This is a genomic window from Peteryoungia wuzhouensis (assembly GCF_003205195.1).
Taxonomy (GTDB): domain Bacteria; phylum Pseudomonadota; class Alphaproteobacteria; order Rhizobiales; family Rhizobiaceae; genus Allorhizobium; species Allorhizobium wuzhouense.
The window spans coordinates 283,743-340,876 of record NZ_QJRY01000003.1 but is presented as its reverse complement, the minus strand read 5'-3'; the positions used below and the strand labels follow the sequence as shown (position 1 = coordinate 340,876).

Genomic DNA, 57,134 nt, shown 5'->3' with positions numbered 1-57,134 from the left:
TCCGGCTGGTCCCTTGCCAGCAGGGAACAAGATGTGACACTCTGCACCCTTACGATTTCGGAGGTTTCCATGCTGTTTCGCCGCGCTTTGCTCGCCGGTCTGTCCACTCTCGCGCTTCTGCCTTTTGTCGCCCATGCCGAAGCCCTGCCGGATCTCGGCGGAAAGTCTGTGGTCGTCGTGACGGAAAATGCCTATCCGCCGCTGCAATTCGTCGACCCGAAGACCGGCCAGCCGATCGGCTGGGAATATGATGCGATGAACGAGATCGCCAAGCGGCTGAACTTCAAGGTGGAATATCAGAACACCTCGTGGGATGCGATGATCCAGGCGGTGTCCGACAACCAGTACAACATCGGCATGACTGGTATCACCATCAAGGATGACCGGAAAGAGAAGGTTGATTTCTCCGATCCGTACATGCGTTCGCAGCAGCTGATGCTGGTTCGCGGGGACGAAACCCGCTTCACCGATGCCAAGAGCTTTGCAGCACTGGAAAGTGGTCTCGTTGGCGCACAGCCGGGCACGAGCCCGTTCTATACGGCTGTTTACGAGGTTCTGGACGGCAATGAGCAGAACCCGCGCATCAAGCTGTTCGAGACCTTCGGTGCAACGGTGCAGGCTCTGAAAGCTGGTGATGTTGATCTCGTCCTGACCGACAGCACAGCCGGAAACGGTTATGTCGCGGCCTCCAATGGCGCCCTGAAGATCGTGGGCGAGCCGCTCGGCACCGAAGATTTCGGCTTCATCTTCCCGAAGGGCTCCGATCTGGTGGCGCCGGTCAATGCGGCAATCGCGGCCCTCAAGGCTGACGGCACGCTGGATGCCCTGAACAAGAAGTGGTTCCTCGACTACAAGATGGGCGAATGAGCCCCTTGGCCGCCCCTGTCCCGAAGGTCAGCGGCTGATGGCGTTCCAAACTTTGCCCCAGGGTGATCCGAAGGGCGACCGGCCGTGGTGGCTGGTCGCCTTCGTCGTGTTGGCTGTTGCGCTGGGTTTGGTCATTTTCGTCAGTGAACTCTACGCTCAGGTTTTCAATACGGTGGTAAAGGGGCTTGGCGTCACGGTTTTCGTGACGCTGGTCGGATTTCTGCTGGCTGCGGCCTTGGGTCTTCTTGTCGCCCTTCTCGGCATGTCCGACAGTCGGATCCTGCGCCAGATGGCCCGCTTCTATGTCGAAGTGGTGCGCGGCATTCCGATCCTGGTTCTGTTGTTCTATGTCGCCTTTGTCGGTGCGCCAGCCTTCGTTGCGGCATTCAATCTGCTTGTCAGTCCGCTGATCAATGCGGGCTTGGTCGAGCCCATGGTCGTTCGCGATTTTTCCCTGATGTGGCGCGCCATCATTGCCTTGATGATCGGCTATTCTGCCTTCATCGCGGAGATCTTCAGGGCCGGTATCCAGTCGATCGACAAGGGGCAGATCGAGGCCGCCAAGGCCCTGGGCTTGAGCCGCAGCCAGCGTTTTCGGCTGGTTGTCTTCCCTCAGGCGATCCGGGTAATCTTCCCGCCGCTCTCGAATGATTTCGTTGCGATGGTCAAGGATTCCTCTCTCGTCTCAGTGCTCGGCGTGGCCGACATTACCCAGATGGGAAAGGTCTACGCCTCGGGCTCCTTCCGCTTCTTCGAAACCTATTCGATCGTCGCCTATGTCTATCTGGTGCTGACGATCGGGTTGTCGATTGTGCTGCGCGACTTCGAGAAGCGGATGCGCAACCGCACGAAGCACTGAGCCGGATCGTCAATAGAGGTCCGGCACGTACATTTCTGGCGGCACCGGATGACGGATGTAATCGGCGTTGCGGACACGGGCCGGCAATTCGATTTCCTGCTTCGGTACGGTTTCATACGGGATCTGCGACAGGAGATGGGCAATCATGTTGAGCCTTGCCTTCTTCTTGTCGACAGCCTGAACCACCCACCACGGCGCTTCGGGAATATGGGTGCGTTCCAGCATGTCTTCCTTCGCCCGGGTATAGGCTTCCCAGTGGACGCGGCTCTGCAGGTCCATCGGTGAGAGCTTCCACTGCTTCAGAGGGTCGTTGATCCGCATCCGGAAGCGAAATTCCTGTTCCTCGTCCGTGATCGAGAACCAGTATTTGAGCAGGATGATCCCCGACCGCACCAGCATACGTTCGAACTCGGGAACCGAGCGGAAAAATTCCTCCAGTTCGTCCTGGGTGCAAAAGCCCATGACCCGTTCGACGCCTGACCTGTTGTACCAGGAGCGATCGAAAAGAACCATTTCGCCGGCGCTCGGCAGGTTCTGCACATAGCGCTGGAAATACCACTGGGTGCGCTCACGCTCTGTCGGTGCGGGCAGGGCCACAACGCGGCAGACGCGGGGATTGAGGCGCTGCGTGACACGCTTGATTGCGCCGCCCTTGCCGGCCGAATCGCGGCCTTCGAACAGCACGACCACCTTGAGCTTCTTGTATTGGACCCAGTCCTGCAGGCGCACCAGTTCGTGCTGCAGCTTGAACAGGTCGCGGAAATAAAGCCTGCGGTCGATTGTCGGCTCCGACATCCCCTCGCTGATGAAATCTTCGATGCGCTCCTCTTCCATCTGGAGCTCCAGTTCCTCGTCGAAGCTGTCGACAATCTCGTTCTTGATGCGGTTCAGGTCGCCCTGGGTCGATGCGGACATCGAGTGATCCTCCGTGTGGTGGTCCACATCAACCACGCTTCGACAAAGCCCGTATGACAGACATGTCACAGAAAGAGGGGGCGTGAAATTTGAGAGGGCTGCGGCGTAGTCTGCCGTCATGGCGAGATTGCCGTTTCGCCTTAAAACTGCTATGGTACGCCCCATGGGATCGAAATTCGGATGCCTCGGAAACCAGTTCATCGTGCTGCAGGATCACAAGCGTCTGCCGGCACGCTTTTTTGCGCGCATTTCCGGCGCACTCGCCAGCCTTCGAGGCTGATTGCGATCCGCCGCTTTCGCGGCATTGACGGCTCCTTCACAAAACCAAGAATTTCCTTTTCCTCAGTCTGGATGGAACGCACCCATGAGCGCACCCCGCACCCTTTACGACAAGATCTGGGACGACCACGTCGTCGATCAGCAGGACGATGGCACCTGTCTTCTCTACATCGACCGTCACCTCGTGCATGAAGTGACTAGCCCGCAGGCTTTCGAAGGCCTGCGCATGACGGGCCGCAAGGTGCGCGCGCCGCAGAAGACGCTGGCCGTGGTCGACCACAATGTGCCGACGTCTCCGGATCGCCACCTCGGCATCAAAAACGAGGAAAGCCGTATTCAGGTCGAGGCACTGGCCAACAATGCCGCAGAATTCGGCGTCGAATATTACTCGGCGAGCGACAAGCGCCAGGGCATCGTGCACATCGTTGGTCCGGAGCAGGGCTTCACGCTGCCGGGTATGACGATCGTCTGCGGTGACAGCCACACTTCCACGCATGGTGCCTTCGGCGCTCTTGCGCATGGCATCGGCACGTCCGAGGTCGAGCATGTGCTCGCGACCCAGACGCTGATCCAGAAGAAGGCCAAGAATATGCTGGTGCGTGTCGACGGCGTTCTGCCCGACCATGTCACTGCCAAGGACATCATCCTCGCCATCATCGGCGAGATCGGCACGGCTGGCGGCACCGGCCATGTCATCGAATTTGCCGGTGAGGCCATCCGCGCGCTGTCGATGGAAGGTCGCATGACCATCTGCAACATGACGATCGAAGGCGGCGCCCGCGCCGGCCTGATCGCGCCTGATGAAAAGACTTTCGAATACATCAAGGGCAAGCCGCGCGCGCCGAAGGGCGAAGCGCTTGAGCAGGCGATTGCCTATTGGAAGACCCTGCACACGGACGAAGGCGCGCATTACGATCGCGTCGTCGTGCTTGACGCCGCCAAGCTGCCGCCGATCGTTTCCTGGGGCTCTTCGCCGGAAGACGTCATCTCGGTTCAGGGCGTGGTGCCGAACCCGGATGAAATCCAGGACGAGAACAAGCGTACCTCCAAGTGGCGTGCACTCGATTATATGGGTTTGACACCTGGAACCAAGATCACCGATATCGCCATTGACCGCGTCTTCATCGGTTCCTGCACCAATGGCCGGATCGAAGATCTGCGCGAAGTGGCCAAGGTCGTTGAAGGCAAGACCGTTGCCCCGACCGTCTCGGCTATGATCGTACCGGGCTCGGGTCTGGTCAAAGAACAGGCGGAAGCTGAAGGTCTGGACAAGATCTTCAAGGCAGCCGGCTTCGACTGGCGTGAGCCGGGCTGCTCGATGTGCCTTGCGATGAACGACGACCGGCTGAAGCCGGGCGAGCGCTGCGCTTCGACCTCGAACCGCAACTTCGAGGGCCGTCAGGGCTTCAAGGGCCGCACTCATCTGGTCTCGCCTGCCATGGCTGCTGCTGCTGCCGTTGCCGGCCATTTCGTCGATATCCGCGACTGGCAGTAAGCCCACTGGAGCTTGCTATGACTTTGGACCGCCCGCCTCGTTGCGGGCGGTTTCTTTTTTGCGTGAAGCGCTTCTCTGGATTGCAACGATGATGGAAGGCGCTATCGTCGCGCTGTCATAAATTTGTCATGCTGCGCTTCCGGATTTTTCTCATGTCATCACCCACCAGCCTTGTCTCCCGCTGCAGGTCGCGGTCGTGAGTACCGTTGCCGTCTGCCTGGCGCTGATCGCGGCGATCCTGCATGCCAGCTGGAATGCCTTCCTGCGCACTGGTGCCGATCGGCTTTGGTCAATCACCATCATGAGCCTTGCCGGCAGCATCATCACGCTGCCCTTTCTCTTGATGTTGCCGTTGCCGGCTGCCCCGGCTTGGCCCTACATTCTGCTCTCGGCCTGCCTCCAGGTCGGCTACAGCCTTTTCCTGGTGGCTGCGTACCGCCACGGAGAACTTGGCCAGGTCTATCCGATCGTGCGCGGCACGGTGCCGCTCCTGGTCACGCTGGGAGGCTTCCTGTTCTTCGGTGAAATCCTCGGACCGTTCCAGACGCTCGGCGTCGTGCTGATCGCTGCCGGCATCATGAGCCTTTCGCTCGGCAAGACGCGGGCCGCGACCTCGTCGATCCTGTTCGCGCTGACCACCGGTCTGATCATCGCCTGTTATTCGACGGTGGATTCGCGTGGCGTGAAGCTGGTTGAGCAGCCGATCTCCTATGCGCTCTGGGTCCTCTTCCTCTTCGGGGTCATGATCACGCTCGCCTATATCGTCACGCGGCGGGGCTTGCGCATCGATCTGCAGGCATCGGCAACCTGGAAGGCTGCCGGTGGCGGTGTCGTGGCGATGCTGGCCTATGGCCTAGTTGTCGTCGCCTACGCCCATGCACCGGCAGGATTGGTGACGGCAGTGCGCGAGACCAGTGTGGTTTTCGCCGTCCTGATCGGCGCTTTGGTGCTGGGCGAGCCACTGACGGTGCGGCGGCTGCTGGCCTGCCTGATTGTCGCCGGTGGTGCGATCAGCGTCAGCCTCTAGACCTCGCATTCACAGACTAAACTATCTCCAGAAACGCAAAAGGCCCGGACGGATCCGGGCCTTCGCGAACGGGATAGAAGGGCGGAGGAACCGCCCCGGATCAGCTTATTCTGCCGATGTTTCTGCTGCGGCGGCTTCAGCGGCAGCGGCCTTTTCGGCGGCTTCAGCTGCTGCCTTTTCGGCGGCCAGTGCCTGTGCTGCTGCAACCTTTTCGGCTTCCAGACGTGCCTTTTCCTCGGCAACGGCGGCGCGCTCGGCGTCGTTCAGCTTGCGGGCGCGGGTGCCGGTGTTCTCGACGATACGAGCCGACTTACCGCGACGATCGCGCAGGTAGTAGAGCTTGGCGCGACGGACCTTACCGCGGCGAACGATTTCGACGCCTTCGACGAGTGGCGAGTAGACCGGGAATACGCGCTCGACGCCTTCGCCGTAGGAGATCTTGCGAACCGTGAAGCTCTCGTTGATGCCGGCGCCCGAACGAGCGATGCAAACGCCTTCATAGGCCTGTACGCGGGTACGGTTGCCTTCCTTGACGGTGACGTTGACGCGCAGCGTGTCGCCCGGGGAGAATTCCGGAAGCTTGCGCTTGGCTTCGATCTTGGCGGCCTGTTCGGCTTCCAGCTGCTGAATGATGTTCATGTCTAACCTCAATTTCTTCTGAAACAGCCAGAGCGCTCAACGATCATCCCTTGGGTCTAGCCTCAGGATCTTGCCTCGAAAGGCGGGAGCGGATACGCGGTTCTTTGTTTTGGCAGACGGGCTTTTGCCCATGTCCGAGGGCGCCATTACACCATGACGGCCTGCTTGTCACCCCTGGTGATGCAAATTCTCCTGATCCGCAGGGTGTTGCGCCTTGCTGGGCAAGGGTTCTGTCCCTAAGACTTGCCCTCCTGTTGGAGACAAAGCCTGCATGTCCATAACCATGATCGTCATCCTGTTCGTCGCGGGTTTCCTCTCCGGCGCTGTCAACGCGATCGCAGGCGGCGGTACGTTTCTGACCTTCGGTGCTCTTACCCTCGCCGGGTTACCGCCGATTGCTGCCAATGCCACCTCTTCGGTGATCCAGTTTCCTGGCTATATCACCTCGACACTTGCCTATCGGCGCGAGTTCAGGGGGCTCTGGCGTGGTGCTGTCCTGCTTGCGATCGTCTCGGCCATCGGCGCGGTCTGCGGCTCCCTGTTCCTGATCTCGCTGTCCAATCCGGCCTTTCGGTCAATGGTACCCTGGCTTCTCCTCGGCGCCACGGCGGTCTTTGCCGCCGGGCCGCAGCTTAGACCGAAGACTCAGGGCGAGGGGCACGCCGCAAGTCCTCTAGGACTGGGTCTTCAGGGTATCACGTCGTTCTATGGCGGGTTCTTCGGTGCCGGGATGGGCATCATGATGCTGGCCTCGCTCGGCCTTGCGAGCGGCGGCGACTATCATCGGCTGAATGCGCTCAAGAATTTCCTGTCGATCGTGATTGCGGCTGTCGCCATCATCATCTTTGCCAGTGCCGGGGCGCTGTCGTGGCTGCATGCACTGGTCATGATCCCGGCCGCCGCGGCCGGTGGCTATGCCGGTGTTGCGGTGGCAAAGAAAGTGCCGCCGGCCGTGCTTCGCTGGATGGTGGTTGCGGCGGGCCTGGGGCTTGTCGTCTATTACTTCGTTACCGGCTGAGCGGACACGTTCGCCAAGAGATCCGGTCGGCGCTCGCGGGTGAGTTTCACGGCCTGATCGTGCCGCCATTTTTCAATTGCGGCGTGATTGCCTGATGTCAGAACCTCAGGGATCTCGCGGCCTTCGAAGACCTGGGGTCTCGTGTAATGCGGATGCTCCAAGAGCCCGCCTTCAAAGCTTTCATGCACACCAGACAGCTGGTTCCCCATTACGCCCGGCAGGATGCGAACCACTGAATCCAGCAGCGTCAAGGCGGCAGGCTCGCCGCCGGACAGAATGTAGTCGCCGATCGAGACTTCTTCGAGCTGGCGGGCCTCGATAACGCGCTGGTCGACCCCTTCGAACCGGCCGCATACGATCATGACACCGTTACCGGCTGCAATCTCGCGAACACGCTCCTGCGTCAGAGGGCCGCCGCGCGGGCTCATCAGCAGGCGGGGTCTTCCATCGTCGGCTATGGAATCGATCGCGCGCGCCAGGACGTCCGGCTTCAACACCATGCCGGCGCCACCGCCGGAGGGCGTGTCGTCGACGCTGCGATGCTTGTCCTCGGCAAAGTCACGGATCTGCACCGCCTCAATGGACCAGTCGCCACGCTCCAGCGCGCGGCCGGCCAGAGCGTGGCCGAGATGGCCCGGAAACATGTCCGGATAGAGCGTCAGGATCGAAGCTTTGAATCCCATCTGAGATCAGCGGCCGCCATTGGGGCGGGGCTTGCCACCGCCAGCACCATAGGGCTTTTCTTCGCCGTCGTCCTTCAAGCCGGCAGCGATCGGATCGACCAGCAGGCGTCCGCCTTCAAGGTCGATTTCCAGCACGGCTGCTTCGGAAAAGGGAATAAGCACGGGGCGCTTGCCAGGACCCTTCAGTTCAAGAAGGTCGCCGGCTCCGAAGTCGTAAACGGCCGTTACTGCTCCGTAGTGATTGTTCTCGGCATCGTAGACTTCCAGGCCTTCGAGATCGGCATAGTAGAACTCGTCGTCGTCGAGATCCTCGTCGGGCAGCGCGTCCCGATTGACGAACAGTTCCGTGCCGTTCAGGGCTTCGGCGGCATTGCGGTCATTGATGCCACGGAAGCGAACGATCGCCACCGTTTTGCCGTCGCGGATCTCCAGGATCTCGAACTTTCGGCCATCCGCGCTGTAGAGTACGCCGTAATCGGCGAGCCCAAGCTGATCCTCGGTGAAGGTTTTCACCCGAACGTCGCCACGCAACCCCTGGGCGGCGCCAATGACGGCCATCAATATCGGATTTTCCAGCGTGCTCATGGCGATATGCAGTCCTGAAACAAGTTCTCGTTGCTTCACCCTTTTAGGCGGAACGTGGGGGAAAGAAAACGCAAAAACGGGCGGTGGGAGGCCCACCGCCCGCCTGAAACGATCTAAGATCGCTTATTCTGCAGCGGCTTCGGCAGCAGCGGCAGCGGCGTCAGCAATCTTCTGAGCCTTTTCAGCGGCGCGTTCCTGAGCCTTCTTGCCCGGCTTTGCCTTGTCCGGGTTGCTGCGAACTGCGCGCTCGGCCAGACCGGCTTCAGCGAGGAAGCGCAGAACGCGGTCGGTCGGCTGGGCGCCCTTGGCGATCCATTCCTTGATCAGGTCAGCGTTCAGTTCAACGCGCTTTTCGTTGTCCTTGCCGAGCATCGGGTTCCAGGAACCAACCTTCTCGAGAAAACGGCCGTCGCGCGGCGAGCGGGCGTCGGCAACAACGATCTGGTAGTAAGGACGCTTCTTGGAACCACCGCGGGCGAGACGAATCTTCAGGGACATGCACTTAACTCCTTGGTTTGTCATAAGGGCCGCCGAAGCATGCCCGTTTTCTTGTTGAGGCCGCCGTCAGGCGGTCTTTTCGGTTGCACCGCCATGTTCGGCGGCAATGGCTTCATGATGCCGGATGACTTCGGTGATGATGAAGTTCAGAAACTTCTCGGCGAAATCCGGATCCAGATGCGCATCCTGGGCCAGGCGGCGCAGGCGGGCGATCTGGTATTCTTCACGCGCCGGGTCGGCCGGCGGCAATTCGTGGGTGGCCTTCAGCACACCGACTGCCTTGGTGCAGCGGAAACGTTCAGCCAGCATGTGAACCAGCGCCGCGTCGATGTTGTCGATCGACTGGCGATAGCCGGAAAGCTGTTCCTTGACGGTGGGATCGATCATCAAAGCTCTCCTCACTTCTTCTTCGGCAGGCCGGGAAGACCGGGGAAGCCGCCACCACCGAGGCCGGGAAGCTTCGGTGCACCCAAGCCAGGCAGACCGCCGCCGAGACCCGGCAGACCGCCGGGCTTGATGCCGGCTGCTTCCGCCTGCTTGGCGAGCGCCTCGAGCTGCTTCGGGTCCATCTTCGACAGATCCGGCATGCCCATTCCGCCGCCCATTCCACCGAGGCCCATCTTGGAGGCAAGGCCGCCCAACATCTGCTTCATCATGCCGCCGCCCTTCTTGCCGCCCATGGCCTTCATCATGTCGGCCATCTGGCGATGCATCTTGAGCAGCTTGTTGATGTCGGAAGCATCCGTGCCGGAGCCGCTCGCAATGCGCTTTTTGCGGGAGTGCTTGAGGATATCGGGATTGGCGCGTTCGGCCTTGGTCATTGAGGAGATGATTGCGAGCTGGCGCTTGAAGACCTTGTCATCGAGCCCGGCGGCGGAAATCTTGTCCTTCATGCCGGCCATGCCCGGCATCATGCCCATGATCCCGCCCATGCCGCCCATGGCCTGCATCTGCTTGATCTGCTCGGCGAGGTCGTTGAGGTCGAACTTGCCCTTGGCCATCTTCTCGGCCATGGCGCGGGCTTTTTCGGCATCGATATTTTCGGCGGCCTTTTCGACCAGCGAGACGATATCGCCCATGCCGAGGATACGGTCGGCGATACGGCGGGGATGGAACTCGTCGAGTTCCGTCATCTTTTCGCCGACGCCGATCAGCTTGATCGGCTTGCCGGTGACGGCACGCATCGACAGGGCTGCACCGCCGCGGCCATCGCCGTCCATGCGGGTCAGCACGAGACCGGTGATGCCGACGCGTTCGTCGAAGTTGCGCGCGAGATTGACGGCGTCCTGGCCGGTCAACGAGTCGGCAACGAGCAGGATTTCATGTGGCTTGGAGCGGGCCTTGATCTCGGCCATCTCGATCATCAGCGGCTCGTCGATATGCGTACGGCCGGCGGTATCGAGAATGACGATGTCATGACCGCCGAGCTTCGCGGCCTGAACGGCGCGGCTGGCGATATCGGTCGGAGACTGGCCGGCAATAACAGGCAGCGTGTCGACGCCGGTCTGCACGCCAAGCTGGCGAAGCTGTTCCTGGGCGGCCGGACGACGCGTGTCGAGCGAGGCCATCAGGACCTTCTTCTTCTCGCGATCCGTCAGGCGCTTGGCGATCTTGCCGGTGGTGGTCGTCTTACCCGAACCCTGCAGGCCGACCATCATGATGACGACGGGGGCTGCGGCATTGAGGTCGATGGAGACACCTTCCGTGCCGAGCATCTCGACCAGTTCGTCATGGACGATCTTGACGACCATCTGCCCGGGCTTGATCGACTTCAGAACCGCCGCACCGACAGCCTTTTCGCGGACCTTTTCGGTGAAGGCGCGGACCACTTCGAGAGCGACGTCAGCTTCGAGAAGGGCACGACGGACCTCGCGCAGAGCGGCCGAGACATCCGCCTCGGACAGTGCGCCACGGCCGGTCAGTCCATTCAGAATGGATCCAAGTCGGTCCTGGAGGTTCTCAAACATCGGCTCTTCCTTGCATGGTCAGGGGAAACCCAAACCTCGGTCTTCTCCACGCGGAAAACAAGACGCAAAGCCAAAAAGCACCCGAGGGCGCATCGCGCTGTCGGGTGTTGACCTCCGGGATCTCTTTACACCTTTTCGGGTCCCGGTCGGCGGCTCGGAGTACTCGTCTCTTCGCAGATTGCGGCGGATAAACAGGAAAACAGTCTGGAAGTCAAGCGAACTCCCGATTTTGCGGCATTCCGAGCCCGTTTGGCGATCTGCAACAGGCCTATTGTCGTAGAATTGACGAAACCACATATGGGTAAGCCATGAACAGACGCAGCTTTCTCAAATGGTCGGGCTTCGGGCTCGTTGCCGCAACGCTGGGAGGTCTCGGCATGCGCGAAGCGCAGGCGGGCAATCGCTACTATTCTGGTCCCCTCTCGGATCATTTCGACGGCAAGGTGTTCTTCAACCCGGGTGGGGAAGAGCCCCGCGGCTTCACCGATCTGCTCCGCTGGCAATTCGGTGGGGGCAAGATCGACTGGCCCAAGGCGGTGGCGACAGCGAATTTCGTCACGACCAAGCCGGAACCGCGCGTCGAAGGGAGCCGGCTTGTTGTCACCATGGTCGGCCATGCGACCCTGCTCATCCAGACGGCGGGCCTCAACATCCTGACCGATCCGGTCTGGTCGGAACGCGCAAGCCCGGTCTCCTTTGCCGGGCCGAAACGCAACAATCCACCCGGCGTTGCCTTCGACGATTTGCCGAAGATCGACATCGTGATCGTGACGCACAATCACTACGACCACCTCGACATCGCGACCCTGAAACGTCTGATCGAGCGGGACAGCCCGCGCCTCGTCACGCCCCTCGGCAACGACACGATCATCCGCAGCGATGTGCCTCAGATGGAGGCAAGCGTCATGGATTGGGGTGACCGGATCGAGATTGGCAATGACGTCATTATCCATTGCGAGCCCTGTCACCACTGGTCGGCGCGCGGCATGGGCGACCGGCGGATGGCGCTCTGGGCGGCCTTCGTCCTGGAAACGCCAGGCGGCAAGATCTACCATATCGGCGATACCGGTTTTGCGGACGGAATCCACTATCGCGAGATTCGCGAGACGCATGGCGACATCAGGCTCGCCATCATGCCGATCGGTGCCTACGAGCCGCGCTGGTTCATGAAGGCGCAGCACCAGAACCCGGAGGAAGCGATCGCAGGCTTCGGTTTGAGCGGTGCGGCTTTCGGCATCGGCCACCACTTCGGCACCTTCCAGCTGACCAATGAAGGCATTGATGATCCGCCGAAGGCGCTTGTAGCGGCTATGTCCTCGGCAGGCGTCGGAACCGAGCGCTTCAAGGGCTTGAGACCCGGCCAACAGTTCGAGGTTCCGCGTGCGATTGCCTGAGCGTCACGTTCCGCGTTGACAGCGACCACGCTTTTGACCACACTTCACGCATTCACCAGGGGTGTCCCGACAAGGGGCTGAGATATCGCTACGCCACAATGGCAGCGCGGTGACCCGTTGAACCTGATCCAGTTCATACTGGCGTAGGGACGGTGCGAGCGCTGCAAAAACGACGATTCGAACACCCGAATCCCGTGGCGTCTTTCCATCATTCCGGCTGACATGACTGGGTCTCCAACCTGAACACTTGGAGCTCCACGATGAACATTGCCCCTGATTTCAACAGGCCCGACGTCACCACCGGGCCGCTTCCTGCCTCGACCAAGATCTTCTTAGCAGCAGACATCCATCCGGACATTCGCGTCCCCCTGCGCCAGATAGCCCTGCACCCGACCTCCGGCGAAGCGCCTGTGAATGTCTATGACTCCTCCGGCCCCTATACCGACCCGCAGGCGACCATCGCCATCGACCATGGGCTTGCCCGCCATCGAACGGCCTGGGTCGAAGCGCGTGGCGATGTCGAGACCTATGACGGACGCGATGTAAAGCCTGAGGACAACGGCTTCGTCTCGCTGGAAAAGATGACGCCGGTGTTTCCCGTGAATCATCGCCCGCTTCGCGCCACGGGCGGCAAGGCCGTGACGCAGCTTTCCTATGCCCGTGCCGGCATCATCACGCCGGAAATGGAATATGTGGCCATTCGTGAAAACCTTGGCCGAAAGGCTGTAAGGCAAGCGCTCGTCCGCGACGGCGAAAGTTTTGGCGCCGCGATCCCCGATTATGTGACGCCCGAATTCGTCCGGCAGGAGATCGCGCTGGGACGGGCGATCATCCCCGCCAACATCAATCATCCGGAACTGGAGCCGATGATTATCGGCCGGAACTTCCTGGTCAAGATCAACGCCAATATCGGCAACTCGGCCGTCACGTCCTCCATGGCCGAAGAGGTCGAGAAGATGGTCTGGGCGATCCGCTGGGGTGCCGATACGGTCATGGATCTCTCGACAGGCCGCAACATTCACAACATCCGCGACTGGATCATTCGCAATTCGCCGGTTCCGATCGGCACCGTGCCGCTCTACCAGGCGCTGGAAAAGGTCGGCGGCATTGCAGAGGACCTGACCTGGGAGGTCTATCGCGACACGCTGATCGAACAGGCCGAGCAGGGCGTCGACTATTTCACCATCCATGCCGGCGTTCGACTGCATTACATCCCGCTGACCGTCAACCGCGTCACCGGCATCGTCTCGCGCGGCGGTTCGATCATGGCCAAGTGGTGTCTGCACCATCACAAGGAGAGCTTCCTCTACGAGCATTTCGAGGAGATCTGCGACATCTGCCGCGCCTACGATGTCTCCTTCTCGCTGGGCGATGGCTTGCGCCCCGGCTCGATTGCCGATGCCAATGATGCCGCCCAGTTTGCCGAACTGGAGACGCTGGGCGAGCTGACCAAGATTGCCTGGGAGAAGGATTGCCAGGTGATGATCGAGGGTCCCGGTCATGTCCCCATGCACAAGATCAAGGAGAACATGGACAAGCAGCTGAAGACCTGCGGTGAGGCCCCCTTCTATACGCTGGGGCCGCTCACGACGGATATCGCTCCCGGCTACGACCACATCACCTCCGGCATTGGTGCCGCGATGATCGGCTGGTTCGGCACGGCCATGCTCTGCTACGTCACTCCAAAGGAGCATCTGGGGCTGCCTGACCGCGACGACGTTAAGGTCGGGGTGATCACCTACAAGATTGCGGCCCATGCGGCGGATCTTGCAAAGGGGCATCCGGCAGCACAGCTGCGCGACGATGCGCTGTCCCGTGCCCGCTTCGAATTCCGCTGGGAAGACCAGTTCAACCTGTCGCTCGACCCGGAGACGGCTCGATCGATGCATGATGAGACGCTGCCGAAGGAGGCGCACAAGGTCGCGCATTTCTGCTCGATGTGCGGGCCGAAATTCTGCTCGATGCGCATCTCGCATGACATCCGCGCCGAGGCCCAGAAGGAGGGCCTGACCGCCATGGCGGAGAAATACCGGGCGGGCGGCGATCTCTACATGACGGCAGACGAGGTCGCAGCGCTGGAGACGGGAGAAAGGTCATGACCGTTCTGGTAAAAGGCGCCGGTGTCGCGGGGCTCGCGACGGCCCTGGAACTGGCGCGCAGGGGTGTCTCCGTCGAGGTCGTGGAGCGCCGGCCCGATATCGGGCTTGGCGCCTCCCATTGGGCGGGCGGCATGCTCGCTCCCTATTGCGAGCGGGAGGCGGCGGAAGAGATCGTGCTGACATCAGGTCTTGCCGCCGCCGACTGGTGGGACGAGGCCGTGCCGGGTCTCGTCCAGCGCCGAGGCACGCTCGTGCTGGCCAATCCCCGCGATCTTGCCGACCTCAAGCGCTTTGCGACGCGCACGCGCGGCCATCGCTGGCTAGGCGAGGAAGAGATCGCAGAACTTGAGCCGGATCTCGCAGGGCGTTTCAGCTCCGGCCTCTTCTTCTCGGAAGAGGCGCATCTCGATCCGCGCCAAGCCTTGCGCGATCTTTTTCAGGCGGCCCGGCAACTGGGCGTCTCCTTCCGCTTCGGGGAGGAGGCCGGCGATGCGGGAGGCTATGCGAGCGTCGTGGATTGCCGGGGGCCGCAGGCGATCGGTGGGATCGACGGATTGCGCGGCGTGCGCGGTGAGATGCTTTATTTGGAGACGGGTGACGTCACGCTCTCTCGTCCCGTCCGCCTCCTGCATCCCCGCCACCCCCTCTACATCGTGCCGCGCGGCAACGGGCTGTTCATGCTGGGCGCGACCATGATCGAGACGGAGGATGACGGGCCGATCACCGCACGTTCGATGATGGAGCTGCTCAACACAGCCTATGCCCTGCACCCGGCCTTTGCCGAGGCGCGCATCGTGGAACCCGGCACCGGCATCCGCCCGGCTTTCCCGGACAATGTGCCCCGCCTCATCGATACCTCCGAAGGTCTGGCAGTCGCCGGCATGCACCGCCACGGCTTTCTCCTGGCTCCAGCACTGGCGCGTGAGGCGGCAGAGAGGCTGACGACCTCAAACGCATCTGAGAGAAGGAGGAGCGCATGAAGCTCACCGTCAACGGAGAAACCCTGGAGCTCGATGCCGGCAATCTCGCCGATCTGCTCGCCAAGCTCGACTATGAGGGCGACTGGCTGGCCACCGCCGTCAATGGCGACCTAGTGCACCGCGAGGAGCGCGCCGCCCATCCCTTGAAGGAGGGCGACCGGATCGAGATCCTTTCGCCCATGCAGGGAGGCTGAGATGGCCCTGGAACTCTATGGCAAGACCGTCTCCTCACGCCTCTTGCTCGGCACCGCGCGCTACCCCTCGCCCGCAATCCTGGCGGAGGCCGTGCGGCGCTCGAAGACCGAGATCGTCACCGTCTCGCTGCGCCGAGAAACCGCGGGCGGCAAGGCGGGCGGCGCCTTCTTCCAGCTGATCCGCGATCTCGGCGTTCACGTCCTGCCCAACACCGCCGGCTGCCACAGCGCCCGCGAGGCGGTGCTGACGGCGAAGATGGCACGCGAGGTCTTTGGCACCACCTGGATCAAGCTCGAGGTGATCGGCCATCACGACACGCTGCAGCCCGACGTTTTCGAACTGGTGGAAGCGGCAAAGATCCTTGTGACCGAAGGCTTCGAGGTCTTCCCCTATACCACAGACGATCTGGTGGTCGGGGAAAAGCTGCTTGCCGCCGGATGCCGCGTGCTGATGCCCTGGTGCGCCCCGATCGGCAGCGCAATGGGGCCGCAGAATCTGCCGGGGCTCAGATCCATGCGGGCGGAATTCCCCGACGTGCCACTGATCGTCGATGCGGGCATCGGTCGCCCGTCCCATGCGACTGAAGTGATGGAACTCGGCTATGACGCCGTGCTGCTCAACACCGCCGTCGCCAGCGCGGGTGATCCGGCTGATATGGCCGAGGCCTTTGCCAAGGCGATCGAGGCAGGACAGATCGCCCATCAAGCCGGCATGCTGGAGCCGCGCGACATGGCCGTGCCGTCAACACCCGTCATCGGAAAGGGCGTCTTCGCATGAAGCTCGATCCCTTCTACCTGATCGTCGACAGCGCCGACTGGATCGAACGGCTTGTGCCGCTGGGGGTCAAGCTGGTGCAGCTGCGGATGAAGGACGCCGAGGAAAGCGTGCTTCGCCAGCATATTCGACGCGCCCGGCAATGCAGTGCCGATCATGGCTGCCAGCTCATCGTCAACGACTTCTGGCAGATCGCCATCGACGAGGCCTGCGACTTCGTGCATCTGGGACAGGAGGATCTGGCGACGGCAGACCTCGCAGCCATCCGCAGCGCGGGCCTCAAGCTTGGCCTCTCGACCCATGACGAGGCCGAACTCGAAACGGCGTTGGCCGCCAAACCTGACTATGTTGCCCTCGGCCCGGTCTATCCGACGATCCTGAAAAAAATGCCCTGGGCGCCGCAGGGCCTGGAACGACTGACAGTGTGGAAGGAAAAGATCTGCCCCCTGCCCCTGGTCGCGATCGGCGGCCTCCGCCCCGACCGTCTGCCTGGTGTCTTTGCAGCAGGTGCTGACAGCGCCGCGGTGGTCACCGACATCACGCTCAATGCCGATCCTGAGGCGCGAACCCGGGAATGGCTTGAAGTGACCGAACCATGGCGTTGACCATGCATGCGCGGTTTTGGTCGCTCCACTGGTAATTCGGCTGCATTTCCGCCATATAGGCTGAAAATGCAGCTTTCTGGAGTGACGATGTCGGATCGGGTCGAATTCGCGAGGATGAACGGGCTTGGCAACAAGATCCTGGTCGTCGACATGCGCGGCCGCACCGACCGGGTGACGCCGGCTGCCGCCATCGCGCTTGCCGCCGACCCGGCGACCGCCTTCGACCAGATCATGGCGATCCATGATCCCAGGGTCGACGGCACCGACGCCTATATCGACATCCTGAATTGCGATGGCTCGAAGGCGCAGGCCTGCGGCAACGGAACGCGCTGCGTGGTGCAGGCGCTCGCCGCCGAAACCGGCCGCAAGAGCTTCACCTTTCAGACCATTGCCGGCATTCTGAACGCCGTCGAGCATCCGGACGGCACGATCTCCGTCGACATGGGCAAGCCGGTCTTTGCCTGGGACAAGATTCCGCTGTCGGAAGAATTCCACGACACCAGCCGCATCGAGCTGCAGATCGGGCCGATCGACGCGCCGATCCTGCATTCGCCCTCGGCCATGTCGATGGGCAATCCGCATGCCGTCTTCTGGGTCGATCGCGATCCGATGACCTATGACCTGGAACGCTTCGGTCCGCTCCTGGAAAACCATCCGATCTTCCCGGAAAAGGCCAATATCACGCTCGCCCAGGTCACCTCGAAGACGACGATGATCACGCGCACCTGGGAGCGCGGCGCCGGTCTGACGCTTGCCTGCGGCTCTGCTGCCTGCGCCGCCGGCGTCTCTGCTGCGCGCACCGGTCGCACCGAGCGCAAGGTGACGATCACGGTGGCGTCGAGCCCCAATCGCGGCACGCTGACCATCGACTGGCGCGCCGACGACAAGGTCGTCATGACCGGCCCCGCGGAATGGGAGTGGTCCGGCACGGTTGATCCGGTGACCGGAAGCTGGCAGCGCGATGTGAGCGCCGATGCAGAGGCCGCCACCCTGTGACCTCCGCGCGACAAGGCGCCGTCGAGGTCATCACCTTCGGCTGTCGCCTGAACACCTATGAATCCGAGGTCATGAAGGCCGAAGCCGCCAAGGCCGGCCTCGACAACGCGATCCTCGTCAACACTTGTGCGGTCACCTCAGAGGCCGTACGCCAGGCTCGTCAGGCGATCCGCCGGGCGCGCCGGGAAAACCCGGAAGCCCGTATCATCGTCACCGGCTGCGCTGCCCAGACGGAAGCGCAAAACTTCGCTGATATGCCTGAGGTGGACGCCGTCCTTGGCAACGAGGAGAAGCTGAAGGCCGAGCACTATCGCCGCTTGCCGGATTTTGGCGTATCGGCGGAAGAGAAAATCGCCGTCAACGACATCATGAGTGTGACCGAGACAGCACCGCAGATGGTGGCGCATATCGACGGTCATGTGCGCGGCTTCCTGCAGGTGCAGAATGGCTGCGACCACCGCTGCACCTTCTGCATCATTCCCTATGGCCGCGGCAATTCGCGCTCCGTGCCCATGGGCGCCGTCGTTGAGCAAGCGCGCAAGCTTGTCGAGAACGGTTATCGCGAAGTGGTGCTGACCGGAGTGGACGCCACGAGCTATGGCGCCGATCTCCCAGGCACGCCGACGCTTGGCCTTCTCGCCAAGACGCTTTTGAAGCAGGTGCCGGAGATTGTGCGGCTTCGCCTCTCCTCGATCGACAGCATTGAGGTGGACAGTCATCTCTTCGACCTGATCGCTGACGAGCCGCGTTTCATGCCGCATCTGCACCTGTCGTTGCAACACGGCGACGACATGATTCTGAAGCGCATGAAGCGAAGGCATTCGCGTTCTGATGCGATTGCCTTTGCCGAACAGGTCCGGCGCCTGCGCCCCGGCTTTGCCTTTGGCGCCGATATGATCGCCGGTTTCCCGACGGAGACCGAGGAGATGGCGGCAAACTCGGCGCGCCTCGCCGAGGAAATCGGCATCGCGCACCTGCATGTATTCCCTTACAGCCCGCGTCCAGGGACCCCGGCGGCTCGCATGCCGCAGCTTGACCGGGCGCTCGTCAAGGCGCGTGCCGCAGAGCTTCGGGCCGTGGCCGAAAGATTGCAGGCTGTGCATCTGGCTTCGCATGTCGGCACCCGCCAGAAGCTGCTGGTCGAGCGCAACGAAATGGCGCATACGGAAGACTTCACCCTCGTCGCAGCGCCCGGCATGAAAGCCGGCAGCCTCGTCGAGGTCTCGATCGGCGGCCACACCGGCCGCCATCTGACGATTGCATCGGCAGCGGCAAGCGCGGCTGCCTGACAGACGGAATAGAGTGACCATGGCCCTCGGCTTCATCAAGAAAGTCTTCACCTTCGGCAAGGAGAAGCCGGCAGAAACGCCTGCAGTGCCGGCGGAGCTGACAGCCGAGGAAAAGGCTGCGATCTCGACCGAAAGCGAGCCGAAGGGTCGCGACGAAGATTTGCCTTTGGCCGAAGATCCGGTTCTCGCAGAAGAAATGGAAACGGCCGGCGGGCCGGCGGATGATCTTTCTCCCGAAGATCTCTCCATGGTGCCACTCGAAGTGCTCGAAGCAGAAGCCGAGGAAGAGAAGGCCGAAGTTCAGGCAGTGTCAGCCAATGAGCCGGAAGCAGAAGGTGAATCTGCGGCCGTTTCGGCTTCAGCATCGGAGCCCATTGTCCCCGTTCTGCCCAAAGGTTTCGCGGCGGCTGAGGCGAGAGCTCCGGAGCCCGAAGCCCCAGCGCCTGCGGAAAAGCTGAGCTGGTTCCAGCGCCTGAAGGCTGGCCTCTTCCGCACCTCCTCGCAGCTGACGAGCCAGATCACCGCGCTCTTCACCAAGCGCAAGCTGGACGATGAGACGCTGGAAGAACTGGAAGACCTGCTGATCCAGGCCGACCTCGGGGTCGAAACGGCACTCCGCGTCACGGACACGCTGGCCTCCGAGCGCTACGGCAAGGATGTGACCGGCGAGGACGTGACCAAGATCATGGCGACAGAGATCGTCAAGGTGCTGAAGCCGGTCGCCAAACCGCTGGCACTCGATCTCAGCCACAAGCCGCATGTCATCCTCGTCGTCGGTGTGAACGGCACCGGCAAGACGACGACCATCGGCAAACTCGCCGCCAAGCTCTCGGGCTCGGGGCTAAAGGTAATGCTCGCCGCAGGCGACACCTTCCGTGCCGCGGCTATCGAGCAGCTGAAGATCTGGGCGGACCGCACCGGCTCCACCTTTATCGGTACCAAACTCGGCGCTGATGCCGCAGGCCTCGCCTACGAAGCCTTCGAGAAGGCCAAGGCTGACAAGGCCGACGTCCTGATCATCGACACCGCCGGCCGCCTGCAGAACAAGGCGGAACTGATGGCGGAACTGGAAAAGATCGTCCGCGTTCTCGGCAAGCTCGATCCGGATGCGCCGCATACCGTGCTGCAGACGCTCGACGCAACGACAGGCCAGAACGCCCTGCAGCAGGTCGAGATCTTCCGCAATGTGGCGGGCGTCAACGGCCTGATCATGACCAAGCTCGATGGCACGGCGCGCGGCGGCATCCTGGTTGCCATCGCGGCCAAGCATAAGCTGCCCGTCTATTTCATCGGCGTCGGCGAAGGCATCGACGACCTTGAACCCTTCGAGGCGGAAGACTTCGCCAGCGCCATTGCCGGCATCGCGCGCTGAGCGCCGGAAATTTGAGGGAACGACATCATGTCGGATACATCCACCGATACCCACGCTTCCAAGGCTGACAAGCAGCATCCGCTGCTGAAGATGGCGCTCGAGCTTGGACCGTTGATGGTCTTCTTCTTCGGCAACCTGCGTGGAGAATGGCTGTCACGCACCTTTCCCGAACTGACGGCGATCGGCGGACCACTGCTGATCGCGACCGCTCTGTTCATGGTGGCGACGGTGATCTCGCTTCTGGTGTCGAAGATCGTCTTCAAGCATCTGCCGGTCATGCCGCTAGTATCCGGCGTGGTCGTGATGGTCTTTGGCGGCCTTTCCATCTGGCTGCAGGATGAGACTTTCATCAAGATGAAGCCGACCATCGTCAACACGCTGTTCGGTGTCGTGTTGCTCGGCGGCCTCGTATTCGGAACTTCTCTACTCGGTTATGTCTTCAATGCGGCGTTTCAGCTTGATGCTGAGGGCTGGCGCAAGCTTACGCTGCGCTGGGGTGTCTTCTTCCTCTTCCTCGCGGTCCTGAACGAAGTCGTCTGGCGCAATTTCTCCGACGATGTCTGGGTCAGCTTCAAGGTCTGGGGCACAATGCCGATCACCATTCTTTTTACATTGGCGCAGATGCCGCTGATCATGAAGCACTCTCTGGAAGACAAGGAACAGAAATGATCGACACCGCCAGCCAGACGGACAGCAATTCCACCACCCGCTTCTGGCTGATCGTGACAGGTGTCATCATCCTGATCCAGATCGTCTCTCAGTATCTGATGGGTCGCATCTGGATCTGTGAATGCGGCTACGTGAAGCTCTTCGAAGCGGGCGTGAACACCCCAGGCAATTCGCAGCACCTGTTCGACTGGTACACGCCGTCTCACATCATACACGGCTTCCTGTTTTATGGCTTGGGTTGGCTTGTCCTTCGGAAGAAGCCGCTTACAGCGAAACTCGCACTCGCGGCCCTCATCGAAGCGGGATGGGAGATCCTCGAGAATTCACCCATCGTCATCGACCGCTATCGCACGGCGACGATGGCGGTCGGCTATACCGGCGACAGCATTCTGAATTCCGGGATGGACATGGTTTCCATGATCGCCGGTTTCTTCTTTGCGGCCCGCGTACCGGTCTGGCTGACCGTCGTCATCGCACTCGGCTTCGAGGTGATCACGGCATTCGTCATCCGCGACAATCTGACACTCAATGTCCTGATGCTGGTCTGGCCGATAGAGGCCGTGAAGACTTGGCAGGCTGCGCTCTGACGATCAGGAGCCCTTCAAGGCCTTTTCGATTGCCGGCATGAGCTGAGTCTGGAAGGTGTCCGGATCGAAGGGGCCGACCTTCTTATAGAGGATCGTTCCGTCGGGGCCGACAAGATAGCTTTCCGGGATTCCGTAGACGCCCCAGTCAATCGCTGCCTTGCCGTTTGGATCGACCCCGATCGCGGCATAGGGATTGCCAAGTTCGCCAAGAAAGCGGAGCGCGTTGTCGTTCCGGTCCTTGTAGTTGATCCCGACCACGTTGACCCGAGGGTCTTTGGAAAGCTCAAGCAGCATTGGATGTTCCTGGCGGCAGGGTACGCACCAGGAGGCGAAGACGTTGACCAGCGTCAGCTTGCCGGAGATCGCCGTTGTGGTCAGCGCTGGCCGCTCAGAACCGTCGAGTGCGGTGAGTTGGAGCGGCGGCGCCTTCGTGCCGAGCAAAGCCGATGGGATCTCTGAAACGTCCCGGCCGGATTGAAGCTGGGTCATGAAGATCGTGGCAAGGCCCGCAAACAGGACGAGCGGCAACGCTGCGATCAGATAGCGTCCCCGTCCCTTTGCGCTGGAAACGTGCTGCTCGGATTCTTCAGTCATGCTTTGCTGTCCTGCGCGGAAGATGGTTGCGCGGAGCGACGGCGAATACCCTGTGCCTCAAGCGCCTTCAATTCGGCCTGACGTGCCCGACCATCGAGATAGACCCAGGTCGTCAAGCCGAAACAGATACCTGCCGTCAGAAGATAGGAACCAATGACGTAAAACGCGTGGCTCATGCGGCGTTCTCCCGGCCGGCCAGGCGGGCGGCCAATCGCCGCTGCGCCCCGATCCGGCGGCGCCAGATTTCATTGCGCATAGCCATCATATGCAGCGTGAAGAAGAGGAGGGTGAAGGCCAGGGCCATGATCAGCAACGGCCAGAGAAATTCCGGATCAATGGTCGGTCCATCGAGACGCATGACGCTCGCAGGCTGGTGCAGCGTATTCCACCATTCGACCGAAAACTTGATGATCGGGATGTTGACGAAGCCGACCAGGATGAGCACCGAACTGACGCGTGCTGCCTTGGAGGGGTCGTCCATGGCGCGGTTCAGCGCGATCAAGCCGAGATACATCAGGAAGAGCACGAAGACAGAGGTGAGGCGGGCATCCCAGACCCACCATGTTCCCCACATCGGCTTGCCCCAAAGAGAACCGGTAATGAGTGCAATCAGGGTAAAGGCTGCGCCAAGCGGTGCGGCGGCTTTGTGGCTGACATCGGCCAGCGGATGGCGCCAGACCAGCGTTCCGATCGCCGAGAGCGCCATCACGGAATAACACATCATCGAGAGCCATGCGGCGGGCACATGCACATACATGATGCGCACCGTGTCGCCCTGCTGATAGTCCGTCTCCGATGAGAATCCGAGGTAGAGCCCTAAGACGAAAAGCAACACGGTCGTTCCGGCAAACCAGGGCAGGATTTTCCCGACCAGCGCAAGAAACCGCGTGGGGTTGGCGAGATCGCCGATTTTGGTGATGGCAAGGCTGTTGTCGGTCATGTCCCGTTCTAGCGTGTCTCTACTTCCCCTGCAATTGATCCTGGTCAATCCGGGTTGGCTCAGTCAGCCGAGTTTCGCAAGGCAGCAGCGGCGCCAACGGGGCCGATCACGGCGAAGAGAAGGGTGATGGCCGTCAGAAACAGGAATGGAGGCATGAAAGGCGCGGGATCTTCCACGGCCGCATAGGATGCGCTCACTCCGAAAATCAGGATCGGCACGGCCAATGGCAGGACCAGGATCGAGACGAGGAGGCCGCCGCGGGGCAGGGCGACAGCCACGGCAGCACCCGCCGCGCCAATAAAAGTGATTGCCGGTGATCCGACCAGCAGGGTGAGCATCACGGCACCAATGGCAATTTCATCCATGTTCATAAAGAGACCGAGGAGGGGAGAGGCAAGGACAAGTGGGAGCCCCGTTGCCACCCAGTGGGCGAGGCACTTGATCAGAATGGTCAGCACCAGCGGCGTCTCCTGCATCAGCAGAATATCGAGGGACCCATCGTCGCGCTCTGCCTGAAACAGGCGATCGAGCCCGAGCAGGGCTGACAATAGTGCGCCGATCCAGACGATGGCCGGGCCGATGCGGGACAGGAGATTAAGATCCGGTCCGACCCCGAAGGGTATAACGGCGACCACCGTGGTGAAAAAGAGGACGCCCACAAGGGTGCCGCCCCCAGCGCGAACCGAGAGCTTCAGATCCCGGAGGAAAAGCGCCATCATGCGGAATACTCCGTGTCGACGCCATCGAAGCCCAACATTTCCAGTGTCTGCGCGCCTTCCATGCCAAGCGGCTGATGCGTGGCGGCAATCACGATGCCCCCCGCTTCGCGGTGACCCTTCACGAGGTCTTCGAACATCGCATCCGCTCGGCGATCAAGGGCTGCGGTTGGTTCATCCAGAATCCAGATCGGTCGATACGCGACGAGAAGCCGCGCCATGGCGAATCGGCGCTGCTGTCCGGCCGAGAGATAACCATACGGGAGATGGGTGATCCCACTGAGCTCTACGGCATCTGCCGCCTCTTCGATATCGAGGCTTTGTCCTCCCTCGATGTCACCCAGGTAGGATTTCCAGAAAGCAAGATTTTCCGCGACTGTCAGTTCCCGCTTCATGCCGTTCCGATGACCAAGATAGTGGCTGAATTCCCCGGCCGGGCGGGCCTCTGCATCCATGTCCGACAGGCAAATGGCGCTACCTGTTTCCGGGCGTAACAGACCGGCGACGACGCGCAACAAGGTTGATTTTCCCGAGCCGTTCCGGCCTGTCAGGACCAAGGCATCCCCGGAAGCCAACGTAAAGGAAACATTAACAAAAATCAGATCCTCCCCCCGGCGCGCCGAGAGGCTTTCGGCTTCGAGCCTGATCATGGTCGCTTTCCGGCAGGATGAGGCCTGCCTCATAAAAAATCTTGTTTTCGCCCTTTGTCGGTCTGGCACCTTTCTTAGAAATTATCTATAAGACCTGCAACCACGCCAGCGGCCGGCGTGAAGTTCATCCTTGTGCCGAACTTGTAGATCGTCGAAAGCGATTTCCACGGGCGGACAGCGGAAATGGTCGTACCCGCATCCTGATGTGCATGAAGTGCATAGGCGTCCGCACGAATGTGTTGGCTATCAGAATCAAGCGGGGTTTCTATCCGTGGCTAAATCTCTCGACAGCTTCAATTGCCGGTCGGTCCTGACCGTCGACGGCAAGGACTATGTCTATTACAGCATCCCGAAAGCCGAAGCGAACGGCCTTGCCGGCGTTTCAAAGCTTCCCTACTCGATGAAGGTCCTTCTCGAGAACCTTCTGCGCAACGAGGACGGTCGCTCCGTCACCAAGGCCGACATCGAGGCCGTCGCCGCATGGCTCGTCAACAAGGGCCTGACCGAAGCCGAAATCGCCTATCGCCCGGCTCGCGTTCTGATGCAGGACTTCACCGGCGTTCCGGCCGTTGTCGACCTCGCTGCCATGCGTGACGGCATCAAGAACCTCGGCGGTGATCCGGAAAAGATCAATCCGCTGGTTCCCGTCGACCTCGTCATCGACCACTCGGTCATCGTCGACGAGTTCGGCACGCCGACCGCCTTTGCCCGTAACGTTGAACTCGAATACGAGCGCAATGGCGAGCGCTACCGCTTCCTGAAGTGGGGCCAGCAGGCATTCAAGAACTTCCGCGTCGTTCCCCCGGGCACGGGCATCTGTCACCAGGTCAATCTGGAATACCTCGGCCAGACCGTCTGGACCAAGGATGAGGACGGCGAAACGACGGCCTACCCAGACACCTGCGTCGGCACGGACAGCCACACCACGATGATCAACGGTCTGGGCGTTCTGGGCTGGGGCGTTGGTGGTATCGAAGCCGAAGCCGCCATGCTCGGCCAGCCGGTCTCCATGCTGCTGCCGGAAGTCATCGGCTTCAAGCTGACCGGCAAGGTGAAGGAAGGCGTCACCGCGACCGACCTCGTCCTGACCGTCGTGCAGATGCTGCGCAAGAAGGGCGTTGTGTCCAAGTTTGTCGAATTCTTCGGCCCCGGCCTCGATTCGATGTCGCTCGCCGACCGCGCAACCATCGGCAACATGGGCCCGGAATACGGTGCAACCTGCGGCTTCTTCCCGGTCGATGGCGAAACCATCAACTACCTGACCATGTCGGGCCGTACCAAGGATCGCATCGCGCTGGTCGAGGCCTATTCCAAGGCACAAGGCATGTGGCGCGAAGGGGATGGTTCGGACCTCGTCTTCACCGACACGCTTGAACTGGATCTCGGTGACGTCGTGCCGTCGATGGCCGGCCCCAAGCGTCCGGAAGGCCGCCTGCCGCTCGAAACCATTGCGCCGAACTTCGCAACCGCACTCGAAAACGACTACAAGAAGCCTGGCCAGCTGAACAATCGCTTCGCGGTTGAAGGCGCCGACTATGACATCGGTCATGGCGATGTCGCCATTGCGGCCATCACCTCGTGCACCAACACCTCGAACCCGAGCGTGCTGATTGCGGCAGGGCTTCTGGCACGCAATGCCGTCGCCAAGGGCTTGAAGACCAAGCCATGGGTGAAGACTTCGCTGGCACCGGGATCCCAGGTCGTCGGTGAGTATCTGGCCAAGTCTGGCCTTCAGACGTCGCTCGATGCCCTGGGCTTCAATCTGGTCGGCTTCGGCTGCACCACCTGCATCGGCAATTCCGGCCCGCTGCCGGCTCCGATCTCCAAGACGATCAACGACAAGGGCCTGATCACTGCTGGCGTCCTGTCGGGCAACCGCAACTTCGAAGGCCGAATCTCGCCTGACGTCCAGGCCAACTACCTGGCGTCGCCGCCGCTGGTCGTCGCCTACGCGCTCGCTGGCACGGTCCAGAAGGACCTGACGACCGAGCCGCTCGGTGAAGACCAGAACGGCAACCCGGTCTATCTCAAGGACATCTGGCCGACCTCGCATGAGATTCAGGAATTTATCCTGAAATACGTTACGCGCGAACTCTACGAGTCGAAGTATGCCGACGTGTTCAAGGGCGACGCCAACTGGCAGGCCGTCCAGGTACCCGCCGGCCAGACCTACGCATGGGACGACAAGTCGACCTATGTGCAGAACCCGCCTTACTTTGTCGGCATGGGCAAGAGCGGTTCCGGCCTCAAGAACATCAAGGGCGCCCGCGTCCTCGGTCTCTTCGGTGACAAGATCACCACCGACCACATCTCGCCGGCCGGCTCGATCAAGGCAGCCTCTCCGGCAGGCGCATACCTGACCGACAATGGTGTCGCGGTTGCCGACTTCAACCAGTACGGCACGCGTCGTGGCAACCACGAAGTGATGATGCGCGGTACCTTCGCCAATATCCGCATCCGCAACCACATGCTTGGCCCGAACGGCAAGGAAGGTGGCTACACCATCCACTATCCGTCCAAGGAAGAGCTGTCGATTTACGATGCAGCGATGATGTACAAGCAGGAGGGCGTTCCGCTCGTCATCTTCGCCGGTGTGGAATACGGCAATGGCTCGTCGCGTGACTGGGCTGCCAAGGGCACCAATCTGCTTGGCGTCAAGGCGGTCATCGCGCAGTCCTTCGAGCGTATCCACCGTTCGAACCTCGTTGGCATGGGCATTGTGCCCTTTACCTTCGAGGACGGCACCAGCTGGGCTTCACTGAACCTCAAGGGTGACGAGATTGTCACGATCGAGGGTCTCGAAGGCGAGATCAAGCCGCGTGAGAAGAAGATCGCCAAGATCACCTACTCCGACGGCACCGTGAAGGATGTCCCGTTGCTCTGCCGCATCGATACGCTCGACGAAGTCACGTATATGAACAATGGCGGCATCCTGCAGACCGTTCTGCGCGACCTCGCTGCCTGACATTTTTTGATTGTACATGCGAGGCCGCCGGGCAACCGGCGGCCTTTTTTGTATCTGGGCGTCTGGAGGTGGCAGTGACGAAAGTTTCACCCCATCGTGACTTTGCGCATGGGGGCTAAGGAGCTATCAAGTGCACCACTAAGGTTGAAGCCCAAGTCAGACAAATGCTGCAGGTGAACATGCAACCCGTTTCGAAGTGCCAGCGGATCTACCGTGCCACGTGCCTAGCGTTACTGCTGGCGGTGTCGCCGTTCCAGGCGCAGGCCGGGACCTTTGTTCAGCCGAAAGGCGTAATCGAGCTTTTCACCTCGCAAGGATGCCGCTCCTGCCCGCCTGCCGACCGTGCTTTCGAGCAATTGGTGCGCCAGGGCGATGTTGTCGCCCTTTCCTATCATGTCGACTATTGGAACTACCTGGGCTGGGCTGACACATTGGGAACGGCCGAGAACACGGATCGCCAATATGCCTATGCCAAGACGTTCGGCCGTAGCGGTGTTTATACACCCCAGGCGGTCCTGAATGGGCGAGACCACCTCAAGGGAACCGACTCCGCCGAATTGAACCGGCGGCTGGATGGGATGCAGGCTTCCGGGCAGGGCTTGGTGGTGCCGGTCAAGGCGTCGCAAAACGGCGACCAGCTGTCTATCTCGGTGGGCAGCGGCACAGGTAAGGCGAATGTCGTCGTGGTCTATTTTCGTGAGCACCAGACGGTAGAAATGCTGAAGGGCGAAAATGTCGGAAAAAGCGTGGATTATTGGCACAGCGTAACCGATGTGCAGACCGTCGGCATGTGGAATGGCGAGCCGATCGATATCACCTTGCCCGCGCGAGTGATCAGTTCCGATAAGAGCGACGGATGTGCCGTATTGCTTCAGAGCGCCGACGAGGAGGGGAATCCTTCCGGCATCGTTGGTGCAACCGTCATGAAAGGGCGGCCGACAAATTTCTGATGTGAGGGGAAACCTGGTGTGGTCCGGCCCGAAGCACTGGGGGGCTGGGGGTAAGGGGTCAATGCGCCTGACCGGACCGTTTTGGCGCACCGCGCCAACCAAGTTAGTTATACTTTATCGCAAAAAACGGCGCGCGTTTGTTCAAAATGCGGCCTGCGCAAAATATCTGCTTCGGTGCGTGACAAATGTCACAGTGACTGTCCGCGCAAGACAACAAAAAACGCCGCCGGGTGTTCCCGACGGCGCCATATGCTGGATCGAACTTCGGTCAGTTCAGTAGCGCATCGTAGGCCGCAACAGCCTTGACGGCTCTCTCGCCGATGACGCTGGACGAATCGCCTGGCTTGTACAGGCTTGAGCCGAGGCCAAATGCACGAACGCCCACCTTCCAGTAATCCGAAAAATTGGTTTCCGAGACACCACCCACCGCGCCAATCGGCAGCTGCGGCGGAAGGATGGCCTTGATGGCGGAGATGCCGCCTGGGCCGAGTGCGCTGGCGGGAAAGAACTTTAGCGCCGCAGCGCCGCTCTTGGCGGCAAGCAGAGCCTCCGTGGCCGTAAAGACCCCCGGCATGGTGACCATGCCGTGGCTGACTGCACGACGGATCACGTCGGGCTCGACATTGGGGGTTACAAGAAGATTGCCACCAACCCCATGCAAACGGTCGACCTGGGCAACTTCAAGCACCGTGCCTGCGCCGATCAAGACATTGTCCGGTGCCAGCTTCCGCGCCTTTTCAATCGACTGGAAGGGATCGGGCGAATTGAGCGGGACCTCGATCGCTTCAAAGCCGGCATCTACGAGGACGTCCACGGCAGACTCGATTTCTTCGGGTTTGATGCCACGCAGGATGGCCACCAGATTGCGGCGAAGGGACGGCCAGGCGACGGAGGATGTCATCGTTCTATTCCTTGAATTCGTGGTCGAACAGCGAAATGGCGCAGGCCAGCAATCCACGGCGGACCAGCAGTCCGCCATCCAGCATGATGGCCTCGCCACCGGCTCTCGCAATCGCGCGGGCATAAAGGCGGGTCAGTTTGCCGGTGCCGATCAGATAGGCTTTTCCGTAGCGCTTGAGATCCGACTGAATCGCAGCAATTTCTGCGCCGATCAGCAGTCCCGATAGGCGCGCCGTCGCATTGGTCTTCGTGCCTTGCGAGAGCAAGCCCTCGGCCCGGATGGAGAAGAGGGTTGATGTCAGGGCAAAACCCGATGCCAGGGCGGCATCCACCGCTGCGTCGAAAATGTCTGGATCGGCTTCGGCATCACCATCTTCTGGTACGGACATCCGCAGAATCGATTGCCGGCTAATCAAATGGAAGAGCTCGCCCGTCATCACGGTCGAGAAGCGGCTGATGTGTCCGTTTTCAACGAGGGCCCACTTTGAATGCGTGCCTGGCAGGCAAAACAGGGCATTGTCCAGGCCTTGCTCCAGAGCTCCTGCGAGCTGTGTTTCCTCGCCTCGCATAACATCATAATGGCCATCTTCACGCTGGCAGACGCCTGGCAGAATATATACGGGACGGCTGGCACCTTCCGGGACGACAGCGTGCTGGAAGAGGCCGATCAAAGGGGCTGGCGTTGCCACATAGGGCGCCTCACGCCAGCCCGTGCGTGCACCGGCCATGCCGGCAATGACCACGGGCAGGTCTTGCGCGGCTTCGAGGGCCGAAAGATGGCCCTCGAGTATTGCGGGATAGGCTGTGCGGTCCAGGCCACCCATGCCTTCTGCCGATTGCCGCTCGGCGAGGACCGCGCCCTGGCTGTCGACCAGCCAGAGGCGGAGATTGCTGGTACCCCAATCGACCAGGGCGGCGAACGGCTTTGCGGGCACTGCGTCTGCCTCAGGCCAGATCGACCGGCAGCAGGGCTGCCGGAATGTCCTGGAAGCAGACCGGCCGCAGGAAGCGACGGATCGACAGCGTGCCGACCGAGGTCGCTCCAAAGTTGGTGGAGGCCGGGTAGGGGCCGCCATGCACCATCGAATCCGCCACTTCGACACCGGTCGGGAAGCCGTTGGCGAGCACGCGGCCAGCCTTGCGCTCCAGGATCGGCATCAGCCGCTTGCCGAGCGCCTCGTCACCCTCGGCGAGATGGATCGAAGCGGTGAGCTGGCCGGAAAGGCTGCGGGCCATTGCAACCATTTCGTCTTCGCTATCGGCAATCACGATCAGGCCGAGCGGACCGAACACTTCTTCGCCGAGCACGTGGTTGTCGAGCCAATCCTTGGCTGTGGTCTGGAACAGGTAAGGCGTGGCATTGCGCAGGTCACAGGTGGAGGTGAGAACCGAGCGAACGCCTTCCGTGCCGGCGATCCTGGTTGCACCCTTGCGATAGGCGTCAGCGATGCCGTCGGTGAGCATGGTCTGCGGGCCGACAGCCGAGAGGGCTTCCGTCGCCGTTTCGACATACTTGTCGGCGTCGGCGCCCTTGAGCAGCACGACGATGCCTGGATTGGTGCAGAACTGGCCGGCTCCCATGGTCAGCGATCCAACCCAGCCCTTGGCAATGGTCTCGCCCCGGGTGGCGATTGCCTTGGGCAGCATGAACATCGGGTTGACCGAACCGAGCTCGCCGAAGAAGGGGATCGGTTCCGGACGCTGAGCGCAGAGATCGAAGAGTGCGCGACCGCCGCCAAGCGAGCCGGTGAAGCCGACAGCCTTGATCAGCGGATGCTGAACGAGCGCCTGACCGACGTCACGGCTGCCGCCATGTACGAGCGAGAAGACGCCCGGATGGACGCCTGTGCGCTTGATCGCGGCATCGATGGCGGACGCCACGATTTCACCGGTGCCCGGATGGGCATCGTGTGCCTTGACGACGACCGGGCAACCAGCGGCGAGCGCGGCAGCCGTGTCACCACCGGCCGTGGAGAAGGCGAGCGGGAAGTTGGAAGCACCGAACACGGCAACCGGGCCGATCGGGCGCTGGATCATTTTCAGGTCCGGGCGTGGCAGCGGCTTGCGGTCGGGCAGGGCTTCGTCGTGGCGACGGTCGAGATAGTCGCCGTTGCGGATATGGGCGGCGAACAGGCGCAACTGGCCGACCGTGCGGCCACGCTCGCCGATCAGGCGGGCTTCCGGCAGGCCGGTTTCCTGAGAGCCGATTTCGGTGATGGCGTCACCGCGTGCGTCGATTTCTTCGGCGATTGCTTCGAGGAAGGCGGCGCGTTCATCACGGGTCGAGTAGGCGTAGGTTTCAAAGGCCTCTTCGGCTGCCTTTGCGGCCTGGTCGACCAGTGCGGGTGTACCCTTCGAGAAGGTGTGAGACGCGCCCGTTGCGGGTGACGAAGCAAAGGTATCCGTGCTGGCAATCCAGTTGCCGGCGATCAGGTGTTTTCCAGTCGGCGTATAGGCCATGGGAGGGGCCTCCTTTTTATATCAGTCTTCAAAATGAGCGACGACTTTCCGCTCTCCGCAGAGGAACGAATCCGCCACGATGCGCAGCGGCTGATAGTCAGTGTCGCTCTGGCGAGAGCGGATAAGCTTGGCGAAGCGCTCGTAGATCCCGGCATATTCACGATCCGGACCCGACGCCTGCTCCTTGCCTCCGATATAGAGTTCCGAGCCGCCCTTTGAAAGGCGCAGCTCGCCTTCATTTGTCTGAACGGTGATGTCCCAGGTCTGGGGACCTTCCTGTCGCCAGTCGAATTCGGCTGTGATAGGCGCGCCTTCAACGGTCCGCATGGCGATGGAAGCGGCGATGGGTTGCTTCTTGTTCTCCGGGAACTCCAGTGTCGATTTCTGCACCAGGATGTGCCCAGGCACGATCTCGGTCAGGATCGACAGGGCGTTGATGCCCGGATCGAAGACGCCGAAGCCACCCGGCTCCCAGATCCAGGCCTGGCCGGGATGCCAGCGGCGGACATCTTCCTTCCAGACGATCGAAATCGACTGGATGATCTTGTCCGACAGCCACTGCTTTGCCGGCTCGACGCCGAGGGCGAAGCGCGAATGCCAGGTGGCGAAGAGCGTGACACCGGCCTTGGCAGCGATTTTGCTGAGGGCCTCTGCTTCTCCCAGCGTGGTCGCCGGCGGCTTTTCCATCAATACATGGCGGCCGGCCGCGATCGCAGCCTTTGCCATGTCGAAGCGGACTTCGGGCGGTGTGCAGAGCGAGACGACCTTGATATCCGGGCGCGCGGCCAAAAAAGCATCGAAGTCGGTGAAGTTTTCAGCACCCTCGACCTTGCCATGGCGGCTCACGCCGGCGGCAACGACGAAGTCGTTACCACCAGCGATCGACGGAATGTGCTGGTCGCGGGCGATCTTGCCGATGCCGACAAGTGCGAGCGGAATACGATCTGCCATCGTCCGATCCTTAATGTGCGTCCTTGCCGACCGGCGAGCCGCGGCAACCCTTCAGGAAGTCGAAGTCGGCGCCGGTATCGGCTCCCTCGACGTGATCGTGGAAGAGACGGGCGTAACCGCTTGCCGGCGGCTCGACCGAGGGGCGCCAGTCAGCCAGACGGTGCTGCATTTCCTCTTCCGAGATGTCGAGATGGACCTTGCGGGCATCGACGTCGATCTCGATGAAGTCGCCATCACGAACGATCGCCAGCGGACCGCCACGGGCGGCTTCCGGCGAGGTGTGCAGGAGCACGGTGCCGTAGGCTGTGCCGGACATGCGGGCATCGGAGATGCGGACCATGTCGGTAATGCCCTTGCGCAGCACCTTGGGCGGCAGGCCCATGTTGCCGACTTCGGCCATGCCCGGATAACCGCGCGGGCCACAGTTCTTCAGGACCATGACGCAGGTCTCGTCGATGTCGAGCGCCTCGTCGTTGATCTTCGCCTTGTAGTCGTCGATGTCTTCGAAGACCACGGCGCGGCCGCGATGCTTCATCAGATGGGCAGAAGCGGCAGACGGCTTCAACACGCAGCCCTTCGGCGCGAGATTGCCGCGCAGAACCACGATGCCGCCCTGCTGGGTCAGAGCCTTCTCAACCGGGAGGATGACGTCCTCGTTCCAGTTGCGGACGTCCTTCACTTCGTCCCAGATGCTTTCGCCGGAGACGGTCAGTGCATCCTTGTGCAGCTTGCCGGCTTCGCCGAGGCGTTTGATCACGACGGGCAGGCCGCCGGCATAGAAGAACTCTTCCATCAGGTACTTACCCGACGGCATCAGGTTGACGATCGTCGGGATATCACGGCCGAGGCGGTCCCAATCGTCGAGCGTCAGGTCGATGCCGACGCGGCCAGCCATGGCGAGCAGATGGACGACAGCATTGGTGGAGCCGCCGATCGCGCCGTTCACACGGATCGCGTTCTCGAAGGCTTCCTTGGTCATGATGTCGGAAGGCTTCAGGTCGTCCTTGACCATCTGCACGATGCGGCGGCCGGAGAGCTGCGCCATGACCTTGCGGCGGCTGTCGACGGCCGGGATCGCGGCGTTGCCGGAGAGGGCCATGCCGAGAGCTTCAACCATGGAGGCCATGGTGGAGGCGGTGCCCATGGTGTTGCAGGTGCCGCTGGATCGCGACATCGAGGCTTCGGCTTCGACGAACTCTTCCTGGGTCATCTCGCCAGCCTTCACGGCTTCGGAGAACTTCCACAGGTGCGTGCCGGAACCGACGCGCTCGCCACGGAAATAGCCGTTCAGCATTGGGCCGCCTGTGACGACGATCGACGGAATGTCGGTCGATGCAGCGCCCATGACGAGCGACGGTGTGGTCTTGTCACAGCCGACGAGCAGGACAGCACCATCGATCGGCTGGCCGCGCATCGCTTCTTCAACTGCCAGTGCCGCGAGGTTGCGATACATCATGGCCGTCGGGCGGAAGGTGTTTTCCGACGCCGAGAAAACCGGCACTTCAACCGGGAAACCGCCGGCTTCCCAGACGCCGGCCTTGACCTTTTCGGCCAGTTCGCGCAGGTGGCCGTTGCACGGCGTCAGGTCCGACCAGGTGTTCAGGATGCCGATGACGGGGCGACCGTCGAACAGGTCGTGCGGGTGTCCCTGGTTCTTCATCCAGCCGCGATGGTAGATGGTGTCGCGGGACGTGCCGCCATACCAGTGCTGGGATCTCAGTTGGCGCGGCCAGGCCGCCGGTTTGAACTTGCTCATGGCTTTCGTCCTGTCTCTGGGAAATGGGCGGGTCGGCAGACCGATCCGCTCAGAGCATCTTCACCTTGACGGTCTCTGCGGCGGCCTTTGCCAGGCGGTTGCGCAGCGGAAGACCGAATTGCGGGGACTCGATTTCGAAGACGTCGCCTTCCTGCGTGACGAATCCATCAGCGACGGAAAGCGTTGCCGTGCCGTACATGTGCACATGCAGATCGCCCGGCTGGCAGAACAGCGCATACTTGAAGTGGTGGTATTCCAGGTTCGCGATCGTGTGGGACATGTTGGCCTCACCCGACAGGAACGGCTTTTCCCAAACGGTCTTGCCAGCCCGCATGATGCGCGACGTGCCTTCGACATGGTCGGGCAGGGCGCCGACGCGCAGTTCCGGACCGAAGGAGGCCGGACGCAGCTTGGAGTGTGCGAGGAAGAGGTAGTTGATCTTTTCCGTCACGTGGTCGGAGAATTCGTTGGCGATCGAGAAGCCGAGGCGGTGCGCCGTGCCATCTTCGCCGATGATGTAGTAGCCAGCCATTTCAGGCTCTTCGCCGCCATCGAGTGCGAAGGAGGGCGAGACAAGGTCTTCGCCGGGAGCTACCGCGTTGAAGCCGTTGCCCTTGTAGAACCATTCCGGCTGAACGCCGATTTCACCGGGCTTCGGCTTGCCGCCTTCGATGCCCATGCGAAACATCTTCATGGAGTCGCTCATGCCGGCCGTGTCGGCATGCATGCTGTCACGTGCGGAGGCCGATCCGGTGTGGGTCAGGCCCGTGCCGGTCAGATACATATGAGCTGCGTCTGGATGACGGACCGGGCAATCGAGCTTGCCGTCTGCGGCGAACGCCAGAAGCTCGACGGCTTCGCCGGCGCCCTGCTTTTCGATCAGGTCTGCTACCGTCGTTCCAGCAGCAATCGCTGCCTTGGCGAGGTCGTAGGTGGTGTTGTAACCGGGGACAAGGCGCGCGGCCTCACCCTGGCGGCAAATGACGCCGCCAGTCTTCAATTGCGAGAGAAACATAAGCCTATCCTCAGACTGCTTTGTTCTTGTTGTAAACGTCGAAGAAGACAGCAGCCAAAAGCACGAGGCCCTTGATGAGCTGCTGGTAGTCGATGCCGATACCCATGATCGACATGCCGTTGTTCATGACACCCATGATGAAGGCGCCGATGACCGCACCGGTGATCTTGCCAACGCCGCCGGACGCCGAGGCACCGCCGATAAAGCAGGCCGCGATAACATCGAGCTCGAAGCCGACGCCAGCCTTCGGGGTTGCCGAATTGAGGCGAGCGGCGATGATCATGCCAGCCAGTGCGGCAAGGACGCCCATGTTGACGAAAGTGAGGAAGACCAGGCGCTCGGTGTTGATACCGGAAAGCTTGGCTGCCTTTTCGTTGCCGCCGAGTGCGTAGATGCGGCGGCCGATGGTCGTGCGGGTCGTGACGAAGGAGTAGAGTGCGATCAGAACGCCCATGACGACCAGAACGTTCGGCAGGCCGCGATACGTGGCGAGCTGATAGCCGAGGAAGATCGCGACGGCGCTGATAATGCCCATCTGGACGACGAAGAAGACGAAAGGCTCGTTCTCGCTGCCATGTTCATCATTCAGTCGGCGGTTCTTCATGCCGGAATAAATGGCCAGTGCAACGAGAGCGATCACTGCAATGATCGCAACATGGTTTGCGATACCCGAGACGGCCGGATCTGTCAGCGGCAGGAAGTCCGGGATGAAGCCGGTCGACAGAAGGGTGAATTCCTTCGGGAAGGGGCCGATCGGTCGGCCGCCGAGCGCCACATAAGTCAGGCCGCGGAAGACGAGCATACCGGCCAGCGTCACGATGAAGGAGGGGATCTTCTGATAGGCGACCCAGTAACCCTGGGCCGCGCCCATGGCGGCGCCGAGAACCAGACACAGGGGCACAACCAGTGAGAAATGCCAGCCCCATTTGACCAGCATGATCGCCGAGATGCCGCCGATGAAGGCGACGATCGAGCCGACCGAAAGGTCGATATGGCCCGCCACGATAATCAGCAGCATGCCCAGCGCCATGATGACGATGAACGAGTTCTGAAGCACGAGGTTCGTGATATTGACCGGACGGAACAGGACGCCGTCGGTCAGCACCTGAAACAGCAGCATGATGACGACCAGCGCCAGCAACAGGCCGTATTCACGGATGTTCTTTCGCAGGTATTCACCCACGGAGACCTTGGGGGTTTCGGTTCTTGTATCGATGGCCATTAGTGTTTCTCCCCAGAGCGCATGATGGCACGCATGATGGACTCTTGGCTTGCTTCTTCCTTGGACAGTTCGGCCACGATGCGCCCTTCGTTCATGACGTAGATGCGATCGCAGGTGCCGAGCAGTTCGGGCATCTCCGAGGAGATCATCAGGATGCCCTTACCTTCGGCGGCAAGCTGGTTGATGATGGTGTAGATTTCGAACTTGGCGCCGACATCGATGCCGCGTGTCGGTTCGTCGAGAATGAGAACTTCCGGATTGGTGAACAGCCATTTCGACAGAACGACTTTCTGCTGGTTGCCGCCCGAAAGGTTGACTGCTTCCTGATAGATTGAATGCGACCGGATACGCAGCTTCTGACGATAGTCGGTCGCGACCTTGGCTTCCTTGCGGTCGTCGATGACGGCACCGTTGGAAACACCGGCCAGATTGGCCAGCGTGGTGTTTTCCTTGATGTTGTTCTGGAGGACGAGGCCGAGATGCTTACGGTCTTCCGTCACATAGGCGAGGCCTGCGTCGATCGCCTTGGGGATGGTCGACACGTCAACCGGTTTGCCGTTCATCCGCACTTCACCGGTGATCTTGTGACCCCAGGACTTGCCGAAGACGCTCATGGCGGTTTCAGTGCGGCCAGCACCCATCAGACCCGCGATCCCCACAACTTCACCTGCACGTACGTTGAACGATACGTCATGCAGGAACTGGCGGTCGCGGTGGTTCTGGTGGAAGACATTCCAGTTCTTCACTTCCAGCAGAACGTCGCCGATCTTCGGGTCGCGCGGCGGATAGCGGTCTTCCATGTCACGGCCGACCATGCCCTTGATGATCCGGTCTTCCGTGATCTCCTGGGTGTGACAGTCCAGCGTTTCGACCGTGCCGCCATCGCGCAGGATGGTAATCTGGTCAGCAACCTTGCGAATTTCGTTGAGCTTGTGGGAGATGATGATCGATGTCATGCCCTGCTTGCGGAACTCCATCAGCAGGGTGAGCAGGGCATCCGAATCCGTTTCATTGAGCGAAGCGGTCGGCTCGTCGAGAATGAGAAGGCGGACCTTCTTCGACAGCGCCTTGGCGATTTCGACCAGCTGCTGCTTGCCGACGCCGATATCGGTGATGCGGGTGGAGGGGCTATCCTTCAGGCCCACCTTTGCCAGCAGCTCTTTCGTCCGCGCAAAGGTCTGAGGCCACTGAATGACGCCGCTGTTGGCGATTTCGTTGCCGAGGAAGATGTTTTCAGCGATCGACAGGAGCGGTACGAGGGCCAGTTCCTGGTGAATGATGATGATGCCCAGCTCTTCGCTGTCGGAAATCGTGCTGAAGCGGCGCACTTCGCCATCATAGAAGATGTCGCCGTCATAGGTTCCGGCCGGGTAGACGCCGCTGAGTACCTTCATCAAGGTTGACTTGCCGGCTCCGTTTTCGCCGACGAGCGCGTGGATTTCGCCCTCGCGCACCTTGAAGCTGACATTGTCCAGCGCTTTCACGCCCGGAAATGTCTTTGTGATGCCGCGCATCTCGAGAATGATGTTGTCCATGGGCAGAATTCCGGCAGCCATTGGCGACACAGGTCAAGCCAAAGGCGCGAGCTCCTTCAATGCGTATAGAAAATGGGCCCGCGATAACTCGCGGACCCGAGAGTGACCCGAAGGATTACTTGTCGATCTGGTCGGCCGTGTAGTAGCCGGCGCCGACGAGAACGTCCTTGGCATTGGCCTTGTCAACGGCGACAGGCTTCAGCAGGTAGGACGGAACGACCTTCACACCGTTGTTGTAGGTCTTTTCGTCGTTGATCTCAGGGGTCTTGCCGCCCATGATCGCATCAACCATCGAAACGGCAACCTTTGCCAGTTCGCGGGTGTCCTTGAAGACGGTCGAGTACTGTTCGTCAGCCAGGATCGACTTGACGGAGGGCAGCTCGGCGTCCTGACCGGTCACGACCGGCATGGTCATGTCGCCAGAACCGTAGCCAACGCCCTTCAGAGCCGACAGGATGCCGATGGACAGGCCGTCATAAGGAGACAGGGCGCCATGCAGCTTGTCTTCGGTGTAGGTCGAGGACAGGAGGTTCTCCATGCGGGCCTGGGCGACGGTGCCGTCCCAACGCAGGGTGCCGACCTGATCCATGCCCATCTGTCCCGACTTGATGACGATGTCACCGCTGTCGATCAGGGGCTGCAGGACCGACATTGCGCCATCGTAGAAGAAGAAGGCGTTGTTGTCGTCCGGCGAACCGCCGAAGAGTTCAACGTTCCAGGGCTTGGTGTCCGGGAACTTGGCCTTGAGGCCTTCTACGAGGCTGGTGGCCTGGAGAACGCCGACCTGGAAGTTGTCGAAGGTGGCGTAGTAGTCGACGTTGCCCGAATCACGGATCAGGCGGTCATATGCGATGACCTTGACGCCGGCATCAGCAGCCTTCTGCAGGATGTCGGACAGGGTCGTGCCGTCGATGGCGCCGATGACGAGAACCTTGGCACCCTTGGTGACCATGTTTTCGATCTGGGCGAGCTGGTTCGGAATGTCGTCGTCAGCGAACTGCAGGTCCGGCGTATAGCCAGCTTCCTTGAACAGCTTTTCCATGGTCTCGCCGTCGGAGATCCAGCGGGTCGACGTCTTGGTCGGCATCGAGATGCCGACAACGCCCTTGTCCTGTGCATAGGCGAAGGGTGTAAAGGATGCGATACCGATTGCAAAAGATGCAATCAGGGCTCCAAGTTTCTTCATGGTAACCTCCCTGGTCATACCGTGCGAGGCCAAGCTCCTCCTGGCACTCGCTGAAAAACAAGAACGAGCGGCTGACGCAGCAGCCCCCAGCTCCGTTGGGACTCTTATCGCGCCCCATATACCGATCAAATGAATATTTTGACTTTCTGCATACCGTGGTTGATATATCGTTCATGGCAGAGAACCACATTTACAGATTGCAGCCCAAGCACTTCAGCCTCGTCAGCTCGATTGCCGAGCTTGGACAATTAAGTCTTGCAGCTCAATCACTTGCTCTCACACAGCCTGCAGCTTCCCGCATGTTGGGCGAGATCGAGCGGTATGTCGGTTCTCCGATCTTCGTGCGGACGCCGAAAGGCATGGAGCCGACCGCAGTCGGCAGTGCCCTGATCCGGCGAGCACAAAACGTGCTGGAGGAAATACGCGAAGCAGCGCGGGAGGTGGACGCGATTCGTCGAGGCTTGACGGGCAAGGTGCGCGTTGGTGCGGTGACCGGCGGTGCCGTCGGCTATGTCGTGCCAGCGATCAAGGCGCTGAAGGCGGAAGCTGCCACCGTCGATATTCATGTCGACGTGGCCTCCAGCAGCGAGATGATCCGCGATCTCTTGTCGGGGCAGTACGATTTCGTGCTCGGGCGTATCCCGCCGGGGATTGATGCACGTCAGTTCCATGTCGAGGGTGCGACGATGGAAGAAGTCGAAATCGTCGTTCACCGCACGCATCCTCTGGCCAACGTCGATCGGCTCAACGTTTCCGACATGGCACATTTTCCCTGGGTGATGCAGGCGCCGGGCACTCCATTGCGTCACGCCGTGGAGAGTGTGTTCATCGAGGAAGGCGCGCCCATTCCACGCAACATCGTCAATACGACGTCCCTTCTCGTGATGATCGCCATGCTCGCTTCGTCCAACGCGATCGCGCCGATGTCGCGTGAAGTCTCGGATCTTCTCTGCCGGCAGACGCCAGTCGGTGACCTTTGCACGCTCAAGCTCGATACGCCGATCGTGGTCACGCCCTACCACCTGATCACGGTGAACGGTAAGCGCCTGTCACCAATTGCCGCCCGGCTGCGGGATCTCTTGCTGAGCCGGTTCCTCAACCGCGGACGTTGAGCATAACGGGTGCCCCCGTGGCTCACGAAAGGCTCGCAAGCTTGCAATTTTGGCCATGTCAGGCACACTGTCATCCGTCCGTCATGAATGAAAGCTCGAGGAGCATTGATGACCGAGCAGACCGAAGGGCAGCGCCATGAAGTCGATGGTGCCGACAAGAGCCCGGCGAGCGTTGTCGACCTGGGAATATATCGACAGTCTCTCGATCCACTCCCCGTCACCTTTCATCGCCGCGAACTGGATGCGATCCTCTGGATTTACGGCCGCATGGTCGGGGAAGGCGATTGGCGGGACTACGCGATTGACCACCTGAAGGACAAGGCGGTCTTTTCCGTCTTCAAGCGCGCTGGCGAGTATCCGCTTTACCGGATCGAGAAAAATCCGAAGCTAGCAGCCAAGCAGGGTGCTTTCTCCGTTGTGGCAACGGACGGTCGGATCCTCAAGCGTGGCCATGATCTGAAACAGGTGCTGAAGGTCTTCGACAAGAGCCTGAAAGCCCTCGACTAACCGTCAGGCAAGTGTTCCGGGATAGCTCGATAGGTCCGGCATGGTGGCCTGGGCTTCGCCGAGCGGTCGTTGCATGAAGATTGTGTCGAGCCAGACCCCATGCTTGAAGCCCGTGCCATCGAGTCGTCCGGCGAATGTGAAGCCGCAGGAGCGGTGGACCGCGACCGAGGCTTCGCTCGCACCTCCGACGACGGCGACCATCTGGCGAAAACCGAGCGCTTCGCAGCGCGCCACGAGTCCCTCCAGGAGCGCCTTGCCGACGCCGAGGCCGCGTGCCTTTTCAGCCACGTAGATCGAATCCTCGACCAGCCAGCGATAGGCCGGCCTCGTGCGAAAGGCTGATGCATAGGCATAACCGAGAAGCGTGCCAGCTTCGTCTATAGCGGCCAAATAGGGATAGCCTTTGGCGGTAATCGCTGTGAAGCGGCCCGTCATCTCGGCGAGATTTGGTGGATCAAGTTCGTAACTCGCCGTCCCCGTCAGCACGGCATCCTTATAGATGGCCGTGACTGAAGGAAGGTCTTCGAGTGTTAAGTCGCGGATAGCGAGGACCATGCAATGCTCCGAGCAGAAACGCCTTCTTGTTCCATGGGTGGGAAATCCGGGCAAGCCCGCGAAATGTCATGGGGACAGGCGGATAGCACGCCGGGTCGCTTCCAATCGCTCCTGGGTTCGCGATTTCGTCACCGGCGTTCCTCGCGCGGCTTGACTCGCCGCAAAAACCTTGTAATCCCTCGCCGCGAAGAGGAATTCGGTTCATGCACGCTTTCGGGCAACCCTTCGCGGTCTCAAACCACCTGCAGCACGCCGCTGCCGGTGGCGCATGCATTTCTCTCGCATCCACGACCAAGGCCAAAACGACGACGAAAACCGTCTGACGTCTTCGGCCACCGCTCTCTCCCCGGCACGGCCGGGGACAAGGAAGGTTGCGCACCCGTCGCAGTCCTCCTCCTCACCATCCGCGGAGAGACAGAAAGAGAGCATTGACATGGGTTTCAAGATTGCAGTCGTAGGCGCCACCGGCAATGTCGGTCGCGAAATGCTGAACATCCTCTCCGAGCGCGGTTTTCCGGCATCGGAAGTCGTCGCACTGGCATCGGCCCGCTCCCAGGGTACCGAAGTCTCGTTTGGCGACAAGGTCCTCAAGGTGCAGAACCTTGAGCATTATGATTTCTCGAACACCGACATTTGCCTGATGTCGGCCGGTGGCACGATCTCGCAGAAGTGGTCGCCGAAGATCGGGGCACAGGGCTGTGTCGTCATCGACAATTCGTCCGCCTGGCGCTATGACGCCGACGTGCCGCTGATTGTTCCGGAAGTGAACCCGGATGCCGTGGTCGACTTCAAGAAGCGCAACATCATTGCCAACCCGAATTGCTCGACGGCGCAGCTGGTCGTGGCTCTGAAGCCGTTGCATGACTTTGCCAAGATCAAGCGCGTCGTCGTTTCGACCTATCAGTCGGTTTCCGGCGCCGGCAAGGAAGGCATGGACGAACTCTTCACCCAGACCCGGGCCGTCTTCGTCGCGGATCCGGTCGAAGCCAAGAAGTTCACCAAGCGCATCGCCTTCAACGTCATCCCGCATATCGATAGCTTCATGGAAGACGGCTATACGAAGGAAGAATGGAAGGTTCTTGCGGAAACCAAGAAGATGCTCGATCCAAAGATCAGGGTGACCTGCACCGCTGTGCGCGTTCCCGTCTTCATCGGCCATTCGGAATCGGTCAACATCGAGTTCGAGAACGAGATCACTGCCGATCAGGCGCGCGAAATCCTGCGCGAAGCGCCGGGTTGCCTCGTCATCGATAAGCACGAGAACGGTGGCTATATCACTCCCGTCGAATGCGCCGGTGAAGACGCGACCTACATCTCGCGCATTCGCGAAGACGCGACGGTCGAAAATGGTCTCAACATGTGGGTCGTGTCCGACAACCTGCGCAAGGGTGCCGCCCTGAACGCGATCCAGATCGCCGAACTGTTGCTGAACCGTGGCTTGATTACGCCACGCAACGCCGCCAAGTGATGGCGTGACCCTTGCCGCCCGGCGTCCGGCCGGGCGGGAAATCCTTCTGTCTCATCGGAATGTGATTCATTTTGAAGCAGGGTTGGTGCTTCATTAGGGGTTGATTGATGACAGGATCATGTTTCGCTGCCATGGTGCGCCCCACTCAAAACAGTCAATGACGAGGCCTGAATGCGTCTGAACTTTACTTTGTCCGCAGCCCTGATTTCAGTGGTGTCCGTATTTGCTGGGTCCGGTTCGGCCTTGGCTGCCGCCTGCAGCAATACTTCCGCCGGGTTCGAACAGTGGGCTGAGGCCTTCAAGGAACAGTCCGCCGGTAGCGGGTTGAGCCCGCGCATGTTGGACCAGGTTTTCAGCTCCATCAGCTACAGCCGCAGCACGATCAGCGCTGACCGTGGTCAGAAGAGCTTCAAGCTGTCTTTCGACCAGTTTATGCAGAAGCGTGGCGGGCAGACGATCATCAACCGCGGCAAAGGCATGAAGAAGAGCAATGCCGCTCTCTTCGCGCGGATTGAACAGCGTTATGGCGTGCCCGCCGGTCCGCTGATTGCGATATGGGGTATGGAGACCGGTTTCGGTTCTTTCCTCGGCAAGGAGCACACGCTTTCGGCGGTCGCGACGCTTGCCTTCGACTGCCGCCGCAGTGAGTTCTTCACCGACCAGTTCCGTGCTGCGCTCGAACTCGTGCAGGCCGGCAATCTTGACATCAATGCCAAGGGCGCTGCCCACGGCGAAATCGGCCAGACCCAGTTCTTGCCGCGCAATGTCGTCCGCTATGGCGTCGATGGTGATGGCAATGGCCATATCGACCTTGTGCATTCCAAGGCTGATGCCCTGGCATCGACCGCCAATTTCCTGAAGGGTCATGGTTGGCAGGCCGGTGCTGGCTACCAGCAGGGTGAGCCCAATTTTGCGGCCATCCAAGGCTGGAATGCGGCCACCGTCTACCAACAGGCTATTGCCTATATCGGTGCCCGCATCGACGCCGAATAAGCTGACTGAGGCGCGACGGGATCCTGTCGCGCCGGCTTGTCTGCGCAAACACCTTCCGTCCAGATCGCGGGTTTCTGATCGATGTGAGCGAAGAAATTCGCCTTCCGTCGCCTCAGGCGGTTTCTTGACCGTCCAGGCGGACGAAGTCACGCGTCTGAGGGTCCATCAGCCAAAGTTCGCCATTGCTGATATCAAACCAGGCACCATGGATACGCAGCTTGCCGCGCTCTTCCAGGATCTTCACACAGGGAAATGTTCTGAGATTGCTGATCGAGTTGCGGATCGAGATCCGCTCCAGCGCAGTCTGACGTTCCACAGCGGTCATCACCGAATTGCCCTGGATCTGCTCGGCGGCCGGCGCCACGAGGTTCATCCACTTGCCGATGAAGTCACCGGGAGAAAGCGGTTCGGCATTGGGGTCGAGAGCCGCGCTGATGCCGCCGCACCGGCCGTGACCCATGACGATGATATCCTTGACCCTCAGTGCCTGCACGGCAAATTCGAGGGCCGCCGAGGTCGAATGATATTGACCGTCGGGCTCGTAGGGCGGCACCATGTTGGCGACGTTGCGCACGACGAAGAGCTCGCCAGGATCGGCATCGAATATCATTTCAGGTGCCGCGCGGGAATCGCAACAGGCGACAACGAGCGTATGGGGTTTTTGTCCCTGCTCTGCGAGGACACGATAGCGTTCGCGCTGGTCGACATAGCGACCACTCATGAAATTGCGATAACCGCTGAGGAGTGTAGACGGAAAGCTGCTCATGGCTATCCGCTTACAGCGCATGCGCCTTCAAGGCAACCGTGCGTGTTTTCGAAGGGTATCCGTCCGGTTCAGCCTGGTTTGCGCGGCCGCTGAGCCGGGTGCATGAGCCGACGCATCTGGACCATTGCCATCGGGGTGGACAGGCTGCCGGAGTCGCTCTCCAGGGTCAGCTCGTCTCCGCCGCGTTTGGTGGTTCTGGCCAGAACTTCAAAAACGCTGGCTGTTGCGAGCTGCAGGGCTCTCTCCTCATCCAGGCCTTCCAGGATGCGGGCCAGGAAGACGGCCGCCAAGAGATCGCCGAGCCCATTGGGTGGATCATCGATCAGGCGGTGTTCGGCAAGGATGGCGTTGCGACCAGACAGGAGCAGATTGCCGGTGCCACCCGTCATCATCGCCACGGCCGAGGTCACGAGCATGCGTGGAGGGCCGAGCGAGAGCGCCGCTTCCATGATAGCCTGATTGCTATCCAGCGTGGTCCCCACCATCCATTGCAGTTCGTATCGGTTGGGTGTGGCGATGTCGGCGAGCGGTATCAACTGATCCCGAATGGCTGTTGCAGTCTCTTGAGGCACATAAAGCCCGCCCAGATCTCCCATGACGGGGTCGCAGACATAGATGAGATTCGGGTTGGCGATCTTTGCCGCCTTGATTAGCCTGGCTACGGCTGCCGGCTGCGCCGGGCTTCCGAAATAGCCTGTCAGGATCGCGGAGACTTCCCCGAGCCAGGGGGCGTCAACGAGGTCGTCAATGGCGCTTTCAAAATCGGCGTCGCTGAACCGCAGCCGTGTCGAGGGTCCCTTTCCCGGGTGCCAGGGCATCACGATCGTCGGCATGGCCCAAACCGGGTGCCCCATTGTCTCAAGCGCGAATACGGCGGCCCGGTTGCCGACGGATCCCCTGACAACATGGCTGGAAATCACGATGACGGCGTTTTGCAGAATTTCATGCATTTTTGGCACTTTCGACTGGAAAATCGACTTTTCGACGCGGCTCGAAGCATTTTTCACGGAAAAATTCGGAATTTTCTCGTGAATCGAAGGCAATTTCGCCGGAATTGCCCTCATTTTTGATTCATACATACTTTCGCAAAACATTTGCAGAATCATGACGGCCAACAGCCGCTGCCGAAGGAGAGGCATATGACCAGGACGGGCAACCCCAAGCGCGATCAACTGCTTCGATCCGCTGATGAAAGCGCCGCCGCGCTCGGAGTGGCATATATCGCCCCCTCCACGATTTTCGGCCGAGCGAGCAATGACGACCTCGACCGTTACCCGGCCGATATGCTTGCTCATGCGGCGGTACGCGCTGCAGAAGATCTTGCTGCATGGAACCGCCAGAAGCCGCATATCCGCATTGAAAGCCTCGCTCCGGTGCGGCCCAACGACATTCCGGTCAGCGTGCTCTCGATCGTCGATCACAACAAGTCGTTTCTCTATGACTCGCTGATGGGGGAGGTGACCAGCCTCTACCGCGATATCTACATGGCCATTCACCCCATTCTCGCGGTGACGCCCAAGGGTGACATATCTCTGTCAAACCCGGATTCGGATCCGGAAGGTGCGATCAAGGTCAGCTATATCCAGCTGCATCTCGCCCCCTTGAACGACGAGCAGGCCGCAGACCTCATCCGCCGTATCGATCATGTGCTGGCACAGGTGAAAATGGCCTCCTCCGACTGGAAGCCGATGCTGGGTCTTCTCGAAGACGCGCTGTCGGAACTGCGGTCTCTGTCGGCGGGTCGCAGCGAAGCCGAGCGTGACGAGGCTGTCGCCTTCCTTGAATGGTTGCGCAACAACAACTTCACCTTCCTCGGCATGCGCGAATACACCTATTCCGGCGAAGGAGAGAACGCCACCGTCGAACGCGACCGGGGCAGTGGGCTCGGCATTCTCTCGGATCCGGATGTGCTGGTCCTGCGCCAGGGCCAGAACCAGGTGACGACAACGCCGGAAATCCTGGCCTTTCTTCAGGGGCCTGATTTCCTGATCGTGACCAAGGCAAACGTAAAGTCCGTCGTGCATCGGCGGGCCTATATGGATTATGTCGGGGTCAAGCGCTTCGGGCCGAATGGCAAGGTCGTCGGCGAATTGCGCATTGTCGGCCTCTTTACGGCGACGGCCTACACCCGTTCGGTCAACCAGATCCCTCTCCTGCGCGCCAAGGTCGAAAAGGTCGTCTCTCACTTCGACTTCGATCCACGCAGCCATTCCGGCCGCATGCTGCAAAACACCCTGGAAAGTTATCCGCGCGATGACCTATTCCAGATCACGCCGGAACTGCTGGCGAAGTTCTGCGAGCAGATCAACGATCTGTCGGAGCGGCCGCGCGTGCGCGTTCTTCCCCGCATCGACCATTTCGATCGTTTTGTCTCATTGATCGTCTATGTGCCACGCGAAGACTATAATTCGATGGTTCGAGAAAAGATCGGCGACTATTTCCGCTCGGTCTACCAAGGCCACGTGTCGGCCTACTATCCTGCCTTCCCCGAAGGTGGTGTGGCGCGTGTACATATCATCATCGGTCGGCGCGAGGGGGCGACGCCGCAGATCGAGCAATCGACGCTGGAAGATGCCGTTCGGCGCATCACCGCTCGCTGGAGCGACAGGTTCGCTTCCCTTGCCGGTGCCGGTGCGCCCGATCTCGACGTGACCGAGGCCTTCCAGGAGGCCTTTACGCCGGAGCAAGCGGTCAACGATCTTCGCCATATAAAGGCTTGCCTCGCCGGGGCGCCGCTGTCACTTGAGTTTCATCAGGTGGACGGGGATCATGGACCTCTGCTCTATCTCAAGATCTTCCACGCCGGCGATCACCTGCCACTGTCGCGCCGCGTACCTCTTCTCGAGAACCTCGGCTTCGGCGTCATCAGCGAACGGACCTTCGACATCGGCATCGCGACTCCGGATAGCGGGCGTCAATCCGTCGTGCTGCACGATATGGAACTCGCTGCGCCGGCATCCGTGCATTTCGACATTCGCCAGCATGGCAAGCTGCTGGAAGATACGTTCCTTGCCGCCTTTACCGGCATGGTCGACAATGATGGCTTCAATCGCCTGGTTTTGGCTGCCGGGCTCGATGCCCGCGAGGCCTCGGTCCTCAGGGCCTATGCCGCCTATCTGCGTCAGGCCGGCGCCGTCTACCCACTGAACTACATTGCGGAGACGCTGGTCAAGCATCCAGCCATCGCAACGGATCTCGTCTCCCTCTTCCGAAACCGCCTCGATCCGGCCATGGCGGAAAAGGCGCGCAACAAACGCAATTCCGAGCTTTTGACGTCGCTGGAGACAGAACTCGGTGCGGTTCGCAGTCTGGATGAAGATCGCATCCTGCGGCGCTATATCAACGCGATCGAAGCGACGTTGCGGACCAACTTCTTCCAGAAGGGCTACCAGCAAAGTGAGCGTCCCATGCTCGCCTTCAAGTTCGATCCGCATCACCTGGAGGGCTTGCCGGAGCCGAGACCGTTCCGCGAAATCTTCGTCTACGGCGTCGAAGTAGAGGGAGTGCATCTGCGTTTCGGCAAGGTGGCCCGCGGCGGGCTTCGCTGGTCCGATCGCGCGCAGGACTATCGCACCGAGGTGCTCGGGCTTGTAAAGGCCCAGCAGGTCAAGAATGCCGTTATCGTCCCCGTCGGGGCAAAGGGTGGCTTCTTCCCCAAGCTCCTGCCGCCGCAGAGCGACCGGGAAGCCTGGCTTGCCGCCGGCACCGAGGCCTACAAGACCTATATCCGGACGCTCCTGTCGATTACCGACAACATCGTTTCCGGCAAGATCGTGCCGCCGGCCGACACGCTCCGGCCAGATGGCGACGATCCCTATTTCGTGGTCGCGGCCGACAAGGGAACGGCGACATTCTCCGACACGGCCAACGGTCTCGCGCAAGCCGCCGGCTTCTGGCTGGATGATGCGTTCGCCTCGGGCGGGTCGGCTGGCTATGATCACAAGAAGATGGGCATTACCGCCCGTGGTGCCTGGGAAACTGTCAAGCGGCACTTCCGCGAGATGGATATCGACATCCAGACGACACCGTTCACCGTCGCAGGCGTCGGCGACATGTCGGGCGACGTGTTCGGTAACGGCATGCTGTTGTCGGAGCATATCAAGCTGATTGCGGCCTTCGACCACCGTGACATCATCATCGACCCCACTCCGGATCCCGCGATCTCCTTTGCGGAACGCCGCCGAATGTTCGCACTGCCACGCTCGAGTTGGCAGGATTATGACCGGGCAGCGCTGTCGAAAGGTGCGATGATCATCTCGCGCTCGGAAAAGTCGGTCACGCTGACGGCTGAAGCGGCTGCAGCGATCGGTTTGACAACGGCGACCGTGACGCCGTTCGACATCATGACGGCCATTCTGCAGGCGCCGGTCGATCTGCTCTGGTTCGGTGGTATCGGGACCTACATCAAGGGACCCATGGAAACGGATGCCGAGGTGGGTGATCGTGCAAACGATGCAATCCGCATCAATGCCGGTGATGTCCGTGCCAAGGTGATCGGCGAAGGAGCCAACCTCGGTGTGACCCAGAAGGGTCGCATCGCTTATGCGTTGAATGGCGGCCGCTGCAATTCAGACGCCATCGACAATTCTGCCGGCGTCAACTCCTCCGACGTCGAGGTCAATATCAAGATCGCACTTAGCCCGGCCATGCAGGACGGTCGCCTGCCACGCGAGAAGCGCAACATCCTGCTTGCGACGATGACCGAGGAAGTTGGCGAGCTCGTCTTGCGCAACAACTATCTTCAGTCCCTTGCCATATCGCTGACGGAGGGCAAGGATGCTGGCAATCGGGAAGAACTTAGCCGGCTTATGGACTATCTTGAGGCACAGGGCAGGTTGAACCGGAAGGTGGAAACCCTTCCCGACAGCGCAGCAGTGGCCGAGCGTTATGTCTCGGGCAAGGCTTTGACCCGGCCTGAGATCGGTGTTCTGCTCTCCTATGCCAAGATCGCCCTGTTCGATCAATTGATCGAGTCGGATCTACCCGATGATCCGTACTGCGAGACGACGCTTTTCAACTATTTCCCTGCGGAGATGAGAGACACCTTCGCCGCCGATATTGCCGGACATCGGCTGCGGCGCGAGATCATCGCAACAGTGCTGGCAAACCATGCCATCAACCGCGGTGGTCCGGCCTTTGTCGTTTCTGTCGGTGATGCGACGGGCGGGCTGCCCGGCGATGTGGTCAAAGCAGCACTCGTGACGCGGGACGCCCTTGGGCTCACAGCTGTCTGGGACCGGCTTGATGGGCTGGATGCGAGGATGCCGGGTCAGACACAGAACCGCCTCTATGCCATCGTATCCGAAGTCTACACCGCCATGACCCGCCTGCTGATCGACACGGGCCTTGCCAAGGGAACGGTCAGCGAGGCGGTCGCGCAGCTATCCGCTGCGGTGCAGACGGCAACGCCTGTCTTTGCGGAAGCGCTTCCGCCCCTTCTTCGCCAGCATTTCGACGAGCAGATCGCCGAACTGGTGGAGGCCGGTGCGCCGGAGGTGATCGCTACCGAGGTGGTCAACCTGCAGACCCTGCAGCTTCTGCCGGAAGTGCTGCAGATCGCGGAGCGGACGGGGGCTGATTTTGCCGCCGCAATGCATGGTTTCTTCGCCGTTTCGGAAGCGTTCCGGATCGGTCGCATTATCGAGAATGCGCGGCGGCTGCAGCCATCGGATCATTATGACAACCTCGCTCTGACGCGCAGCCTCGACCGGATTGGTCAGGCACGGCGGCAGATCGTCTGCAAGGCTCTTGCCGAGCATTCCGGTGATGCAGATCCGGTTGCGGCGTGGCTGGCCGCGGACAAGATCCATGTGGAGCGCATCGGCAAGGAAATCTCCGCCATTGTCGACAGCGGCGAACCCAGCATTTCCAAGCTTGCCGTGGCGGCTGGGTTGCTCGGCGATCTTGCGCAGGATCACGCGAGGTGACACTGTCCGGAGCAAAATGAGCTCCGGGGGTGATTGTGACGACGACTGAAAATGCAAAGTCCAGCCCGGGCACCATCGATAAAGGTGTCGCGGGCTGGATGTTTTTTGACTGGGCGGCACAGCCGTTCTTTACCGTCATTACGACCTTCATCTTCGGCCCCTATTTCGTCGCGCGCATGACCGCAGATCCGGTCAGCGCCCAAACGGCCTGGAGCAATGCGGCGACCATCTCCGGGATTGCAATTGCAATCCTGGCCCCGGTGCTGGGTTCGATCGCGGATCAGTCCGGTGCCCGCAAGCCATGGATCGCCTTCTTCGCGGTGATCAAGATCGCCTGTCTGATGCTGCTTTGGACGGCTGCGCCCGGCTCGTCCGTCGGTTTTGTCATGCTGCTGATGATCCTTGCCAGCGTGGCAGCCGAATTCTCGATCGTTTTCAATGATTCCATGATGCCGCGGCTGGTCAGCCAGCAGGACGTCGGGCGCATCTCCAACATCGCCTGGGGACTTGGCTATCTTGGCGGCATGATCGTCCTGATCTTTGTGGTCCTTTTTCTCTCCGCAAATCCGTCAACCGGTGTGACGCTGCTGGGGGCACAACCGCTTTTCGGCCTTGATCCGGCGCTCGGCGAGGATGCCCGCGTGACCGGTCCTATTTCCGCCGTCTGGTATTTCATCTTCATCCTGCCGATGTTTTTCTTTACGCCCGACGCAGCAAAGGGCAAGGCACTGGGCGCGGCCGTCCGATCCGGTTTCAAGGAGATTGGGCACACGCTGGCCGAACTTCGAAATCGCACGCCGATACTGCGCTTCCTCCTCGGACGAATGATCTATCAGGACGGTGTCAATGGGCTTCTTATCCTGGGTGGCGTGTTTGCGGCGGCGATGTTCGGCTGGTCGACGATGGAAGTCGGCATATACGGCATCATCCTCAATGTCGTTGCCATCTTCGGCTGCCTGTTAGCAGGACGGATTGATCGTCTGCTCGGCTCGAAAGTTGTGGTCATCACCAGCCTCAGCCTGCTCATCCTTGCAACGCTCGGGATTATCTCGACCGGCGTCGACTTCACCCTGTTCGGCTTTGTCAGCCTGCCGGTGAGCACCACGGATGGCCTCTTCGCCACACCGGCCGAGAAAGCTTATATCCTCTACGGCTTGTTGATTGGTGTCTCCTTCGGGCCTGTTCAGGCGTCGTCGAGATCCTATCTGGCGCGCAGTGTGGCGCTGCATGAAGCCGGACGTTATTTCGGCATCTATGCGCTTTCGGGCCGTGCGACCAGCTTCATGGCGACCCTGTCCTTCTCGCTGCTGACGGCTTGGTCCGGATCGGCCAGGGTCGGTATGGCAAGCATGCTCATCTTCCTGACGGTCGGCCTCGTCATACTCTGGAAAACCCCCTATCCCGCCGCCAATGCCGGGGAAAGCTGATTGGAATACGCGAATGAGAAAGGGGCCGGAAGAGTGATCTTCCGGCCCCTTTCGAGTGTCTGCGTTGGTGGGTGCTGCTGACGCCTGATCAGTGGCGGAAGTGGCGCACTCCGGTGAAGACCATGGCGACGCCATGCTCGTCGGCTGCCGCAATGACTTCCTCGTCGCGCATCGAACCGCCTGGCTGGATGACCGCAGTCGCGCCAGCTGCGATTGCTGCCAACAGTCCGTCGGCAAAGGGATAGAACGCTTCCGAAGCCACGGCGGAGCCTTTCGTCAGCGGTGCGGCCACACCGAGCGCCTTGGCTGCGTCTTCAGCCTTCAGGGCCGCGATACGGGCGGAATCGACACGGCTCATCTGGCCGGCACCTATGCCCGCTGTCTGTCCGTCCTTCGCATAGATGACGGCGTTCGATTTCACATGCTTGGCGATCTTGAAAGCGAACTTCATGTCTTCGAGTTCCACTGCCGTGGGTGCACGCTTCGTCACAACCTTCAGGTCGAGATCTTCCACCATGACGTTGTCACGAGTCTGGACCAGCAGACCGCCCGACACCGTCTTGGCCACCAGGCCGCGGGCACGTGGATCGGGCAAGGCGCCGGTGGTGAGCAGACGGAGGTTGGGCTTGGCTGCGATGATTGCCTTGGCCTCGTCGGTGACGTCAGGCGCGATGATGACCTCGGTGAAGAGCTTGACGATTTCGGCGGCGGTAGCGCCATCCAGAATTTGGTTCAGCGCAATGATGCCGCCGAAGGCCGAAACGGAATCACAGGCCAGCGCACGCGTGTAGGCCTCGACCAGGCTCGATCCGGTCGCCACGCCACACGGGTTTGCGTGTTTGATGATGGCGCAGGCCGGGCCATTTTCCGCCGGGAATTCCGCGACCAGTTCGAAGGCTGCGTCGGTGTCGTTGATGTTGTTGTAGGACAACTGCTTTCCCTGCAGCAACTTGGCCGTCGCCACACCTGGACGGTTGTCGCCGGTCACATAGAAGCCTGCTGCCTGATGCGGATTTTCGCCGTAGCGCATGGCTTCCTTTAGCGCGCCACCAACAACGCGATAGGCCGGCATCTCGATTTCGAGGGCTTCGGCGAACCAGTTCGAGATTACTGCATCATAGGCGGCCGTGCGGGCATAGGCTTTTGCGGCCAGCTTCTGGCGCAGCGCATAGGTGGTCTGGCCGTCGTTTTCCGAGAGAGCGGCGATTACCGCCGGATAGTCGGCAGCATCGGTGACGACGGTGACATAGGCATGGTTCTTGGCCGAAGCGCGGATCATGGCCGGGCCACCGATGTCGATATTCTCCACCGTCGTCGGGTAGTCGCCACCTGCAGCGCGGACCTGCTCAAAGGGATAGAGGTTGATGACGGCCAGATCGATGGCCTCGATGCCGTGCGCTTTCATGGCTTCGACATGCTCCGCATCGTCACGGATGGACAGCAGGCCGCCATGCACCTTGGGATGGAGGGTCTTCACACGACCGTCCATGATTTCTGGGAAGCCTGTGATTTCGGAGACGTCGATCACCGGAAGGCCTTCGGCTGCGAGTGCCTTGTGGGTTCCGCCCGTCGACAGAAGACGCACGCCGCGCTCATGCAGACCGCGCGCAAACTCGACGATGCCGGTCTTGTCGGAGACGGAGAGCAGGGCCGTGCGCACGCGCACGAGGTCTGGTGCAGGGATCTTCTTTGAAACGACGGCCATGGTTCATCTCCGAGCTTGCGAGGCGCGCCCGAAATGTGACGTGGGCACGATGCGGGCGCCCTAGCACAGCTTACCGAGAGAAGAAACCGTCACGAGGCCTCTGTCAGGCGTGATGGGCGAGAAACCAACGGATCTCGGGGCCTGCGAACCGGATTTCGAGCTGACGCGACGGGCGGATCCCCGAGACGTCGGCGAAAAAGACATCTTCCTCGACGGTCAATTCCCCGACCGGAATGGAGAAATCCCAGCTCTCGCCATCCGGAGCAACAAGCCTGACCTTACGTGGATCAACCTGCTCCAGCACGATTGAAGGATGGAGGTGGAATCTGGCAATCGCTTCGGCGGGGGGCAGATCCGGGATTGGTTGTCCATCGGATTGCAGCAGACGGTCGCGACCGGCGATTTTGGTTCCAGGCTGATTGATGCGGATTTCGCGTTCATGCAGCAGGCCGAAACGTTTGCCATAACCATCGTGACGCGCGGAGAGCCTGTCGCTACCATCCGGGCCGGACTGCCGATCGATATCGATCACGGTTGGGCCGCCTGTCAGGATCGGGCCAAGATAGTCCGATTGTGTCATCCTTGCCGAGGAGACATCGCCAATGGAGACGGTGCTGTGGGCCGCGGTGGTCCGGGCCAGCTGCCGCAGCTTCTCGCCGGCGAAGCGTGGCAGCCCGCTGTTGATAATGAAGCGGTTTCGACCGGACGAGAGTTCGAAGGAGAGGCAGCCGGCATGCGCTGTGCTCGACAATCTCAAGGAGTGCGGTTTTCCTGTGTCAACCAGCAGCACCGTGCCGCCTCCGGACAGCCGGTGATAGCCGCCGTGCGGCAGAGCCTTGAAAGGCTGGCCTGCGGTCTCGTCATACCGCAGGACGCTCATCAGATCGGTCGCGAGAGTGGAGCTTGCGCCGTTGAACAGCGCCAGATCGCCTCCGCTGTGGCGAAAGAAGCGCACGGCCGGATAGATGCGGTCGATCACCGGGATCAGTTTCTGCGGCAGATCGTGGCCGAGATTGATGTATGTCTGGCGCAGCGGCAAAAGATCGAAAAGAAGGTCGACACAGGCCTGCGGGTTACGCGACACATGCGTGCCGTCGGGCAAAATCTGTCGCTCGAGCTCCCGATCGAGTTGACGTCCGGTACGCCGCACGATCGATGATCTTGCTTCGGTCGAGACAGAGGCCATTGCAAGGGCAATCCGGGCCAGGAGACGCGGCAGGCCCTCAGGCAGGAAATCCACGCGGCGCTGCAGGTAGCGCACCTGGTGGCTCAGCGAGCCGATGAAACGGCGATAGAATCCGGCATCCGCTTCCTGCAAGACAACGGGTGAATGCGACAGCCAACTGATGATGCGGCGGGATACGACTTCTGCATCCCAGGCGATCCCGGTGGTGCGATTGCCGTGAATGCTGATCCATTGATCGACGATCCATCGGGCGTTGTCGCAAGCCATTGCCGTCTTGTCGGCTCTGATGTGGCGCAACCAACTGAAGCCGTGGAGCCGCACGGCGAATTGACGACTCGGAAGCTCAACTGAAAACGGAGAATCTTGCCCTGCATCGAGAACGCGGCCCGCCAACGGGTAGCGTCCCTGCAAGATCTCCTCCGCGACGAAGGGATCTACGGCACGCAGATCGGTCGGGGCAACCACAACCCTGTTCACGCGGAAGCCCCCGATGCCTACCAGCGGCGGGACGGCCAATGCCACCGCCTGCCGAGTCCGACGCCAGGTTTCGTCGAGATACAGGCCAATGAGTTTCCGACGGTCGGTTATCCGCATTCGTGTTCCTGTTACCGCAATCTTCCTGATCGGGCACTCCGTTCACCAGACTGGTGCGGACGCCAGGACTTGATGTGGGCGCTACGGCTAGACGCATCGCCGCTGGCGCCATCGTGGCTGACTTAGCCACGAAGCATGCTCCGGCAGTGCCGGAAATGCCCGCCGGTATATTCCAACAAGTTTATTCAAAGATTCGTTAAGTTTTAGCAATCACGCAGGCGTAGAAGCCGTCCAGGCCTCCTTTGTCCGCCAGCATTGCCGGGGTGGTGCGGAATTCGCCTCGTGGCGTAATCGCCTCTTCGAGCCCCCGCCAATTGGCGGGTTCTACCGGCACGATCCGCAGGTCTGGATGATCTGCGAGCACCTTGTCGATCAGCATCTCGCCCTCAATCGGGTCGATCGAGCAGTTCGAGAAAACAATCCGGCCACCCTTTTTCAGCAAGGTAATCGCATGGCGCAGCAACCGCTCCTGCAAGGTCGCGAGCTTGGCGATATCGGCACTGTCCTTGGTCCAGAGGACGTCCGGGTGGCGGCGGGTGGTGCCGGTCGAGGAGCAGGGGGCGTCGAGAAGAATTGCGTCGAAACCTTCTTCGTCTTCAATTTCCAGAAGGTTGATGCAGCGGGTCTCCGCTTGAAATTTCAGTCGCTCCAGGTTCGCAGCGAGCCGGCGTAACCGGGATTGCGACTGTTCAATCGCTGTCACCGTCGCGCCCGCGAGCACGAGCTGCGCCGTCTTGCCACCCGGTGCAGCGCAGAGATCGGCGACACGTTTGCCGTCCAGGCTGCCGAATAGTTGCGCCGGGATAGAGGCGGCGGTGTCCTGCACCCACCATTCTCCAGCCTCGAAGCCTTCCAGGGCCGTGATCGTGCCCTTGAAGGGATCGAGCCGGACGGTGCCGGTGGGGAGGACGCGGCCTCCCAACGTTTTCGCCCAGGTTTCAGGATCAGATTTGACGGTCAGGTCGATCGTTACCGGTTCCAGCTGGGCTGCGGCGATGGCGAGCGCATGGTCCTCGCCGTAGATGTCGATCAGCCGGTCGAGAAACCAGTCTGGCATGCAGGGAACGTCGGAGACATACTCAAGAAGCGCCTGCTTCTCGCGGCCGATGCGGCGCAAAATGGCGTTTACAAGTTTGGCGAAGCGGCGGTTGCGCGGATCCCGGTTTGCCTGCTCAACAGCAAGGTCGACGGCCGAGTGGTCGGGAATGTCGAGATAGAGCATCTGAGCGGCGGCAACGATCAGAAGATGATGCAGGGCGCGG

Annotated in this window: 51 protein-coding genes and 1 riboswitch (1 of these 52 only partly in view); of the genes, 24 read left to right on the top strand and 27 right to left on the bottom strand. The window is 60.9% G+C overall.

The window, feature by feature from the left end:
- The first annotated feature begins 69 nt into the window (after window positions 1-69).
- Entirely contained in the window at window positions 70-867 is a 798-nt protein-coding gene (locus tag DMY87_RS10755; protein WP_110791293.1) for a basic amino acid ABC transporter substrate-binding protein, read from the top strand.
- A 37-nt stretch (window positions 868-904) separates the two neighbouring features.
- Window positions 905-1,726 carry an amino acid ABC transporter permease gene (locus DMY87_RS10750; RefSeq protein WP_110791292.1) on the top strand — a complete coding sequence of 274 codons (822 nt, stop codon included), beginning with the start codon at window positions 905-907 and terminating at the stop codon, window positions 1,724-1,726.
- Window positions 1,727-1,735: 9 nt separating this feature from the next.
- On the opposite strand, the gene ppk2 is transcribed toward DMY87_RS10750, so the two are convergent.
- Window positions 1,736-2,641 carry a polyphosphate kinase 2 gene (gene ppk2 / locus DMY87_RS10745; RefSeq protein WP_110791291.1) on the bottom strand — a complete coding sequence of 302 codons (906 nt, stop codon included), beginning with the start codon at window positions 2,639-2,641 and terminating at the stop codon, window positions 1,736-1,738.
- 364 nt (window positions 2,642-3,005) lie between these two features.
- On the opposite strand from ppk2, the gene leuC reads away from it, so the two are divergent.
- A complete protein-coding gene (gene leuC, locus DMY87_RS10735; RefSeq protein WP_110791289.1) occupies window positions 3,006-4,415 on the top strand; it encodes a 3-isopropylmalate dehydratase large subunit in 1,410 nt (469 codons plus the stop codon).
- Window positions 4,416-4,611: 196 nt separating this feature from the next.
- On the top strand, window positions 4,612-5,442 hold the full coding sequence (locus DMY87_RS10730) for a DMT family transporter (protein ID WP_110791288.1): 831 nt from the start codon (window positions 4,612-4,614) through the stop codon (window positions 5,440-5,442).
- Between the two features lie 105 nt (window positions 5,443-5,547).
- Here DMY87_RS10730 and rplS read toward each other — a convergent pair whose 3' ends face one another.
- Window positions 5,548-6,081 (bottom strand): 50S ribosomal protein L19, encoded by a 534-nt coding sequence (rplS, locus tag DMY87_RS10725; RefSeq protein ID WP_110791287.1) that lies wholly within the window; start codon window positions 6,079-6,081, stop codon window positions 5,548-5,550.
- Window positions 6,082-6,352: 271 nt separating this feature from the next.
- Between rplS and DMY87_RS10720 the strand changes: the two genes are divergently transcribed.
- Window positions 6,353-7,099, top strand: coding sequence for a sulfite exporter TauE/SafE family protein (locus DMY87_RS10720; RefSeq protein ID WP_110791286.1), 747 nt, complete (start codon window positions 6,353-6,355; stop codon window positions 7,097-7,099).
- Here the strand turns inward: DMY87_RS10720 and trmD are convergent.
- From trmD to ffh, 5 genes are all read right to left on the bottom strand, one after another.
- Window positions 7,081-7,782 (bottom strand): tRNA (guanosine(37)-N1)-methyltransferase TrmD, encoded by a 702-nt coding sequence (gene trmD / locus DMY87_RS10715; protein ID WP_110791285.1) that lies wholly within the window; start codon window positions 7,780-7,782, stop codon window positions 7,081-7,083. The two genes, DMY87_RS10720 and trmD, sit on opposite strands and share 19 nt — an antisense overlap.
- Window positions 7,783-7,788: 6 nt before the next feature.
- Window positions 7,789-8,367, bottom strand: a complete 579-nt coding sequence (gene rimM, locus DMY87_RS10710; RefSeq protein ID WP_110791284.1) for a ribosome maturation factor RimM — start codon at window positions 8,365-8,367, stop codon at window positions 7,789-7,791.
- 123 nt (window positions 8,368-8,490) lie between these two features.
- Complete coding sequence (gene rpsP, locus DMY87_RS10705; protein WP_110791283.1) at window positions 8,491-8,865, bottom strand: 30S ribosomal protein S16; 375 nt, start codon at window positions 8,863-8,865, stop codon at window positions 8,491-8,493.
- A gap of 66 nt (window positions 8,866-8,931) precedes the next feature.
- Complete coding sequence (locus DMY87_RS10700; RefSeq protein WP_110791282.1) at window positions 8,932-9,252, bottom strand: chorismate mutase; 321 nt, start codon at window positions 9,250-9,252, stop codon at window positions 8,932-8,934.
- A gap of 11 nt (window positions 9,253-9,263) precedes the next feature.
- Entirely contained in the window at window positions 9,264-10,832 is a 1,569-nt protein-coding gene (gene ffh / locus DMY87_RS10695; protein WP_110791281.1) for a signal recognition particle protein, read from the bottom strand.
- A gap of 308 nt (window positions 10,833-11,140) precedes the next feature.
- On the opposite strand from ffh, the gene DMY87_RS10690 reads away from it, so the two are divergent.
- The 11 genes from DMY87_RS10690 (at window position 11,141) to DMY87_RS10640 (ending at window position 21,792) form a co-directional block, all read left to right on the top strand.
- Entirely contained in the window at window positions 11,141-12,226 is a 1,086-nt protein-coding gene (locus tag DMY87_RS10690) for an MBL fold metallo-hydrolase (RefSeq protein ID WP_110791280.1), read from the top strand.
- A gap of 47 nt (window positions 12,227-12,273) precedes the next feature.
- A riboswitch (TPP riboswitch) is annotated at window positions 12,274-12,394 on the top strand.
- Window positions 12,395-12,486: 92 nt separating this feature from the next.
- Entirely contained in the window at window positions 12,487-14,325 is a 1,839-nt protein-coding gene (gene thiC / locus DMY87_RS10685; protein WP_110791279.1) for a phosphomethylpyrimidine synthase ThiC, read from the top strand.
- Window positions 14,322-15,305: a glycine oxidase ThiO gene (thiO, locus tag DMY87_RS10680; RefSeq protein WP_110791278.1), complete on the top strand. Its 984-nt coding sequence runs from the start codon at window positions 14,322-14,324 to the stop codon at window positions 15,303-15,305. Before thiC ends, thiO begins: the two co-directional genes overlap by 4 nt.
- Window positions 15,302-15,499, top strand: a complete 198-nt coding sequence (gene thiS, locus DMY87_RS10675; RefSeq protein WP_110791277.1) for a sulfur carrier protein ThiS — start codon at window positions 15,302-15,304, stop codon at window positions 15,497-15,499. Before thiO ends, thiS begins: the two co-directional genes overlap by 4 nt.
- Before the next feature lies 1 nt (window position 15,500).
- Window positions 15,501-16,277 carry a thiazole synthase gene (locus tag DMY87_RS10670; protein ID WP_110791276.1) on the top strand — a complete coding sequence of 259 codons (777 nt, stop codon included), beginning with the start codon at window positions 15,501-15,503 and terminating at the stop codon, window positions 16,275-16,277.
- The gene (locus DMY87_RS10665) at window positions 16,274-16,879 is read left to right on the top strand and encodes a thiamine phosphate synthase (RefSeq protein WP_110791275.1); all 606 of its coding nucleotides are present in this window, start codon (window positions 16,274-16,276) and stop codon (window positions 16,877-16,879) included. Before DMY87_RS10670 ends, DMY87_RS10665 begins: the two co-directional genes overlap by 4 nt.
- A gap of 87 nt (window positions 16,880-16,966) precedes the next feature.
- Window positions 16,967-17,875, top strand: coding sequence for a diaminopimelate epimerase (gene dapF / locus DMY87_RS10660; RefSeq protein ID WP_110791274.1), 909 nt, complete (start codon window positions 16,967-16,969; stop codon window positions 17,873-17,875).
- Window positions 17,872-19,164: a tRNA (N(6)-L-threonylcarbamoyladenosine(37)-C(2))-methylthiotransferase MtaB gene (gene mtaB, locus DMY87_RS10655; RefSeq protein WP_110791273.1), complete on the top strand. Its 1,293-nt coding sequence runs from the start codon at window positions 17,872-17,874 to the stop codon at window positions 19,162-19,164. The genes dapF and mtaB overlap by 4 nt, the downstream gene beginning before the upstream one ends.
- Before the next feature lie 19 nt (window positions 19,165-19,183).
- Entirely contained in the window at window positions 19,184-20,536 is a 1,353-nt protein-coding gene (ftsY, locus tag DMY87_RS10650) for a signal recognition particle-docking protein FtsY (RefSeq protein ID WP_110791272.1), read from the top strand.
- A gap of 27 nt (window positions 20,537-20,563) precedes the next feature.
- A complete protein-coding gene (locus tag DMY87_RS10645) occupies window positions 20,564-21,205 on the top strand; it encodes a septation protein A (RefSeq protein ID WP_110791271.1) in 642 nt (213 codons plus the stop codon).
- Window positions 21,202-21,792 (top strand): DUF2585 domain-containing protein, encoded by a 591-nt coding sequence (locus DMY87_RS10640; protein WP_110791270.1) that lies wholly within the window; start codon window positions 21,202-21,204, stop codon window positions 21,790-21,792. The genes DMY87_RS10645 and DMY87_RS10640 overlap by 4 nt, the downstream gene beginning before the upstream one ends.
- A 3-nt stretch (window positions 21,793-21,795) precedes the next feature.
- Here the strand turns inward: DMY87_RS10640 and DMY87_RS10635 are convergent, their stop codons facing one another.
- Genes DMY87_RS10635 through ccmA form a run of 5 tightly spaced genes read right to left on the bottom strand, consistent with a single transcriptional unit; the run spans window position 21,796 to window position 24,689 of the window.
- Window positions 21,796-22,386 carry a DsbE family thiol:disulfide interchange protein gene (locus tag DMY87_RS10635; protein ID WP_110791269.1) on the bottom strand — a complete coding sequence of 197 codons (591 nt, stop codon included), beginning with the start codon at window positions 22,384-22,386 and terminating at the stop codon, window positions 21,796-21,798.
- Window positions 22,383-22,562 carry a heme exporter protein CcmD gene (gene ccmD, locus DMY87_RS10630; RefSeq protein ID WP_110791268.1) on the bottom strand — a complete coding sequence of 60 codons (180 nt, stop codon included), beginning with the start codon at window positions 22,560-22,562 and terminating at the stop codon, window positions 22,383-22,385. Before ccmD ends, DMY87_RS10635 begins: the two co-directional genes overlap by 4 nt.
- Window positions 22,559-23,326 (bottom strand): heme ABC transporter permease, encoded by a 768-nt coding sequence (locus DMY87_RS10625; protein WP_110791267.1) that lies wholly within the window; start codon window positions 23,324-23,326, stop codon window positions 22,559-22,561. The genes ccmD and DMY87_RS10625 overlap by 4 nt, the downstream gene beginning before the upstream one ends.
- A 59-nt stretch (window positions 23,327-23,385) precedes the next feature.
- Window positions 23,386-24,045, bottom strand: coding sequence for a heme exporter protein CcmB (gene ccmB, locus DMY87_RS10620; protein ID WP_110791266.1), 660 nt, complete (start codon window positions 24,043-24,045; stop codon window positions 23,386-23,388).
- On the bottom strand, window positions 24,042-24,689 hold the full coding sequence (gene ccmA, locus DMY87_RS10615) for a heme ABC exporter ATP-binding protein CcmA (protein ID WP_110791467.1): 648 nt from the start codon (window positions 24,687-24,689) through the stop codon (window positions 24,042-24,044). The genes ccmB and ccmA overlap by 4 nt, the downstream gene beginning before the upstream one ends.
- A 274-nt stretch (window positions 24,690-24,963) precedes the next feature.
- On the opposite strand from ccmA, the gene acnA reads away from it, so the two are divergent.
- Together acnA and DMY87_RS10605 are read left to right on the top strand one after the other, a co-directional pair.
- Window positions 24,964-27,657, top strand: coding sequence for an aconitate hydratase AcnA (gene acnA, locus DMY87_RS10610; RefSeq protein WP_110791265.1), 2,694 nt, complete (start codon window positions 24,964-24,966; stop codon window positions 27,655-27,657).
- A gap of 179 nt (window positions 27,658-27,836) precedes the next feature.
- Complete coding sequence (locus DMY87_RS10605; RefSeq protein WP_110791466.1) at window positions 27,837-28,607, top strand: DUF1223 domain-containing protein; 771 nt, start codon at window positions 27,837-27,839, stop codon at window positions 28,605-28,607.
- Window positions 28,608-28,875: 268 nt separating this feature from the next.
- On the opposite strand, the gene DMY87_RS10600 is transcribed toward DMY87_RS10605, so the two are convergent.
- From DMY87_RS10600 to chvE, 9 genes are all read right to left on the bottom strand, one after another.
- Complete coding sequence (locus DMY87_RS10600) at window positions 28,876-29,508, bottom strand: 2-dehydro-3-deoxy-6-phosphogalactonate aldolase (protein WP_110791264.1); 633 nt, start codon at window positions 29,506-29,508, stop codon at window positions 28,876-28,878.
- A gap of 4 nt (window positions 29,509-29,512) precedes the next feature.
- Window positions 29,513-30,442: a 2-dehydro-3-deoxygalactonokinase gene (locus DMY87_RS10595; RefSeq protein ID WP_110791263.1), complete on the bottom strand. Its 930-nt coding sequence runs from the start codon at window positions 30,440-30,442 to the stop codon at window positions 29,513-29,515.
- A 10-nt stretch (window positions 30,443-30,452) separates the two neighbouring features.
- Window positions 30,453-31,967 carry an aldehyde dehydrogenase (NADP(+)) gene (locus tag DMY87_RS10590; RefSeq protein WP_110791262.1) on the bottom strand — a complete coding sequence of 505 codons (1,515 nt, stop codon included), beginning with the start codon at window positions 31,965-31,967 and terminating at the stop codon, window positions 30,453-30,455.
- 21 nt (window positions 31,968-31,988) lie between these two features.
- Window positions 31,989-32,918: a Gfo/Idh/MocA family protein gene (locus tag DMY87_RS10585; RefSeq protein ID WP_110791261.1), complete on the bottom strand. Its 930-nt coding sequence runs from the start codon at window positions 32,916-32,918 to the stop codon at window positions 31,989-31,991.
- 10 nt (window positions 32,919-32,928) lie between these two features.
- Window positions 32,929-34,674, bottom strand: coding sequence for an L-arabinonate dehydratase (gene araD / locus DMY87_RS10580; RefSeq protein ID WP_110791260.1), 1,746 nt, complete (start codon window positions 34,672-34,674; stop codon window positions 32,929-32,931).
- Between the two features lie 49 nt (window positions 34,675-34,723).
- Window positions 34,724-35,689: an AraD1 family protein gene (gene araD1 / locus DMY87_RS10575; RefSeq protein WP_110791259.1), complete on the bottom strand. Its 966-nt coding sequence runs from the start codon at window positions 35,687-35,689 to the stop codon at window positions 34,724-34,726.
- A gap of 10 nt (window positions 35,690-35,699) precedes the next feature.
- Window positions 35,700-36,911, bottom strand: a complete 1,212-nt coding sequence (mmsB, locus tag DMY87_RS10570) for a multiple monosaccharide ABC transporter permease (RefSeq protein WP_110791258.1) — start codon at window positions 36,909-36,911, stop codon at window positions 35,700-35,702.
- Window positions 36,911-38,446, bottom strand: a complete 1,536-nt coding sequence (gene mmsA, locus DMY87_RS10565; RefSeq protein ID WP_110791465.1) for a multiple monosaccharide ABC transporter ATP-binding protein — start codon at window positions 38,444-38,446, stop codon at window positions 36,911-36,913. Before mmsA ends, mmsB begins: the two co-directional genes overlap by 1 nt.
- A 115-nt stretch (window positions 38,447-38,561) precedes the next feature.
- A complete protein-coding gene (gene chvE, locus DMY87_RS10560; protein WP_110791257.1) occupies window positions 38,562-39,632 on the bottom strand; it encodes a multiple monosaccharide ABC transporter substrate-binding protein in 1,071 nt (356 codons plus the stop codon).
- Window positions 39,633-39,805: 173 nt separating this feature from the next.
- Here chvE and DMY87_RS10555 point away from each other — a divergent pair, with 173 nt between their 5' ends.
- Together DMY87_RS10555 and DMY87_RS10550 are read left to right on the top strand one after the other, a co-directional pair.
- Entirely contained in the window at window positions 39,806-40,744 is a 939-nt protein-coding gene (locus DMY87_RS10555) for a LysR family transcriptional regulator (protein ID WP_110791256.1), read from the top strand.
- Window positions 40,745-40,852: 108 nt separating this feature from the next.
- On the top strand, window positions 40,853-41,251 hold the full coding sequence (locus tag DMY87_RS10550; RefSeq protein WP_110791255.1) for a DUF2794 domain-containing protein: 399 nt from the start codon (window positions 40,853-40,855) through the stop codon (window positions 41,249-41,251).
- Window positions 41,252-41,254: 3 nt separating this feature from the next.
- Here DMY87_RS10550 and DMY87_RS10545 read toward each other — a convergent pair whose 3' ends face one another.
- Window positions 41,255-41,806, bottom strand: a complete 552-nt coding sequence (locus tag DMY87_RS10545; RefSeq protein WP_110791254.1) for a GNAT family N-acetyltransferase — start codon at window positions 41,804-41,806, stop codon at window positions 41,255-41,257.
- 433 nt (window positions 41,807-42,239) lie between these two features.
- Between DMY87_RS10545 and DMY87_RS10540 the strand changes: the two genes are divergently transcribed.
- Entirely contained in the window at window positions 42,240-43,274 is a 1,035-nt protein-coding gene (locus DMY87_RS10540) for an aspartate-semialdehyde dehydrogenase (RefSeq protein ID WP_110791253.1), read from the top strand.
- A 171-nt stretch (window positions 43,275-43,445) separates the two neighbouring features.
- Entirely contained in the window at window positions 43,446-44,267 is an 822-nt protein-coding gene (locus DMY87_RS10535; RefSeq protein ID WP_110791252.1) for a lytic murein transglycosylase, read from the top strand.
- A gap of 112 nt (window positions 44,268-44,379) precedes the next feature.
- Here the strand turns inward: DMY87_RS10535 and DMY87_RS10530 are convergent, their stop codons facing one another.
- Both DMY87_RS10530 and pdxY read right to left on the bottom strand, forming a co-directional pair.
- Window positions 44,380-45,033 carry a carbonic anhydrase gene (locus tag DMY87_RS10530; RefSeq protein ID WP_110791251.1) on the bottom strand — a complete coding sequence of 218 codons (654 nt, stop codon included), beginning with the start codon at window positions 45,031-45,033 and terminating at the stop codon, window positions 44,380-44,382.
- A gap of 68 nt (window positions 45,034-45,101) precedes the next feature.
- Window positions 45,102-45,983, bottom strand: coding sequence for a pyridoxal kinase PdxY (gene pdxY / locus DMY87_RS10525; RefSeq protein WP_110791464.1), 882 nt, complete (start codon window positions 45,981-45,983; stop codon window positions 45,102-45,104).
- Window positions 45,984-46,172: 189 nt separating this feature from the next.
- On the opposite strand from pdxY, the gene DMY87_RS10520 reads away from it, so the two are divergent.
- Both DMY87_RS10520 and DMY87_RS10515 read left to right on the top strand, forming a co-directional pair.
- A complete protein-coding gene (locus DMY87_RS10520; protein ID WP_110791250.1) occupies window positions 46,173-50,960 on the top strand; it encodes an NAD-glutamate dehydrogenase in 4,788 nt (1,595 codons plus the stop codon).
- Between the two features lie 98 nt (window positions 50,961-51,058).
- Window positions 51,059-52,387 (top strand): MFS transporter, encoded by a 1,329-nt coding sequence (locus tag DMY87_RS10515; RefSeq protein ID WP_110791463.1) that lies wholly within the window; start codon window positions 51,059-51,061, stop codon window positions 52,385-52,387.
- Window positions 52,388-52,475: 88 nt separating this feature from the next.
- Here the strand turns inward: DMY87_RS10515 and purH are convergent, their stop codons facing one another.
- From purH to DMY87_RS10500, 3 genes are all read right to left on the bottom strand, one after another.
- Window positions 52,476-54,092 carry a bifunctional phosphoribosylaminoimidazolecarboxamide formyltransferase/IMP cyclohydrolase gene (gene purH / locus DMY87_RS10510; protein WP_110791249.1) on the bottom strand — a complete coding sequence of 539 codons (1,617 nt, stop codon included), beginning with the start codon at window positions 54,090-54,092 and terminating at the stop codon, window positions 52,476-52,478.
- Between the two features lie 103 nt (window positions 54,093-54,195).
- Window positions 54,196-55,872 carry a heparinase II/III family protein gene (locus DMY87_RS10505; protein WP_110791248.1) on the bottom strand — a complete coding sequence of 559 codons (1,677 nt, stop codon included), beginning with the start codon at window positions 55,870-55,872 and terminating at the stop codon, window positions 54,196-54,198.
- A gap of 196 nt (window positions 55,873-56,068) precedes the next feature.
- Window positions 56,069-57,134, bottom strand: partial view of an RsmB/NOP family class I SAM-dependent RNA methyltransferase gene (locus DMY87_RS10500; RefSeq protein WP_110791247.1) — the 3' portion only. 326 nt of this gene lie beyond the right edge of the window; the window shows 1,066 of its 1,392 coding nt (coding positions 327-1,392); the start codon falls outside the window, past its right edge; its stop codon occupies window positions 56,069-56,071.

Bases quoted from the DNA above. Each gene is read 5' to 3' on its own strand.
- DMY87_RS10755 (WP_110791293.1), top strand. From the start codon at position 70: ATGCTGTTTCGCCGCGCTTTGCTCGCCGGTCTGTCCACTCTCGCGCTT.
- DMY87_RS10750 (WP_110791292.1), top strand. From the start codon at position 905: ATGGCGTTCCAAACTTTGCCCCAGGGTGATCCGAAGGGCGACCGGCCG.
- ppk2 (WP_110791291.1), bottom strand. From the start codon at position 2,641: ATGTCCGCATCGACCCAGGGCGACCTGAACCGCATCAAGAACGAGATT.
- leuC (WP_110791289.1), top strand. From the start codon at position 3,006: ATGAGCGCACCCCGCACCCTTTACGACAAGATCTGGGACGACCACGTC.
- rplS (WP_110791287.1), bottom strand. From the start codon at position 6,081: ATGAACATCATTCAGCAGCTGGAAGCCGAACAGGCCGCCAAGATCGAA.
- DMY87_RS10720 (WP_110791286.1), top strand. From the start codon at position 6,353: ATGTCCATAACCATGATCGTCATCCTGTTCGTCGCGGGTTTCCTCTCC.
- trmD (WP_110791285.1), bottom strand. From the start codon at position 7,782: ATGGGATTCAAAGCTTCGATCCTGACGCTCTATCCGGACATGTTTCCG.
- rimM (WP_110791284.1), bottom strand. From the start codon at position 8,367: ATGAGCACGCTGGAAAATCCGATATTGATGGCCGTCATTGGCGCCGCC.
- rpsP (WP_110791283.1), bottom strand. From the start codon at position 8,865: ATGTCCCTGAAGATTCGTCTCGCCCGCGGTGGTTCCAAGAAGCGTCCT.
- DMY87_RS10700 (WP_110791282.1), bottom strand. From the start codon at position 9,252: ATGATCGATCCCACCGTCAAGGAACAGCTTTCCGGCTATCGCCAGTCG.
- ffh (WP_110791281.1), bottom strand. From the start codon at position 10,832: ATGTTTGAGAACCTCCAGGACCGACTTGGATCCATTCTGAATGGACTG.
- DMY87_RS10690 (WP_110791280.1), top strand. From the start codon at position 11,141: ATGAACAGACGCAGCTTTCTCAAATGGTCGGGCTTCGGGCTCGTTGCC.
- thiC (WP_110791279.1), top strand. From the start codon at position 12,487: ATGAACATTGCCCCTGATTTCAACAGGCCCGACGTCACCACCGGGCCG.
- thiO (WP_110791278.1), top strand. From the start codon at position 14,322: ATGACCGTTCTGGTAAAAGGCGCCGGTGTCGCGGGGCTCGCGACGGCC.
- thiS (WP_110791277.1), top strand. From the start codon at position 15,302: ATGAAGCTCACCGTCAACGGAGAAACCCTGGAGCTCGATGCCGGCAAT.
- DMY87_RS10670 (WP_110791276.1), top strand. From the start codon at position 15,501: ATGGCCCTGGAACTCTATGGCAAGACCGTCTCCTCACGCCTCTTGCTC.
- DMY87_RS10665 (WP_110791275.1), top strand. From the start codon at position 16,274: ATGAAGCTCGATCCCTTCTACCTGATCGTCGACAGCGCCGACTGGATC.
- dapF (WP_110791274.1), top strand. From the start codon at position 16,967: ATGTCGGATCGGGTCGAATTCGCGAGGATGAACGGGCTTGGCAACAAG.
- ftsY (WP_110791272.1), top strand. From the start codon at position 19,184: ATGGCCCTCGGCTTCATCAAGAAAGTCTTCACCTTCGGCAAGGAGAAG.
- DMY87_RS10645 (WP_110791271.1), top strand. From the start codon at position 20,564: ATGTCGGATACATCCACCGATACCCACGCTTCCAAGGCTGACAAGCAG.
- DMY87_RS10640 (WP_110791270.1), top strand. From the start codon at position 21,202: ATGATCGACACCGCCAGCCAGACGGACAGCAATTCCACCACCCGCTTC.
- DMY87_RS10635 (WP_110791269.1), bottom strand. From the start codon at position 22,386: ATGACTGAAGAATCCGAGCAGCACGTTTCCAGCGCAAAGGGACGGGGA.
- ccmD (WP_110791268.1), bottom strand. From the start codon at position 22,562: ATGAGCCACGCGTTTTACGTCATTGGTTCCTATCTTCTGACGGCAGGT.
- DMY87_RS10625 (WP_110791267.1), bottom strand. From the start codon at position 23,326: ATGACCGACAACAGCCTTGCCATCACCAAAATCGGCGATCTCGCCAAC.
- ccmB (WP_110791266.1), bottom strand. From the start codon at position 24,045: ATGATGGCGCTTTTCCTCCGGGATCTGAAGCTCTCGGTTCGCGCTGGG.
- DMY87_RS10605 (WP_110791466.1), top strand. From the start codon at position 27,837: ATGCAACCCGTTTCGAAGTGCCAGCGGATCTACCGTGCCACGTGCCTA.
- DMY87_RS10600 (WP_110791264.1), bottom strand. From the start codon at position 29,508: ATGACATCCTCCGTCGCCTGGCCGTCCCTTCGCCGCAATCTGGTGGCC.
- DMY87_RS10590 (WP_110791262.1), bottom strand. From the start codon at position 31,967: ATGGCCTATACGCCGACTGGAAAACACCTGATCGCCGGCAACTGGATT.
- DMY87_RS10585 (WP_110791261.1), bottom strand. From the start codon at position 32,918: ATGGCAGATCGTATTCCGCTCGCACTTGTCGGCATCGGCAAGATCGCC.
- araD (WP_110791260.1), bottom strand. From the start codon at position 34,674: ATGAGCAAGTTCAAACCGGCGGCCTGGCCGCGCCAACTGAGATCCCAG.
- araD1 (WP_110791259.1), bottom strand. From the start codon at position 35,689: ATGTTTCTCTCGCAATTGAAGACTGGCGGCGTCATTTGCCGCCAGGGT.
- mmsB (WP_110791258.1), bottom strand. From the start codon at position 36,911: ATGGCCATCGATACAAGAACCGAAACCCCCAAGGTCTCCGTGGGTGAA.
- mmsA (WP_110791465.1), bottom strand. From the start codon at position 38,446: ATGGACAACATCATTCTCGAGATGCGCGGCATCACAAAGACATTTCCG.
- chvE (WP_110791257.1), bottom strand. From the start codon at position 39,632: ATGAAGAAACTTGGAGCCCTGATTGCATCTTTTGCAATCGGTATCGCA.
- DMY87_RS10555 (WP_110791256.1), top strand. From the start codon at position 39,806: ATGGCAGAGAACCACATTTACAGATTGCAGCCCAAGCACTTCAGCCTC.
- DMY87_RS10550 (WP_110791255.1), top strand. From the start codon at position 40,853: ATGACCGAGCAGACCGAAGGGCAGCGCCATGAAGTCGATGGTGCCGAC.
- DMY87_RS10545 (WP_110791254.1), bottom strand. From the start codon at position 41,806: ATGGTCCTCGCTATCCGCGACTTAACACTCGAAGACCTTCCTTCAGTC.
- DMY87_RS10540 (WP_110791253.1), top strand. From the start codon at position 42,240: ATGGGTTTCAAGATTGCAGTCGTAGGCGCCACCGGCAATGTCGGTCGC.
- DMY87_RS10535 (WP_110791252.1), top strand. From the start codon at position 43,446: ATGCGTCTGAACTTTACTTTGTCCGCAGCCCTGATTTCAGTGGTGTCC.
- DMY87_RS10530 (WP_110791251.1), bottom strand. From the start codon at position 45,033: ATGAGCAGCTTTCCGTCTACACTCCTCAGCGGTTATCGCAATTTCATG.
- pdxY (WP_110791464.1), bottom strand. From the start codon at position 45,983: ATGCATGAAATTCTGCAAAACGCCGTCATCGTGATTTCCAGCCATGTT.
- DMY87_RS10520 (WP_110791250.1), top strand. From the start codon at position 46,173: ATGACCAGGACGGGCAACCCCAAGCGCGATCAACTGCTTCGATCCGCT.
- DMY87_RS10515 (WP_110791463.1), top strand. From the start codon at position 51,059: ATGTTTTTTGACTGGGCGGCACAGCCGTTCTTTACCGTCATTACGACC.
- purH (WP_110791249.1), bottom strand. From the start codon at position 54,092: ATGGCCGTCGTTTCAAAGAAGATCCCTGCACCAGACCTCGTGCGCGTG.
- DMY87_RS10505 (WP_110791248.1), bottom strand. From the start codon at position 55,872: ATGCGGATAACCGACCGTCGGAAACTCATTGGCCTGTATCTCGACGAA.